Raw genomic sequence first — 56,236 nt, 5'->3', positions numbered from 1 at the left:
GGTCGTACGGCACCATCAGCACCCAGCGGTCGGCGCCGTCCAGCCGGGCCAGGAGCGTGCCGGGCACCGGGCGGGCCAGGTAGGCCAGGCCGACGGGGCGGCCGCGCAGCGCGGCGCCGAGGTTCGCCTCGAAGGCGATGTTGACGACGTGCGCCAGCCGCCTGCCCCGGGTGCGGATGCCCAGCGCAAGGCGCAGCGGGGAGCGATGGCCGTCCGCGGCGATCAGATAGCGCGCCCGGACCGTGTACCGGCGGCCGCTCGCGCGGTCGGTGACGCTCGCGGTGACGCCGTCGGCGTCCTGGGTGACCTCGCCCAGCTCGGTGTGGAACCTGACGTCGGCGCCCAGTTCCTCGGCGCGGGCGCGCACCAGCGGCTCCACGGTGCTCTGCTCGACCAGGGCCGGCGGGCAGGGACTGGCCCAGCCGACCGACTCGCCCGGTGGCCTGCTGCCGCGGTACTCCTCGGGGCCGGCCAGGGTGGTGGCCCGCACGACGTCGGTGGCGGCCAGGAAGACCGAGGGCGGTGCGGCGCGCACCGCCTCCTCCAGACCGTGCCCGCGGTACAGCTCCATCGTGCGCGGGCTCAGCACCCGCGCCTTGGCGAGCATCGACGTGCCGGGATGGCGCTCCACCAGCACTGCGGGAACGTGGTGGCGGCGCAGGAACACCGCCGCCGACAGGCCGACGATGCCGCCACCCGCGATCAGCACCGCGGTGTTCTCCTCGCCCATCAACTTCCCTCCGTCGTACGGGTCCTGCCGGTGGTGCCGGTCTTACCGGCCCCGGGCCGCATGCCCGGGGGCGGCCAGCATGCGGGCGGAGCGTCGGGCGGCGCTCGAAGGCGGCCGGAGCCGGACCCGCGACGGGCGGGGCTCCGGCGGCACTACAGCGCGGCGGGTCAGGCTCGCACCTCGGGCCCGGTACGGCGCCGGGCCGTGCGGAAGGTGGAGGAGACGCACGTGGAGAAGACGCAGACGCGGACGGAGAAGGTGGACGTGGACACATCGAGCGCGCCGGCAGGGGGGACGGCCGGGACCGGGCCCACCGCGGCCTCGCCCCTCGCCCTGATGGTCCTCGGCCTGCTGCTGGAGCGTCCGATGAGCCCGCGGCAACTCGCCCGGACCGTGGCCGAGCGGGCCGCGGACAGCCCTGTGGAGGGCCCGCCCACGCCGGGGCCGGAGGAGTTCGCGGCGGTGGCAGGCGCGCTCGGCGAGGCGGGCCTGACCGAGACCGTGGCGCACGCCGACGGCCCGGCGTACGCGCTGACCGGCCGCGGCAGAAGCGAGTTCGCCCGGCGCGTCGTCGCCCAGCTGGCCGCCCCGGACCGGCAGCCGTCCGCCTTCCTGACGGCGGTCGGCTACCTGGGAGCGCTCGATGAGGACCGGGCGACGAGGGCGCTGCGCGAGCGCGCGGGGCGGCTGCGCGAGCGGGCCGCACGGATCGAGCGGGCGCCGGCCGAGAGCGGCGGCGTTCCCCGGCTGTTCCTGATCGAGAACGAGTACGCGCTGCGCATGTGCCGCGCCGAACTGGGCTGGATCGAGGAGGTGCTGGCCGAGATCGACGCCGGAACGCTGGCCTGGCCCCGGGTCCGGGTCACGGAGAACGGCTGGGAGTGGGAGCCGGAGGGCGGCGCCGCCCGCTGACCGGAGCCCACCGGCTCCTGAGCCGCTCAAGTGGTGTTCAGGCGCGGCTTCCTAGCTTCAGCGGCATGACTGAACTCTCTCTCAAGGGCAGGACCGCGCTGGTGACCGGCGCCAGCCGGGGCATCGGCGCGGCCATTGCCGCCGAGCTGGGCCGCCGGGGCGCCGCGGTCGCCGTGAACTACCTCAGCTCAGAGGAGGCCGCGCAGAAGGTCGTCGCGGGCATCGAGGAGCACGGCGGCCGCGCCGTCACCGCACGGGCAGACATCTCCGACGGCGAGAGCACCAAGGCCATGATCGATCGGGTCGAGCAGCAGCTCGGCCCGATCGACATCCTCGTGCTCAACTCCAGCGGGTACCGCGACGTGCTGCGTGGCCCGGCCCTCAACCACCCGGTCGAGGCGCTGGTCGACAAGATGGCCACCCAGGCCCGCGCCACCCTCGGCCCGGCCTACGCCGTGCTGCCCGGCATGATCGAGCGGGAGCAGGGCACCGTCATCCTGATCTCGGACAGTTTCTCGCGTCAGGCCGCGGCCGGTGCCATCGGCCACGCGGTGGCCAAGGCTCCGATGGAGGCCGCGATGAAGCACCTGGCGATCGAGCTGGGCCCGAAGAACATCCGCTTCAACACGGTCATCCCGGGCGCCACCCGCAGCGAGAACCTGATGAAGAAGTGGAACGCCAAGGACGAGTGGGGCCGTACCCTCGCCTCCGTCATCGACCAGACCCCGCTGCGCCGCATCGGCGAGCCGGAGGACGTGGCCCGTGCCGTCGCCGTCCTCGCGGGCGACGAACTGTCGTATGTGACTGGCGCGTTTCTGCCGGTCAGCGGCGGCCACCTCATCATCTGACCTTAAGGTGTCCCCGTCTCCTTCGGACGGGCCGCCGATCGCGTTCCCGTGCCGTCAGGCCGCCCGCGTCCGCCTGCGGGCCGCCTGACGGCACGCCCGTTGCGGGGCGCCGCACGGCGCCCGTCGGACCATCTCCCGAACCACGACAAGGACCCTCGCCCAAGCGCTGCGTGGCCCGACAGGCCATGCGGCCATGGGGACCTCAATGAAGGAACACCAATGAATGCTGTGCCGTCCGCCGACCGCTCCGGGCCGACGCCCGGGTGGACCGTGGCGGTGGTGGCCTGTGCCGCCCAGTTCATGGTGGTGCTGGACACCACCATCGTGAACGTCGCCCTGCCGTCGATGCGCGAGGACCTCGGCCTCGGCGCCGGGGGCCAGCAGTGGGTCGTCAACGCCTACCTGCTGACCTTCGCCGGGTTCCTGATGCTGGGCGGTCGCGCCGCCGACCTCTTCGGGCGGCGCCGGATGTTCACCGCCGGACTCGTCCTGTTCACCGCCGCCAGCCTGCTGGGCGGCCTGGCCACCGGCGGCGCGATGCTGATCGCCGCCCGTACCCTCCAGGGCCTGGGCGCGGCGTTCCTCGCCCCGGCCCCGCTGGCCCTGATCAACGCCACCTACGAGGACCTGCAGGCGCGCACCAAGGCGATCGCGGCCTGGGGCGCCACGGCGACCGCGGCCGGCAGCTGCGGCATCCTGCTCGGCGGCGTGCTGACGGACGCGCTGGGCTGGCGCTGGGTGCTGTTCGTCAACGTGCCCATCGGCGCGGTGCTGGTGGCGGTCGCGCTGCGCGCGCTGCCGGCCTTCCCCGGACAGGCACGCGGCCGGGGCCTGGACGTAACGGGTGCCGTCCTGGTCACCGCGGCCCTGGCCTGTGCGTCGTACGGCCTCTCCGAGCTGGAGACCCACCCGTTCGCCACCCCGCTGACCGGCGGTATCCTCGCGGTCGCCGTGGTGCTGCTGGTGGCGTTCGTCATCGTGGAGGCACGCACCGCTCAGCCGTTGATGCCGCTGCGGATCTTCCGCAACCGCGCCCTGGTGCTGGGCAATGTGGCCGCGCTGGTCATCGGTGCCGTGACCACCTCGGTGATGTTCTTCGTCACGCTCTACCTGCAGCGCGTGCTCGGCTACACGCCGCTCCGGGCCGGCCTGGCCATGCTGCCGCTGACGCTCGCGATCGCCGTGGCCTCGCTGCTGGTGCGACGCCTGGTGCAGGCCGTGGGGCCGCGGGCGCCGCTGACGCTGGGCTGGCTGCTGACCACGGGCGGGCTGCTGTGGCAGTCGCGTTTCTCGCCCGACGGATCGTTCACCGTCGATGTCCTCGGCCCCGGCGTGCTGCTGGGCCTGGGCCTCGGTGCGGTCGTGCTGCCGATGACGGCCGCCGCGACCTCCGGGGTCGCGGCGCAGGACACGGGACTGGCCTCCGCCCTGATGAACACCGCGCGCCAGATGGGCGGCGGCTTCGGTCTCGCCGTGCTCAGCACGGTCGCCGGGACCGCGGCGGGGGCGGCCGCACTCACCCACGGCTACGCCGAGGCCCTGCTGGTCGCGACCGTGCTGGCACTCGTGGCGGGCGCGCTGGCGCTGTTGATGCCGCGCCCCTCCGCCGCTGCCGCCCCGCACGCCGCGGGCGGGAAGAAGCCCGGACAGCGCCTGGCGCCGGTGGCCGCCGAGCCGGCCGAGTGAAGCGCGTACCGCGGCGGCCACGCCCCTGAGTGTGAAGGTCTCCCCTCCCGCCGGGAGGGGAGACCTTCACACGTCGTGCACGGGATCAGGTGGCAGCCGTCCGCTTCCGCCCGGCCCGCAGCATCCGGCTCAGCGTCAGCTGCGGATCCCGGACCACGGCATCGCCCAGCACCTTGTCGATGCGAGCCGTCAGGCCCGGCTCCAGTACGGCGTCCACGGCGCGCAGGTTCCGCTCGATCTGCCCTGGCGCGGAGGCGCCGATGACGGCCGAGACGACCTGTGGCTGGTGCAGCACCCAGGCCAGTGCCAGCTGAGGCTGGGTCAGCCCCGCCTCGGCGGCAAGCGGTCGCAGCGCCTGCACCCGTTCCAGGACCCGGTCCTCCAGGAAGCGCCAGCGGCGCAGCGAGATGTCGCCGCCCCGGGCGGCCACGGCCCGCGAGCCCTCGGGGAGTTCGCCGCCCGGCCGGTACTTTCCGGTCAGGACGCCGCCGGCCAGCGGTGACCACACCATCTGTCCGATGCCCAGCGGCACGCAGGCGGGGATCACCTCCTCCTCGATGACCCGCCACAGCAGGTTGTACTGCGGCTGGTTGGACACCAGCGGGACGCCCGCCTCCCGGGCCAGCCGGCCGGCCTCGGCCAGTTCGGGGGCGGCCCACTCCGAGACGCCGACGTACCGCACCTTGCCCGCGGCGACCGCGTCGGCGAAGGCCGCCATGGTCTCCTCCAGCGGCGTGGCGTCGTCGTAGAGGTGCGCCTGGTACACGTCGATGTGGTCGGTACCCAGCCGCCGCAGCGAGTCGTCCAGGCAGGCGCGGATCCGCGCGCGGCGCAGGCCGCCCGGCCCGCCCGAGTCGCCGCCCGCGCCGCGGCCCACCTTGGTGCAGAGGACCACCTGGTCGCGGGGGACGGCCGCCAGGGCCCGGCCGAGGACTTCCTCGGCCCGGCCCTCGGCATAGACGTCCGCGGTGTCGAAGGTGGTGATGCCCGCGTCCAGCGCCGCACGGACGCAGGCGACGGCCGCGCTGTCGTCGAGCTGGTTGCCCGCGGTCAGCGAGTTGCCGAAAGCGACCCGGCTCACGACGGGCCCGTGGTCACCCAGCCGTCGGTACCGCATGGTTCTCCCCCTCCTCGACCTGCCTGTCCGGCCGGCCCGCCGGACGGATGCCGAGCATGGCCAGAGCCCGCTCGGGGGCGTCCGCCCGGCCGCCGCTCGCGGCCGCGTAGCCGTCCGGGCGGATCAGCAGCCAGCCGCCCGGCTCCAGCCCCAGGTCGGCACCGAGCCGCCCGTCGGGGTCGACCAGCAGGATGACGGGCCCGTCCACGCTCCGCGCCCGCGGTACGACGCCGCGGACGCGGACGACACCCCGGTAGGTGCGCGCCAGCTCGGCCGGCGGGCCGAACTCGCCGGCCGCGCCCGCCCGGTCGGTGTCCGGCCGGGCCAGCAGCGTCCAGTCGGGGCGGCGCAGTTCCTCGATCAGTTCACGCCAGCCGGCCGACTCGGCGGCGCGGCGGGCGGTGACCCGGCTCGCCCGGCCACCGGCCGGGAGCGAAGCCCCAGCGGCCCGCGCGTTCCTCCTGTCGGCGCCCTCGTCCGCCGCCAGGGCCAGCGGCCCGTCGCCGTACCCGAGGCCGAGCGCCGACATCCCGCCCATGATCTTCTGCTCGATACGGGACTTCAGCGGGTGTACCGACCGGACGAAGGTGAACAGGGCGCGCAGTGCCGCGGCCGCGTAACGGCTGCGCAGCTGCACCAACAGCGTGGCGAACTTGGTGGACTTCAGCAGCGCGGCGCCCACCGGGACGCGCTCGGCGGTGTAGCTGTCCAGCAGGCTCTCGTCGGCCGAACCGTGGACGACGGACGCCAGCTTCCAGGAGAGGTTGACGGCGTCCTGGACGCCGGTGTTCATGCCCTGCCCGGAGGCCGGGCTGTGGACATGGGCGGCGTCGCCGGCCAGCAGGCAGCGGCCCTTGCGCATGCTGGGGATCATGCGCTGCTGAATGGTGAAGACGGACACCCAGGTGGGGTCCTCCACTCGCACCTCGCGCCCCGTACCGGTACGGATCTTGTGTTCGAACCGGCGCGCCACCGCCGCGTCGTCGCCGCCGTAGGACACCTCGGCGGTGTCCAACAGCCGCCATTTGCCCGGGTCGGGGAAGGGCACCATCATCACGGTGCCGGTCGGGGTGCGCATCCAGTGGATGCTGTCCCGGGGCAAGTCGCAGTGCACGACCGCGTCCGCGATGAGCCAGGTCTCGCTACTCTCGCCGACCAGCTTGAGGCCGAGCTGCTTGCGTACGGTGCTGTGCCCACCGTCGCAGCCCACCAGCCAGCCCGCCTCGAAGGTCTCGGTGCGGCCGTCCGCGTGCTCAAGCTCGGCGCGCACGCCCGCGCCGTGGTCGGTGAAGCCGGTCAGGCGCACCCCCCACTCCACCTCGACGCCCTGGCGGGCGGCCGCGGCGCGCAGCGCCTCCTCGGTGATGACCTGGTCGACCATGAGGGTGAAGGGATAGCGGGTGGGCAGCTTGCGGTAGTCGGTGTCGAAGCGGATCAGCCGGCGGCCGTTCTGGTGCAGCGTGAAGTGCTCCACCTGCTGGCCGCGCGGCAGCACGTCGTCGAGCACGCCCATCTGGTCGTAGGTCTCCAGGGTGCGGGCGTGGGTGGCCAGCGCGCGGCTGGTGGTGGCCGGTCCCGGCGCCGCGTCCACCAGCCGTACGCGCACGCCGCGGCGGGCGAGTTCGTGGGCCGCGGTCAGCCCGACCGGTCCCGCGCCCACCACCAGCACCGGCGCACCGGCCGCCCGCGGGCGTCCTTCGGTGGTCATCGGTTCTCCTCCTCGGTCTCCTTCAGGGGCTTCCACCAGCCTGGGTTGTCGCGGTACCAGGCGGCGGTGTCCGCGAGGCCGCGCTCGAAGGGGATGCGCGGCGCGTAGCCCAGTTCCTTGCGGATCTTCGTGTCGTCGATGCAGTAGCGGCGGTCGTGGCCCTTGCGGTCGGCGGCCCGCTCGACCATCTCGGGACCGGCGCCGCACAGCCGGAGCAGTTCCCCGGTCAGGGCGGCGTTGGTGCGGTCGTCGCCGCCGCCGACGTTGTAGATCTCGCCGGCCCGGCCGCCGGTGAGCACCAGCTGGAGGGCACGGCAGTGGTCGTCCACGTGCAGCCACTCGCGTACGTTGAGCCCGTCCCCGTACAGCGGCACCCGGCGGCCCTCCAGGAGGTGGGTGACGAAGCGCGGGATGAGCTTCTCGGGGTGCTGGTAGGGGCCGTAGTTGTTGGAGCAGCGGGTGATCGACAGATCGATGCCGTGCGTCTGGAAGTAGGCGCGGGCGATCAGATCGGACGCGGCCTTGGACGCCGCGTAGGGCGTGTTGGGCAGCAGCGGGCTGTGCTCGGTCCAGGAGCCTTCGTCGAGGGAGCCGTACACTTCGTCGGTGGAGACGTGCACCACCCGCTCGACGCCCGTGCGCAGCACGGCCTCCAGCAGGGTCTGGGTACCGCCGGCGTTGGTGCGGACGAACTCCGCGGCCGCGTGCAGCGAGCGGTCGACGTGCGACTCGGCGGCGAAGTGCACCACCGCGTCATGGCCGGGCAGCAGGTCCAGCAGCAGCGGCAGATCGCACACGTCGCCGTGCACGAAGGTCAACCGCGGGTGCCGCTCGGGCAGGTTGTCGCGGCTGCCCGCGTAGGTGAGCTTGTCCAGGACGGTGACGTCGGCGTCCTCGTAGCCGGGGTGGCGTCCGTCGAGCAGACCGCGTGCGTAGTGCGAACCGATGAACCCCGCCCCGCCGGTGACCAGGATCCTCACGCGGCCACCTCCACCTGGGTGTGGTCGCCGACCACGAGGCGGTGGTGCACCGTGCCGCCGTCCGCGAAGGTGACCGCGGCGGAGCGGCCGATCAGGGAGCCGCGCAGCGCGGGCACCCGGGAGACAGAGGCTCCGTCCAGCACGATGGAGTGCTCCACGGCGGTGTCGCGCAGCCGGCAGTCCCGGCCGATGGAGGTGTACGGGCCGACGCGGGAGTCGACCACCTGACTGCCCGCGCCGACGATGGCCGGGCCCACGATCCGCGAGCGCACCACGCGCGCGTCGGGCTCGACCACGACCGGGCCGATGAGCACGCTGTCGTCGTCCACCAGGCCGGCCACCGACCGCTGGACACCGCGCAGGAGTTCGCGGTTGCAGTCCAGCACGTCCTCGGCGCGCCCGGTGTCCTTCCAGTACCCGGTGTACTCCCTGGCCCGGACGGTGGCCCCGTATGAGACCAGCCACTGGAGGGCGTCGGTGATCTCCAGTTCGCCGCGCGCACTGGGGGTGATCCTGTCGATGGCCTGGTGGATGGCGGGGGTGAAGAAGTAGACGCCGGTCAGCGCGAGATCGCTGCGCGGCTGCTCGGGCTTCTCCACCAGCCGCGTCACCCGGCCGTCCGGCGTGACCTCGGCGACGCCGAAGGCCCGCGGGTCGGCGACGCGCTGCACGACGACCTGCGCGGTGGGGCGGTGCTCGGCGAACTCCCGCGCCATCTCCGCGACGCCCTGTGGCAGCATGTTGTCGCCGAGGTACATCACGAAGTCGTCCTCGCCCAGGAACTCCCGGGCGATCTTGACGCAGTGGGCCAGCCCGAGCGGCTGCTCCTGCCGGATGTAGGTGAGGCGCAGACCGAGGCAGGCGCCGTCGCCCAGCACGGCGGCGATCTCCGGTGCACGGTCGCCGACGACGACGGCGACCTCGCTGACGCCCAGCTCCCGGATGTTCTCCAGCACATGTTCCAGTACCGGCCGGTTGGCGACGGGCATGAGCTGCTTGGGCATGGAATAGGTGAAAGGGCGCAGTCGGGTGCCCGACCCGCCGGACAGCACCAGGGCCTTCACCGGTTCCTCCTCTCGGGAGCGTCGGGTACGAAGCACTCCTCGGCGATGCGGATGGAGGGGTTGCCGAAGGCGATGCGGTCGAGCACCTTGCGGTAGGCCGGCGTGTGCCGGAGCAGCGCGGCCAGCTTCGGCCGTACGCGGGTGGCGAAGGTGCCGTGCGAGAGCATCGCCCTGCTCTGCAGCCGCTGCAGGCGCATGACCTGCTCGATGTCCGCGGAACGGGTCCGTTCGAAGGCCGACAGGAAGCCTGCGCTCGCGTCCCTCGCGCGGTGCGAGGCGACCAGCAGCGGGTGCAGCACAACCGCGTCCTGGATGGCCAGGTTGATGCCCTGCGCGCCGATGGGGCTGTGCGTGTGGGCGGCGTCGCCGATCAGGACCAGGCCGTCGTCGGCCCAGCGTTCGGCCCGCCCGGAGAAGACGTCCAGCAGGCTGAGGTCGCGCATCGAGCGGATCTGGTCGCGGATCAGGCCGGCGTAGGGCGGGACCGCCAGCGCCAGCTGTTCCCTGATGTGGTCGAGCCCCTTGGCGGCCACGTCCCCGAACCCCTTGTGGGGCAGGGTCCAGCCGATCTGGACCCGGTCGGGCCACGAGTCGTAGACCAGGACGGGGCTCTGGCCCGCACGGAACACCTGGACGTCCCTGCCGACCTCGCGACCGCGGATGCCGGATCCGTCGTCGGTCAGCTTGAACCACAGCACGTCCAGGTCGAACGCCTCGGTGCGGCCCGCTTCGATGCCGGCCAGGCGGCGCACCTTCGAGAAGCGGCCGTCCGCGCCGACCACGACGTGCGCCCGCACCGTGCAGGCCCCGCCGGGCCCGTCGGCGGCCACGCCGGTGATCCGGCCGTCCGTGCGCAGCAGCGCGCCGACCCGCCGCCCGTCGAGGTAGGTGAAGCCCTCGTACTTCTCGCAGTGCAGCAGCAGTTCGTCCAGGACGTGCGCCTGCGGGATGCTCAGCAGGTAGTCGTAGGGCGCGGGCAGCGCCCGGTAGTCGATGTCGAGCAGCGCGCGGCCGTCCTCCACCAACCGGAAGCGGGTGTGCCGGTGGGCGCCGCGGGCCCGCGCGCCGCCGAGCGCACCGAGGTGGTCCAGCAGCCTGAGCGCGCCCGGCTGCAGGATCTCGCCGCGGAACTCCCGCTGGTGGGCACGGGCGCGTTCGACGACCGTCACCCGCAGCCCGGACTTCAGCAGCAGCAGAGCCAGCACCAGGCCGGCGGGCCCGGCACCGACCACACAGATGTCGGCTGTGAACTCCGCGACGGCCGGAGCCGGCCGGCATCGCGCGGTCGGTCCGGTCTGCTCAGCCCATCCGTTCTGTTCGGTCTGTTCGTTCTGTTCGTTGCGTTCGGTCTGTTCGGTCTGTTCGGTTGCTTCGGTCCGTGGGCTCTCCATCGTCGCCTTCCTCCCTAGCCCCGCAGGCCGAGGCCGCCGTCGGCCCTGATCACCTGGCCATGGATCCAGCCGGCCTCCGCCGTGCACAGCAGGGCCACCGTGTCCGCGACGTCCTCGGGCGTGGTGAGACGCCCGGCCGGGGTGCGTGCCGCGAGGGCGGCGGCCACCTCCGGCTGGGGCGTACCGGGCCCCTTGTCGATCTTCGAGGTCGAGACGGCGTTGACGGCGATGCCCCGCCCTGCCAGCTCCACCGCGAGATAGCGCACCAGGCTCTCCAGCGCCGCCTTGGCCACGCCGAGCCCCACATAGCGGGGGATGACCGAGTGCGCGCCGCTGCTGGAGACGGCGACGATCCGGCCGGGGCCGCCGGCCATCAGGCCGGCGATCGCGGGTGCGCCGTGCAGCAGCGGACCGAGGGCGGCCGAGAGGTCGGCGCGCACTCCGTCCGGGTCCGCGCCGACGGCGGGCGCCGGATTCCAGGAGGCCGCGTTGTGCACGAACACATCGAGTCGCCCGTACAGCTCGCGCACCTGCCGGAGCAGCCGGTCCAGCTCCGCGGGGCGCGTCACATCGGCCCGCAGGGCCACTGCCGCGCCCTCGAGCGGGGCGAGCTCCTCGACGGCGCGGCGGGCATCGTCCTCGGAACGCGCGTAGTTGAGTACAACGGTGGCGCCCGCCGCGCACAGCTTGCGGGCGACGGCCAGTCCCACGCCCCGGGTCGCGCCGGTGACCAGGGCGACCTTCGCTTTCAGGCCGAGGTCAGCCATGGCTTGTCACCTCGAGCGCGCGGTTGCCCGCGACCGGTGTGGCGGTGATCGTCTCGACCTCGGCGAGCTGCAGCACGGCCGCGTACTCGGGGGTGTCCTGTGCGGCCCGGTGGGCGGCCGGGCCGCTCCAGCGGGTCGCGGCGGTGTAACCACCAGGCCGCACCACGGACTTGGCGAGGTCCATGTGGCCGAAGTCGTCCCGGCGTGCGGCCGCCTCGGCGTAGGCGCGGACGGCCGCCTCGAAGGCCTCCGCGTCACCGGTGATGGTGAACCGCTCGATCAGGTGGACCGGGTCGCCGCCCGCCGGCTGCCCGGCCTCGGCGTCGATGCGCAGCACGCCCAGCGACGGGTCGGCCTCGACATCGACGATGCGATGGAACTCCTTGGCGTGCTCCTGGAACGTCTCGCTCGCCATGACCTGCTGGAACAGGGCGGGCGCCGCCCACCAGCCGAGGTTCACGTAGACCTCGGGCCGCTCGGTGGCGCGGACCGCCTGGTGGGCCCTGAACCCCTCCTGCGCCCGCATCCACCCGACGTGGTCGAGGAAGCGCCGCTCGAAGTCCGCGGCGTTTGCGGGGTCCTTGAGGGTGAAGGTGTTGATCACGGTGAACAGCGGAGCGGGCATGGGTGCCGCCTCTCTGGTGCGTGGATGGAAGGCTGATGGGCGAGCGAGAGCCCGCCGAGCGGAAGGCCAACCGGGCGGGAAGGCCGGCCACCCGGGCCGGATAGGCGCCGATTGCGAAGGCCGGACCGGAAGGGCCGCCCGGCCGGAGGGCCGTTTCAGGCCGGAAGGACCGCCGCCGGAAGGCCGCCCGGGCCGGGAAGGGTGGATCAGGCGGCGGCCAGGAGCCCGATCAACTGCTCGCGCAGTACCTGGCGCTGGATCTTGCCGTTGCCCGAGCGGGGGATGGCCTCGACGGCACGGGCGTGCCGGATGTGCTGGTAGTAAGGGAGCCGGTCGTTGACGAAGGCCACGGCCTCGGCGACGGCCTGCTCGGCGGTGCGGTCCGCGGTGGCCGACGGGTCGAGCACGATCAGGGCGCCGGCCACCGCGCCGCTGAACTCGTCCGGCAGGTCTACGACCACCGACTCGCGCACCAGCGGGTGCCGGCCGAGGACCAGCTCCACCTCCGAAGGCGCGACGAGGAAGTTGTCGCACTTGAAGACGTCCTTGAGGCGGTCGATGAGGAACAGCCGCCCCTCGTCGTCGATCCGTCCGACGTCCCCGGTGGTCAGCCAGCCGTCCGGCTCGACGCCGGTTCCGTCGGGGCCGCCGAGGTAGCCCTTCATCACCTGCGGCCCGCGCAGCTGCACCTCCCCCACCGAGCCGGCGGGCAGCACCGCGCGGCTCTGGACGTCCACCACCCGGCACTCGGTGCCGGGGACCGGCCTGCCGACCGAGCCGTGCACCGGGTGATCGGGGTCGTCGCTGTGGGTCAGCGGCGAGGTCTCGGCCAGCCCGTACCCCTGGAAGACGGGGATGCCGAAGCGCTCGGTGAGCCGGGCAGCGGCGGCGACCGGCAGGCCCGAGCCGCCGGAGGCGATCCGGGTGACGGTGCGCAGCCCCAGCTCGTCCAGCGTCGGGTCGGCGGCCAGCCGGGCCAGCCGTACGGGCAGGCTGTACAGGTGTGTCGCCCCGTGCTCGTTGGCGGCGGCGATCGCGTGGACCGGCTCGGGACCGGTGCACAGCACCTGCGTGGCGGCGGCCCGCACCGCGGAGTTGAGGTGCATGGGGTGGAAGGTCGGCAGGTGGTTGACGGTCACCGAGGTGCCGTCGAGGCGGTGGGCCAGGGCGATCTGGTCGGCGTTGACGGTCAGGTTGCGGTGGGTGAGCCGGACCGCCTTGGGCCGCCCGGTGGTGCCGCTGGTGAACTGAACGCAGGCCACGTCGTCGGCGCCCGCCGGCACCTCGGCCGGTACGCGGCCGTCCGGTGCCGTGTCGGCCGGCTCGCGCAGTCCGCGCAGCCCTTCGCGCGTGCGGTCGCCGATGAGGACCACCTGCTCCAGGCCGGGCAGCCGGTCCCGGACCCCGGCCAGCCGCTCATACAGCGCGGCGTCCACGAACGCCACCCGGGCCCGGCTGAGGGTGAGGACGTGCAGCAGGTCCTCCTCGCGCAGCAGCGGGTTGACCACCGCGGAGACGTGACCGGCGCGGGACGCGGCGTAGTACGCCACGGCGAAGTCCGGGTGCAGCACCGAGGCGACCGCGACGGTGGCGCCGGTCCCGGGCAGCAGCCTGCCCAGTGCCACGGCCGCCGCCGTGACCCGCCGGTCCAGCTCGCCGTAGGTGATCTGCTCCGGTCCGCACACCAGCGCGGTACGGCCCGGGGCCAGGGTGGCGGCCTCGGTCACCAGTTGGTCCAGCCGCCGGGGCACCATGGGTGCGTAAGGCTCGGGCGGCCAGGGTTGGGGCCGGTCAGCCACGGCGGGCCTCCGCGTAGGCGCGGGCGTGCTTGAGGGTGTTGGTGCTGTTGGTGCTCAGGGCCTGGTGGATGTAGGCACGGGCGTCGGCGACGGTCTTCCCCGCGCCGAGCACCTTCTCGACCGCCGCCGCCTTGATGATGACGGTGTGGCGCGAGGTGACGTCCACGCCGCCGCGCTCGGCCGGCACGATCGTCCAGCGGCCGGTGTGGGCCGTCATCAGCGCGGGCACGGTGGTCTGCTTGTAGACGATGCGGTCCTCGCCGAACACCACCCGGACCGACTCGGTGGTGTGCGTGGAGCCGTCGGCGGTCCGCGTGTCCATGGCCATGACCTGCAGCCCGGGGGTCTCCTCGGTCAGCTCCAGGCGGGCGACGTGCGGCAGGCGCTCGGGCCACAGGTCGGCGCGGTCGAGGAAGTCGAAGACGTCCTCGCCGGCCCCGTCGATGTGCACCGTGTCGTCGAAGGTGAACATCAACTCGTCCAACTGGTCCGCGAGTTCCGCAATCCGCTTGATGCCGTCGAGCTCCGCGGCGCTGTTGCGGTCGAGCGCGGCGCGGATCCACTCCTCGCCTTCGGTCGACCCGTCCACGGCGGTGAAGTCGTGGTACAGCTCCAGCAGGCAGCCGGCCGCGGAGGTGGGGGTGACCACCCACTTGCCGCCCATGGAGACGACCGGTGGCTGGGAGACCTCCTGGCGGAAGGCCACGGACAGGTTGGCGCGGTCCAGCTCGCGGCGCGAGATCCAGTGCTTGACCTCGCCGTTGGCGGTGGCCCAGATGTGGATGCGCTCGCTGGTGTCGTCCCGCTCCAGGTGCTCGACATGGACGTTCGGGGCGAAGAACTGCGGCCAGCGGGTGACATCGGCGATGATGTCGTACACGACCTCGGCCGGCGCCTCGATGGCGGTGCTGTGCAGGGTCCGGTGCTCCTGGGGCGCTGCGGGCGGGGCGGACACGTCAACGGACACGGGGTTTCTACCTCTCTTCGAGCATGGTTCCTGGGGCGGGTCCACCGGGCTTCGGGCGGGACCCGGGGATCTCAGTAGTTGCCGAGGCCGCCGCAGACGTTGAGTGCCTGCGCGGTGATCGAGGCGGCGGTGTCGGTGGTCAGGTAGCCGACCAGGCCGGCGACCTCTTCGGGGGTCGAGTAGCGGCCGAGCGGGATCTTCGCCTCGAACTGCTTCTGGATGTCGTCCACAGTGGTGTCGAACGCGGCCGCGTAGCCCTCGCGGACCCGCTGGGCCATCGGCGTCTCGACGTAGCCGGGGCAGACGGCGTTGACCGTGATGCCGGTGGCGGCCAGCTCCTTGCCGAGCGCCTTGCTGAAGCCGATCACGCCGTGCTTGGACGCGGAGTAGGGGGCGGCCAGGACAACGCCCTGCTTGCCGCCGGTGGAGGCGATGTTGATGATCCGGCCCCAGCCGCGCTCCTGCAGACCGCCCTGCTTGAGGACCTCACGGGTGGTCAGGAAGACGCTGTTGAGGTTGGTGTCGATGACGTCGTACCACAGCTCGTCGGTCAGGTCGGCGGTGACGCCGCCGCCGTTGCGGCCCGCGTTGTTGACCAGGACGTCGATCCGGCCGTACCGCTCGACCGCGGCGGCAACCAGCGCCCTGACCGACTCGGGGCGGCGCACGTCGGCGGTGGTGCCGTCGGCCTCCAGCCCCTCGGCGCGCAGTTCCTTGACGGTCAGCCGCACCGCTTCCGCGCCGCGGGCGCAGATGAAGACCACGAAGCCCGTGGCCGCGAGGGCCCTGGCCGTCGCCAGGCCGATGCCGCTGGTACCTCCAGTGACCAGCGCGACCCGCCGCTCCTCGTTCGCCATGGCGCACGCTCCCTTCACTCGTTGTCGCCGGCACGTTCGTCCCAGCCGGGGACCAACGTGCCGGGGCGGTCTCGAAAGGAGGTCGAGCGGAGCTGGACGGGGCGGGGCCGCCCGAGCTCCAGCGGCCTTCCAGCGCGGTTGGAGCCCGGCCGCGCAGACTCGCGGGCGACATCACCGCGCGTCCACCGGAAGGGACCAGCATGACCACCACGGAAACGGCCGTCGCCGAGGCCGTTCTGCACGTGCAGATCCAGCAGTTCTACGCCGCCCAGATGCAGCTGCTGGACAGCGGCAAGGCCGAGGACTGGGCCGAGACCTTCACCGAGGACGGCGTGTTCGCCGCGAACGCACACCCGGAGCCGGCCGAGGGCCGTCGCGTCATCGCCGCCGCGGCCCGCAAGGCCACCGACGAGTACGCGGCCAAGGGCATCCAGCGCCGCCACTGGCTCGGCATGGTCAACGTCGAACAGCGCGGTACCAACGAGGTGTTCGCCCAGTGCTACGCCCTCGTCATCGAGACCCCGCGCGGCGGCCAGGCCAGGCTGCACGTCAGCACCCGTTGCGACGACCTGCTGGTGCGCACGGAGGGCCGCTGGCAGGTCCGGCACCGCCAGGTGTACCGCGACGACCTGTCCTGACCTTCCCCTCGCGCGCCGCGCCCCGGACCGTGTCCCACGGCCGGGGCGCGGCGCTTTCGCGTGCGCACCGGGAAGGAACCGGAAGAGGCCCGCCCGTGAGCACGGCCACGGGAGAACCGGGGGACGGGGCCGGGGGTCCGGGAACAGGGCAACGCCGTCCGCCCGGTGGGCTGGCTCCGGGCGGACGGCGGGTGGGCTGCCGGTGCGGGCAGCGGAATCAGGCCGCGGCGGCCCGGGCCAGGCTCTCGTTGATGAAGGCCAGCAGCATCCGCGGCGTGTGCGCCTCGGCGACGGCGTCGTCGGAGATCCGGACGTCGTAGTCCTGCTCGATGCGGCCCGTGGTCTGGAGCACCGCGAGCGAGTCGTAGCCCAGCTCGATGAACGGGACGTCCATGACGTCACCGTCCAGGTCCACGCCTTCCTCCTCGCCGGCGCACTCGCGCAGCAGCTGGGTGAGTTCGTTGAGCGTCATTTCAGCCATGAAGAAACACCTTTCGGTACGGATCCCGGTTCGTGGAACCGGCGGTGCGGAAAATCCAGCCCGGAGGGCTGACTTGGGGCGGAGGTGGCCGTCCGGTCACGGCGCGGAGGTCACCACCGCGGCGGCGTTGAAGCCGCTGAAGCCGCGGGCGAGCACCAGCGCGCTGCGCACCGGGCCCCGGCGCGGGGCGGTCACCAGGTCGAGGCAGAGCCCCTCGGCGGGCTCGGTGACATTGACCGTGGGCGGGATCACCGAGTCCCGGACGGACAGCAGCGCCGCCGCCAGATCGAGCGAGGCGCCGCCCGCGGCGAGCCTGCCGGTCATGGTCTTGGGTGCGGTGACGGGCACCTTACCGGGTCCGAAGATCCCGTTGACGGCCTCGGCCTCCAGCCGGTCCAGTTCGGGCACACCGGAGGCGTCGGCGAACACCACGTCCACGTCTGCGGGCGACAACCCGGCGTCGGACAGGGCGAGTTCTGCTGCACGGCGCAGTCCGGGCTCACCCTCTCGGCCCGGTCCCGGGTCGAAGGTGGCCGCGTAGCCCGCGAGGGTGCCGTAGCAGCGGGCGCCGCGGGCGCGGGCCGTCTCGGCGTCCTCGAGGATCAGGATCGCGCCGCCCTCGCCGGGCACATGGCCGGCCGCCCGGGCGTCGAACGGCAGATACGCCTGCCGGGGGTCGTCCCGGATGCTCAGGCGCCCGCTGGTGAGCTGCGCGGTCCAGCCCCACGGGCAGATCGCGCCGTCCACGCCGCCGGTGACCATCATGCGGCTGCCCTTGCGCAGCTGGCGGCGGGCCTGGGCGACCGCGTCCAGGCCGCCGGCCTGCTCGGTGACCAGGACGCCGCTGGGACCGCGCAGCCCGTGCCGGATGGAGATCTGGCCGGTGTTGACGGCGTAGAACCAGGCGAAGGACTGGTAGGCGCTGACGTGCTGGCCGCCCTTGCTCCACAGGGCCTCCAGTTCGCGCTGGCCGAACTCGAAGCCGCCCGCGGAGGCGGCGGTGACCACGCCCGCCGCGTACTCCGGCAGCTCCTTCAGGTCCAGCCCGCTGTCCTCGACGGCCTCGGCCGCCGCGGTCAGGGCGAGCCGCGTCATGTGGTCGGTCTGCGGGATCAGCCGGCTGGGGATGTGTTCCCTGACCTCGAAGCCGGGCACCTCCCCGGCGAGCCTGGCCGGGTACTGGGAGGCGTCGAAGCGGCTGACCGGTCGGATGCCGCTCTCGCCGGCGAGGGTGGCGCTCCACCAGTCCTTGGTGCCCAGGCCGTTGGGCGCGGTGACGCCGACGCCGGTGAACACCGGGGCCGCCGTACGGTTCTGGCCGCCGTGCGCGGCGGTGCCGGCCCAGGTCCGCTCTGTCTGTGCGACGCTCATGCCGCCTCCCTCTTCTCCGGCCGGGTGAGAACCATGGCGCTCTGGAATCCGCCGAAGCCGCTGCCGACGCTGAGCACCGTGTCGATCCGTGCCCCGCGGGCCGTGATCGGCGTGTAGTCCAGGTCGCACTCGGGGTCCGGCTCTCGCAGGTTGGCCGTCGGCGGGACGACGCCGTGCTCGATGGCCAGGGCCGAGGCGGCGATCTCCAGGGAGCCGATGGCACCCAGCGAGTGGCCGATCATCGACTTGATGGAACTGACCGGGACCTGGTACGCGTGCTCTCCGAGGCTCCGCTTGAAGGCGGTGGTCTCGTGCCGGTCGTTCTGCTTGGTGCCCGATCCGTGGGCGTTGACGTAGTCGACCGCGGCCGCATCGAGCCGGGCCTCGTCCAGGGAGACGCGGATCGCCTCGGCCATCTCCTTGCCGTCCGCGCGCAGGCCCGTCATGTGGTATGCGTTGGAGCGGGAGGCGAAACCGGCAATCTCGGCGTAGATGTGCGCCCCGCGGGCACGCGCTGCCTGGAGCTCCTCCAGGACGAAGACCGCCGCGCCCTCGCCCAGCACGAAGCCGCTGCGGGTGCGGTCGAACGGCCGCGAGGCGTGCTCGGGGTCGTCGTTGCGGGCGGTGGTGGCCTTGATCGCGTCGAAACACGCCACGGAGATCGGCGAGATCGGGGCGTCGGTGGCGCCGGTGATCATCACGTCGGCGCTGCCCTCCCGGATCAGCTCGACGGCGTGGCCGACGGAGTCCAGCCCCGAGGTGCAGCCGGTGGAGACCACCCCGGCCGGGCCCTGCGCGCCCACGGCCCAGGCCACCTCGGTGGCGAAGGAGCTGGGCACGAAGTGGTTGAACAGGTGGGAGACGGCGTACCCGTGGTCGACGTGCCACTTGGCTCCGCTGTCGCTCACGACCGCGTACTCGGTGTCCAGGCCGGTGGTCGCGCCCACCGCGCTGCCGATGGTCACGCCCACCCGGAACGGGTCCTGCGCGTCCAGGTCCAGGGCGCTGTCGGCGACCGCCTCGCGGGCGCTGACCACGGCGAACTGGGCGGCCCTGTCCATACGGCGGATCTCGCGGGGGGTGAGCCCCGACCGGGCCGGGTCGAAGTCGGACTCCGCCGCGATCCGGGACCGGAAGGAGGACGCGTCGAACAGGGAGATCGGGCGGGTCGCTGTGCGTCCCTCGGTCAGCAGCGACCAGAACTGCTGCTTTCCCCCGCTCCCTCCGGGGGCGACCACACCGATTCCGGTGATGACCACTCGACGTTTCATCGCTGCCCACCCTCCCGGGGCCGCTCGGCCCGGATGTGGTGACGGGTGCGCCCTGTCTTCACGACCGCGTCCTCTCTACTCGGTTTCCCGGGGTTTCCCGACCGTTTCCGCGGTGACGACGGCGTTCGGGGTGGCCCGGATCAGTTCCTGTTCCGAAGGTGCTTTCGACGGTGCGGCACGGCCCTCAAAGACTGCTCGACTTGGGGCGGACGGCCGCTCGGGAGGCGTACGACCACGTGTCCAGCTCCTCGCTGAGCAGCCTGGGCAGCCGCCCGTCGCGTACGAAGAAGTGACCGCCGGCGACCGTACGCAGCGCGAAACCGGCGGTGGTGTACGCGCGCCAATGCTCGACCTGGCAGACGGGCGCGACGGCGTCCTCGCGGCCCGCGACGGCGAGCACCGGTACGTGCAGCGGCCCTCCCTCGGCAGCGCGCAGGGTGGTGGCCAGTTTCAGGTCGTCGCGGATCACGGGCAGCGCCCGGCGGTGCCACACGCCGTCCTCGTCCTCCTCCAGGGCTGCCCGGGGCAGCTGGCCGTGGGCCACCAGCCGGCACAGCAGCTCGTGGTCCGACGGGAAGGGGTCGGGCAGCAGCGGGGAGGGCAGGTGCAGGGGCAGCGCGGCGCCCAGCACCACGAGGTCCGGCTCGCGCAGGCCGAGCCCGGCCACGGCGTGGGCGAAGGTGTGGGCGACGAGTGCGCCCAGGCTGTGCCCGTACAGCGCGTACGGCCGGTCCAGCAACGGCCCCACGCTGTCCAGCAGTTCGGCCATCAGCTGGCCGGGGTCGGTGATCCTCGGCTCGGCGGCGCGGGCGTCGCGCCCGGGCAGCAGGACGGGCACCACCTCGCGGCGCTCGCCGAACACCCCCTGCCAGCGTGCGAAGGAGCTGACCCCGGCACCCGCGTGATGGAAGCAGAACAGGCGCGGGCGCGCGTGACCGGTCACTCCTCCACCAGGGCCACGGCGCGCGTCCAGCCGGCCCCGGCACCGGCGATCTTGACGGGGAAACAGGCGACGCGGAAGCCGAAGGGCTGTTCGAGGTCGCCCAGTCGGGTCAGCCGCTCGATCTGGCAGTACTCGCGGCGGCGCCCGGCGAAGTGCGCGGGCCACAGCACCGACGCGTCGCCTGTCTTCCGGTACCGCTCGATCATGTCGGTGAAGGGCGCGTCCAGGCTCCAGGCGTCGGTGCCGATGACGCGCACCCCGAGGTCGAGGAGGTAGTCGACGGCCGGTCCGTCCAGCCCGGCGAAGTCGGTGAAGTAGCGGGGGGTGCCGGCATGCCGGTCGGCGCCCGTGCGCAGCAGCACGATGTCCAGGGGGCGCGGCCGGTATCCGATGCGCTCCAGCTCGGCCCTGATCCGGTCCGCGCCGATCGCGCCGACGCCGGCGTCGCTCAGGTCGAGGACGACCGCCGGGCGCAGGAACCAGTCCAGCGGCATCTGGTCGATGTGCCGCGGAACGCCGTAGTCGCCGGCCGATCCGTAGTGCGAGGGCGCGTCCACGTGCGTGCCGGTGTGGCTGGTGAGCGTCAGCGTGTCCAGGGAAAGCAGCTCGCCGCCGGGCAGCTCGGCCGGGTCGAGTTCCAGGCCGAAGTGCTCCCGCATCTCCTCGCTCATGTGGCGGGCGCCCTCGGCGGGCGTCATGATCTCGTGGGTGATCGGATCCGGCTCCCAGCCGGAGGCGTCGATCGGCTGCGAAAGGTCGATGATGCGCAAGGTGCCCCCACATCGTGCGTCGGGTTCCGACCACGGGATACGGCGGAACGTCTCGCCTGCACTGTGGGGGTCACGGCTGGAGTACGGATCGAGGCCCGGCCGCGGCCCCGTCCCCGGCGCACGGGCGAACGGGGAACGGGGCCGGTGCCGGGAGTCGGCCGGCCCGGTGCGACGCACGCCCCATCGGGGCCGTGCCAGGTCAGGCGGCGTACAGGCCGAACTGCGAGCGACGCTCGGTGCCCGGCGCGTCCAGGGACGGGTCGGCGGCCAGGATCGCCTGGTGCAGGCCCCGTACGTGCGCGGAGGGCTCCAGTCCCAGCTCCTCCACCAGGCGCCCGCGCAGCCTCTGGTAGACCTCCAGGGCCCGCCAACGGCGGCCCGAGCGGTACAGGGCGGTCATGCAGTGCGCGTGCAGGTTCTCGTGCAGCGGGTGCTGGCTGACCAGCGTGGTCAGCTCGGCCAGCAGCTGGCCGTGGCGGCCCAACCGCAGATCTGCCTCGATGCGCCGCTCCAGGGCACCGAGCCGGCTCTCCTCCAGGCGCGCCAGCTCGATCTGCAGCAGCGGGCCGATGCGCACGTCGACCAGGGCGGGGCCGCGCCACAGCGACAGCGCCTCGTCGTAGGCGGCCGAGGCGGCCTCGTCCTCACCGTTGTCGAACGCCTGCTGGCCCGCGGCGACGAGTCGCTCGTACCAGTGCACGTCGACCGAGCCCTGCGGGACCTGCAGCAGATAGCCCCCGTGCCGGGTCACCAGCACGTCCTTGGCGCCCTGCGGCGCGTCGGTGCCCAGCGCAGCGGTGATCAGCCGGCGCAGCTGGAGGATGTAGGTCTGCAGCGTGGTGAGCGCGCTGCGGGGCATCTCGGTGCCCCATATCTCCTCCATCAGCGTGGGTACGGGCAGCACCTGATTGGCGTTCAGCGCGAGCAGGGACAGCAACTGGCGGGGCTTGCCGGCGTTGGGGGCGATGGAGACCGAGTTCAGCTCCGCGCTCAGCGGGCCGAGAAGTTCGATGTGCACAGGGATCCTCCGAGATCCGATCCGCGGGGTGAGTCCGCCGACGTCGTACATGGCCGGTTCCAGCCGGACTTCGTGACCACTCGAGCATGTCGCGGAGGCATGGCCGGTTCCCAGTGCCGCCGTCCTGAACCCGCCGCGCACCACACACCCGGCACCCATGAACTTTTCATCCCAGGCGCATGACGCCGGCACTGGCCCGGTCCTCTCGGCCCCAGCAGACTTCTGGCTGTCACCGCGGCTCACCGCCCGAAGCGGCGTGGCACAGACCCGGTTGACCGATCACTCACCGCCCTGGAGGAAGAGACGAATGGCCATGCAGACCCTGTGCGCGATGGACGAGTTCGACGACCTGGTGATCGAGGACCTCGTCCACGGCGCCCACTGGGCCCCGCCCACCGACGTCTTCGTCTGCTGGGCCGAGGCGCGGTTCTCCGCCTTTGCCGGCCAGGCCCGCCAGCTCGCGCACCGCGCCGCCTGATGACGGTGCCCGCGCCTTCCGCCCCCGGCACCTGTCTCGGCTTCAAGCCGCATCTGCGGGTCGAGGCGGTGCCGGGTGAGGCGGTGTATCTGATCTCGGACCAGCGTGTGACCGCCCTGCGCGGCGAGCAGGTCACGCGGCTGGCCGCGCTGCTGGACGGCACCCGCCGCCGGGAGTCGGTGCTGCGGGAGGCCGCGGACATCATGCCCACCGAACAGGCCGACCGGCTGGTGGCCCGGCTCTCCCGAGCCGGTCTGCTGGCCGAGCGCCCCGCCTGTCCGGCCCCCGGGGCGGCCGCCGAGCACGCCTACTGGGAGGCCGCGGGCCTGGCCGGCCCCGCCGCATCCGACCGCCTGCACGCCGCGGCGGTGCACGTCGCCGCCGTGGGCCGCGCCGACGCCGGCGAGTTGCTGCGGGCAGCCGAGGCCGCGGGCCTGCGCACCCTGCCCGCCGCCCGCGCCACCGACGCCGACCTCACCCTCGTGCACTGCGAGGACTACCTGGACCCCGCCCTGAAGGCCGTCGACGCCGAGCACCGGGCGGCGGGCCGGCGCTGGCTGCCGGTGAAGACCGGCGGCACACAGACCTGGATCGGTCCGTTCTTCGGCGCCGCGGACGGGGCCTGCTGGTCATGCCTGGCCGACCGGCTGTGGCGGGGGCGCCCGGTCGAGGCGCACGTGCAGCGCATGCTGCACCGCTCCGGGCCGCTGCCCCGGCCCTCGTGCGCGCTGCCCGCCAGCCGGCTGGCCGGGCTGCACCTGGCGGTCCTGGAGGCCGTCAAGTGGCTGGGCGGCCACCGCCATGCGGGCCAGCAGCAGCTGTGGACCCTGGACGGCCTGGACCTCACCGGCGAGCGCCACCCGGTGCAGCGCCGCCCGCAGTGCTACGCCTGCGGCGAGCCCGAACTGATGGATCGCCAGGTGAGCTCCCCCGTCGCCCTCGTTTCGCGTCCCAAGCAGGACATCGGCGCAGGAGGCCACCGGGCGCTCACCCCGGAGCAGATGCTGCAGCGGTACGGACACCTGGTCGACCCGCTCACCGGTCTGGTGAAGGAGATCCGCCGGGACCCGCGCGGCCCGGCCTTCCTCAACTCCTTCCACGCCGGCCACAATCCCGCGGCCGGCACGCGCGGCCTGAGCGCCCTGAGCTCCGGGCTGCGCAGCACCAGCTCCGGCAAGGGGGTGACGCCCCTCCAGGCCCGGGTGGGTGCGCTCGGCGAGGCCATGGAGCGGCACTGCGGCCATCTCCAGGGCGACGAGCCGATCCGCCGGGCGGCCCTGCGAGAGCTGGGCGAGGAGGCCGTCCACCCGGACAGCGTGCAGTTGTACGACCCGCGCCAGTACCGCGACCGGAGCCGCTGGAACACCGAGCACAGCCACTTCCACCACGTCGCCGACCCGTTCGACGAGAACGCCGAGATCGAGTGGACGCCCGTGTGGTCGCTCACCGCCCGGCGCCACCGGCTGCTGCCCACCTCCCTGCTGTACTACGGCACCGCGCAGCTGGCGGCGGGCCGCTACTGCCACGCGCACTCCAACGGCACCGCCGCCGGCGGCAGCCTGGAGGACGCGGTGCTCCAGGGGTTCCTGGAACTCGTCGAGCGGGACGCGGTGGCCCTGTGGTGGTACAACCGCACCCGCCAGCCCGGCCTCGACCTGGACTCCTTCGCCGACCCCTGGATCGCCGAACTGCGCGGCGTGCACGCCTCGTTGCACCGCGAGGTCTGGGCCCTGGACCTCACCTCGGACCTCGGCATCCCGGTCTTCACCGCGCTGTCCCGGCGCACCGACAAGCCCGCCGAGGACATCGTGCTGGGCTTCGGCGCCCACTTCGACCCCCGTGTCGCCCTGCGCCGCGCCCTGGCCGAGACCAACCAGCTGCTGCCGCCGGTGCTCGACGCCCGCCCCGACGGCTCCGGCTACGCCCTCAGCGACCCCGATACCCTCGACTGGATGCGCACCGCACGCGCGGACAACCAGCCCTACCTGCTGCCCGACCCCGCCGCCCGCCCCGTACGCCCCACGGACCGTCCGTATGCGCCGCGCGCGGACCTGCTGGAGGACATCGCGGCCGCCGAGGACGTCGTCGCCCGCGCGGGCCTGGAGCTGCTCGTGCTCGACCAGACCCGTCCTGACGTGGGACTGCCCGTGGTCCGGGTGATCGTGCCGGGCCTGCGCCCGCACTGGGCCCGCTTCGCCTCCGGACGGCTCTTCGACGTCCCCGTGCAGCTCGGCAGGGTCGCCGCCCCGACCTCGTACGAGGACCTCAACCCCGTACCGCTGTTCCTCTGAACCCGCCCGCCTCGGACCTGGAATCGACTCTTGCTGATCGGTCACCTTGCGGGGCTCCAGCTCACCGAGCTGTGGTCCCTGCGCGACGACACCTTCCCGCACCTCGACTGCGACCCGTCCGATCCGCCGTGCCCCGTCGTGCTCGACACGCGCTGGGGGGAGCTGCGGCTCGACGCAGCGGGTCCGGCCGTGCGGGAAGCCCTGCGGCGGATGCGCACCGGCCCCGTGTCGTTGCGCAATGTCGTCGCGGACTTCCCCGAGAACGGGGTCGCCGAACCGGGCCGGGCGCTCAGCCCCGAGGCGGCCGAACTGGTCGCGGTGCTGGACCGGATCCAGCACGTAGTGGTGCGCACCCTCGCCGTCGGCTCGATTCCGCTGCTGTCCGTCGTCCCGTTGTCCCTGCAGGCCGGGTTCGCGCCGCGGCCCGTGCCCCGGAACCTGCCCGCGCGGCTGTCCCGTTTCACCGTGCTGCGCCACGCCCAGGGCACGCTGCGCCTGGAGTCCCCGCTGTCCCACCACCGCGCCGAACTGCTGCGCCCCGAGGCGTCCGTGCTGCTGGCCCGGCTCTGCGGCACGCCCGCGGACGCGGCGGCCGCCGCACCGCCCGGGGAGTGGGGACTGCCCGCTCTGCCCGACGCCGTCGTGGACACGGCCCTGTCCTACCTGAGCGCGGCCGGCCTGGCCGTCCTCGCCGAGACCGGCCCCGGCGGCCCCGGCGCACCGCCGCGGTTCGACGAGGACCACGATCCGGCACTGCTGGCCTGGTCCCCCGACGATCTGCTGCTGCACTCGCGCAGCAGGCTCGGCCGGCACGACGGCGATGTCGGTGCCACCTTCGAGCACGCCGCCCGGCTGCCCGCCGAGCCCGTCGTCAAGGCGGCGCACGCCTCGCGGACCATCCCGCTGCCCCGCCCCGAGCCGGACGAACTGGCCCGCACCGGGCCGGCCTTCAGTGCCGTCATGGAGCGGGGCCCGTCGCTGCCGGTCGGCGCCGGAGAGCTGACCCGGGAGCAGATCGGATCGCTGCTGTACCAGGCGGCACGGGTGCGTTCGGTGTTCGCTGCCGGCCGCGAAGCCCCCGACGGCTACCTGTACAGCGAGCGCCCCTACGCCAGCCTGGGTGACACCTACGCGCTGGAGCTGTATCTGCTGTTCCCGTCGGAGCGCAAGAACGTCTGGCCCGCGCCCGGTGCCTACCACTACGACCCGGTGGCCCACGCTCTGGAGAGGATCGACGAGGTGCCCGAGGCGCTGGCCGAACTCGCGGTCGTCGCCCAGGCCGAGGCGCGACTGGCCGCCCTGCCCGAGCTGCTGATCACCATCACCGCCCGCTTCCGCCGCGCGTCCGGCAAGTTCAGCGGTATCGCCTACGCCAGTGTCCTCAAGGACGTCGGCGCGCTGCAGCAGACCCTCTCCCTGGTCGCCACCGCCCTGGGCCTCGGCTCGTGCGCACTGGCCATGGGGGATGCCGATGCCGCGGCGCGGGCGCTGGGACTCGACTGGCGCACGGAGTCGAGCGTGGGCGAGTTCCTGATCGGCGCGCCCGTGCCGGCCGGGGCCGGCGCCGGGCGCAACGCCGCATAGCAGCTGCCCTTCGCCCGGTTCGGACCATCACATCGGCCGGTCGTTCCGGCATGGCGAACCGTAACCGTGTGTGGTTAGGCTGCCTCACGAGTTCAGTAACATCCGGTGGCGCCCTCACGGCCGTGCCTGCCGGACATGTCAAGGGGGAGGATCGCTCTATGGATTCCGGCTGTCCGCCGCAGGCCATACCGAACGCGTCCCGGGTCGGCGACTCCAAGCGCATGGCTCCCAGACTCGCCATGACCATCACGACCGTCGTGCTGTGCGCTTTCTGTTTCGTCGCGGTCACCTACGAGTTGAGCTCCCGGCCCTCCGTCGACTCCTTCGCCGAGGCCATGGGACTGCTGCTGGTGGTGTTCGTGGTCCAGCTGCAGATCTCCTTTCCCCGGTTCGTGCCGGTCCTCGGTCGGCACCGGCTGATCCTGCTGCTCGTGCAGTCTCTGCTGACGTATGTGCCCTTCCTGTTCTACGGGCAGGCGTGGCTGCCGCTGCCGGGGCTGCTGGCCGGGTCCGCGCTGCTGATGCTGCCCGACGTCCTCGCCTGGCCGGCCTTCGCTGTGATCGTGGCCAGCACCGATGTGCTCCAGTTCTTCGTCGGGCTCGGCTGGCGCGACGTGTCGTACACCACCGTCTCCACCGTCCTGACCGGCCTGGTGGTCTTCGGCCTGTCCCGCCTGACCGACATGGTCACCGAGGTCCACCAGTCCCGCGCGGACCTGGCCCGACTGGCGGTGGACCAGGAGCGGCTGCGCTTCGCCCGGGACCTGCACGATCTGCTCGGCTACAGCCTGTCGACCATCACCCTCAAGTGTGAGCTGGCCTACCGCCTGCTGCCCGGGCACGCCGGGCGCGTGCAGCAGGAACTCACCGAGATCCTGCGCACCTCGCGCCAAGCGCTGTCCGACGTGCGCGCGGTGGCCAGCGGCTACCGGGACATGAGCCTGTCCACCGAGGTCGCCGACGCCGAGTCCATGCTCGACGCGCTGGACATCACCACCACCACGCACGTCACCTGCGGGACACTGCCCCGCGAGGTGGACACCACCCTCGCCACGGTCCTGCGCGAGGGCCTGACCAACGTGCTCCGGCACAGCAAGGCCTCGCGCTGCAGGATCACCGCGCTGCGCCGGGGCCGCACCGTGACGTTCCGGCTCGCCAACGACGGCGTCGACGGTGCCCGGGTGCACCTTCGGCCGCTGGCGTGCGAGGAGCGCAACGGCAACAGCGGGATCCGCAACCTCGCCACCCGCGTCGAGGCGATCGGTGGCACGCTGACCGCGGGGAGCCGCTCCGACGGCTGGTTCGTCCTGGAGGCGGTCATCGCACTCACCGACACCACCGCGGAAGAGAACGGCCCCGACGGTGTCGAGGCCGGTGACCCGCGGCTGGAAGGTGTGGGCGCCGATGCGTCGTGCGAGGGAGGGCTGACCGGCGCCCCGGGTGTCACAGCCAGCCCGCCTCGCGGGCGATGCGGATGGCGTCCACGCGGTTGCGGGCGTTGAGCTTGTTGACGGCGGCCGTCAGGTAGTTGCGTACCGTGCCTGCCGACAGGAAGAGTCTGGCCGCTATCTGCCGCGCCTCCTCGCCCTGGGCCGCGAGCCGCAGCACCTCAAGCTCCCGGCTGGTCAGCGTGGTCGCCTCCGGCTCCAGGGCGGCCAGCGCCAGCGACGGGTCCACCACCCGCTCACCGGCCGCCACCGAGCGGATCGCGGCGATGAGCCGGTCCGGTTCGGTGTCCTTGAGCAGGAAGCCGGAGGCATGGGCGGCCACCGCCCGGCGCAGGTTGCCGGGGCGGCCGAAGCTGGTGAGGATGAGCGTGCGGCAGCCGGGGACCGCGGTGTGCAGCTCGCCCGCCGCCGTGATGCCGTCCGTACCCGGCAGATCAATGTCCAGCACGGCGACATCCGGCCGTTCGCTCTTCGCCCGCGAAACGATGTCACTGCCGTTGGAGACTTCCGCCACGACGGCGATATCGTCCTCCAGTTCGATCAGCGCCGCCAAGGCCCTTCGGAGCATGTGCAGGTCTTCGGCAATCAGAACCCTGATCATTCTCTCCCCCGTATATGTCTGGTGCGTTCGTCATTATGCAATCCCGAACAGCCACGGAAGATCAAGCAGCCGTGTCCACCACGACGCCCGGCATTCACCGCGCGTACGCCCCACGGCCGTACGGGTCAGGCTCCTTCCCGGCCCAGCAGATCCACCACCTGCCCCAGGAAGCCCTCGTCCAGCATCGTCCCGACCGAGGTGTCCTCCTCCCCTCCGTGGCCCGCGTCCTGGCACGCGATGCTCACCAGATACCGGTCGTTGGCGGTGCGCCCGCCGTTCAGTTCCAGCCCGAAGGTGCCGAAGGACCACTCTCCGTGCGAGGCCGCGCCTCCGTCCGGCGTCTGCAGCTCCCGCCCCCCGGGGCCGAAGCCGAACTGGGTGAATCCCAGCCGCATGCCCTGCCCCAGCGCCTTGGTGTACGCCTCCTTCAGCGTCCAAGTCCGCAGCAGCTCCGCCTCCTGCTCGGGCCCGGACAGATCGGCGAGCCGCGCGCGCTCGGCCGGCGTGCACATCTGCCGGTACACCTCGGAGTACCGCAGTCTGCGCCCCGCCAGCTCGGTGTCCACCCCGATCCGGCCGAGCCGGTTGAGGCCCACCACGACCAGGTCCAGGGTGTGACTGAGGCTGACGTCGATCTGGTCACAGCCACGCAGATACGGCCGCCCGCCGGGCTTGTACGCCAGTTCCACTGCGTCCGGCAGCACGTCCAACGCGGCACTCGCGGCATGCCGTACGAGCATCCGGGAGACCGCGAAGCGGTATTTGACCTCGGGTTTGGCCAGGGCGTTGAAGCGCTGCCAGTCGCGGTTGCCCAGCAGCGAGCGCAGTTCGGGCCCTGCGGCCACCACGGACTGCCACTGCTGCCAGTTCGCGTACACCACCGCGTTACCGAAGAACGCCACGGATTCGCGGACGCGCAGCCAGGGGCCGTGCGGGCCCTCCATCCGGATCGGTGCGGTGACCGAGCCGCGCCCCGCCATCAGGCGGCCCTCTCTGTCCGTGCGGGCCCGTCCGGCGCCCCGCCGGACCCGCCGGACCCGCCGGACCCGCCGGACCCGCCGGACCCGCCGAGTGCAACGCCGTGCAGGTCGTAGCCGTGCCCGGTGTGCAAGCGGGCCACCGCCTCGCGGTACACCCGCTCCACACAGTCGGGCGGCGCGTCGGGGAGCCTGAGGCCCAGCCGTCCGGCGAGCCTGCCGAGGGCGAGGACCAGCCACGCCGGGTCGGCGAGAAAGGGGTCCGTGCCGTCCTCCAGGCGCACCCAGTGGCCCAGCGCGGCCCCGGCGGCGGCCACCATGACATAGCGGTCCGTCAGCGCGGCCCACCGCGCACTGGCCGCGAGCGTGCGGCTGTCCAGGACCACCGCACCGAACCGGTCGCGCAGCTCGGCCAGTTCGGCCGCGAACGCCTCGGCCATGGTGCACAGCAACGCCCGGGTCCCGTCGTCGCCGTGGCCCGGGTGCGGGCCGCCGCCGTCCCGCAGCCGGCGCACCGCGCCGAGCAGCGCCGCGACGAGCCGGTCCTCGCCCCCGGCCACCGCCAGTGACTCCAGCGCAAGCGGCGCCAACGGCTGCCGGGTGGCGAACAGCAGGTCCGGTGGCTCCTGCGTCACCCCCCACGACCGTCGTGCCAGGAGCGGGAGTTGCGGGATGAGCACCGCCTGGCAGGCCGCCGTGCCCATGTGCCCGAGCCCGGCGGCGGGCAGATCACGCAGCAGCTTCTGCAGGAATCCGTGCACGCTGTCCCGGCGGTAGCCCGAGGCACCGAGCACGGTGCCCAGCTCCTCCAGGTCCTCCCGTACGAGATCGGGCACCAGGTACTTGACCGCGGCGGCCCCGAGATGGGCGCTGTCCGGGAACAGGTGCAGGGAGCGCAGCACCGCAGTCGCCATCGCGTCGCACAGCAGCAGGTCGGCGAAGACCGCGGTCAGCACGGCTCGTTGACGCCTGCCCGCGTCGCCCTCGCGGCCGGTCACCACGGTGCGGACAGCCGCCCTCAGTAGGGTGTCGGCGGCGCCGAGCAGCACGGAGGAGACCAGCGAGCGGTTGAGCTGGAAGGTGCGCAGTGCCAGCTGCACCCCCTGGCCCGGCTCTCCCACCAGGGCGTCGGCCGGCACAGTGCAGTCGGTGAACTCCAGTCCCGCGAACCGGCAGCCGCGCATCCCGGTGCTCGGCTTCCTGGGCAGGACACGCGGTCCGCCCCCGGTCACCGCGTCGGGATCCAGCAGCAGCACGGAATGACTGGCCGGTCCTCGTCCCCGCCCGGTCCGGGCGTACACCACGAGGGCCCCCGCCCGCTCGGCGTTGACCACGCCGTCCTTGCGGCCGCTGAGCACGAATCCGCGTGCGTCGAGGCGGGCGACCAGTTCGCTCTGCCACATGGCGTTGCCATGCGCGAGGCTGTGGTGCACGATCCCAGCTCTGCCCCCACCGCGCAGCAGTTCGGCGAGCCGCGCTCGCTGCCCCGGCGAACCGGCGGCCCAGACCGCCGACGCGGCGAACAGCGATGTGATCCCGTACCCGAATCCCAGCGCGACATCGCGGCGGAACACCGGGCGCAGGATCCGCGCGAGCGCATCGGCCCGCGCCAGCCGCCCGCCGAGCGCAGCGGGGACGAACTCGGCACCGAACCCGATCGTGTCCAGTCGCCGTTCGGCCTCGGCCGACAGCTCGAACCTCTCGTCCGCCGCCAGCAGGGCGGTGAACCCGACCGGATTCTCGGCGTCGTCCGGATCCCCGAAGGCGTTCTCCACTTCCGTGATCCGGCGCCGTACCCCGGCCTCGGCTTCCGTCACTGCCTTGCTCACCACAAACTCCTCGTCGGAAGCCAGTCGCACAGCTTCGCCAATTCCCTCGCCAGTTCCCGCTCCACCGCGCTCAGCGGGACGTCGGGCCGCAATCGCTCCGGATGCCCGGGCAGCGGCCCGGTGAGCGGCTCCCGCTCATGGCTCCGGGGAAATCCGCCCAGCATCGCCTCGCCGAACGTCACCAGTCCCCGCCACACACACTTCGTCCCGCGTACGGCCCACAGCGCCGCCCATCGCCCGACACGTCGGAAAGCCAACCGGCTCACCTCCCATCACCTACAGACCCCGCCACCCTCCCGCCACCCGCTAGACCCCCGCTCGATGACGGGGCCCGGCCGACAACTGCGCCGAGGCAGGGTTGACCGTCACCCTGGTCGCGGCTGTCGAGCGGGGCCTGAACGAGCACGAGCTCGGGGCGATCACCGAGTACGGAATCGACCATCCCGCGGTCCGCTCGGTGGCGTTCCAGCCGGTCACCCACTCCGGCCGGCACGTGGAGTTCGATCCGTTGAACCGGCTCGCCAATCGGCCGTTCGACGTACACACTGAACGAAGTGCCAGGTCAGACGGCTCATCCGTAGCATCCGGAACCGTCCACGCGATGTTTGGGCGGAAAGAGGTCGAAGAGGCCGGTCAGAAGAACTAACCCCCAGCTCAACGACCCTTTTCGACCGGCTCCAGAATCGCCACGCACTCCACGTGCGACGTCATCGGGAACAGGTCGAACGCCCGCAGCGTCCGCACCCGGTACCCACCGTCCCGGAAGTAGGCGAGGTCGCGGGCGAGGGCGGCGGGGTCGCAGGCGACGTAGGCGATGCGGCGGGCGCCCAGGGAGGAGAGGTGGGCGACGGTGCGGCGGCCGGCGCCGGCGCGCGGCGGGTCGAGGACGACGAGGTCGGCCTCGGTGATGCCGGTGCGCGGCAGGACGGTCTCGACCTTGCCCTGCTCGACGCGGACCCGGGGGAAGTCGGCGAGGTTGTGCCGGGCGTCCTCGACCGCGCGCTTTCCGGACTCGATGCCGAGCACGGCGCCCTGCTCGCCGACCCGGTCGGCGAGCGCCCCGGCGAACAGGCCCACGCCGCAGTACAGGTCGAGCGCGGTGTCGCCCTTGCGCGGCATCAGCCCCTGCATCACGGCGGTGACCAGGGTGTCCGCGGCCTTCGGGTGGACCTGCCAGAAGCCGCCGCTGCCCACCCGGTAGGTGCGGCCGTCGGCGCGTTCGCGGACGAAGGGGCGGCCGTGGACGCGATGGACGCCGCCGTCCTTCTCGCCGACCCGCATGACGGAGAGCGGCCGGTCCAGTTCGACGATCGGCAGGCGCGCCCCGGGCTTCGGAGTGAGGATCACCAGGCGGTCCTGGGAGCCGGTCGCCGTGATCGCCTCGACGGACTCCATGCCGGTCCAGTCGCGTTCCTCGACGCCCAGCTCGGACACGCCCTCGGCCGCGATCATGCAGTGGTCGATCCGCTCGACCTGGTGGGAGCGGTGCCGGCGGAGGCCGGCGTGGCCTTCGGCGTCCACCGCGTACTGGACGCGGGTGCGCCACTGCGGCACCTGCCCGGTGGGCAGTTTGTCGCCCTCGGCGGGCATGACGGTGCCGTCCCAGCCGGCCTGCTCGGGCGTGAGCCCGGCGAGCCGCTGGAGCTGCTCGGCGACGACGTCGGCCTTGAGCCGGCGCTGGGCGCCGGGCTTGGCGTGCTGCCAGTCGCAGCCGCCGCACCGGCCGGGGCCGGCGTAGGGGCAGGGTGCGTCGATGCGGTCCTTGGACGCCTCCAGTACCCGTACGGCGTCCGCGCGCAGGAAGCGGGAGTCGTCGTCGCCCTCGGTCACCCGGGCGATCACCCGCTCGCCGGGCAGCGCGTGCCGGACGAAGAGGACCCGTCCGGCCGGGGTGCGGGCGACGCAGTGGCCGCCGTGGGCGACCGCCCCGATCTCGACCTCGTACTCCTCGCCGACGAGCGACTCCGCCTGCGGGTTGTTCTGTTCTGCCTGCATGGCGGGGCGACTCCAGCGACTACGGATCGGAAAACGGGCAACAGCCGACCAGTCTACGTGCCGGCGGGCCCCGTCAGTTCTTCGCGCCGTGGTCCTTGGAGTGGGTGTGGGCGGGACCGCGGCGCACCGCGCCGGGCGCGTTCCACTCGCCCCGCTTGCGGGCCCGGACCTTGGCCGCCTCGGAGGACTCGAGCTGGTAGGGCACCGAGGTCACCATGATGCCGGGGGTGAACAGCAGTCGGCCCTTCAGCCGCAGCGCGCTCTGGTTGTGGAGCAGGTGCTCGTACCAGTGGCCGACCACGTACTCGGGGATGATCACGGACACCGCGTCGCGCGGCGACTCCCGGCGCAGCCCCTTCACGTACTCGATGACCGGCCGGGTGATCTCCCGGTAGGGGGAGTCCAGCACCTTCAGCGGCACCTCGATGCCGCGCCGCTCCCATTCCTCGCGCAGCGCCTTGGTCTCGGCGGGGTCGACGTTGACGCTGAGTGCCTCCAGGGTGTCCGAGCGGAGCAGCCTGGCGTACGCCAGGGCCCGCAGGGTCGGACGGTGGATCTTGGAGACGAGTACGACGGAGTGCACGCGGGAGGGGCGGACGCTGTCGTCGCTGGGTCCCTCGGGCGCCGCGATCTCGGCGGAGACCCGGTCGTAGTGCTTGCGGATGGCGGTCATCGTCGCGTAGAAGATCACCATGCCGAGCAGGGACACCCAGGCGCCGTGCTCGAACTTGGTGATCAGTACGACCACCAGCACCAGGCCGGTGAAGAAGGCGCCGAAGGCGTTGATCGCTCGGGAGCGGACCATCCGGCGGCGCTTGCCGGGGTCCCGCTCGGCGGCCAGGTGGCGGTTCCAGTGGCGGACCATGCCGATCTGGCTGAGCGTGAAGGAGACGAACACGCCGACGATGTAGAGCTGGATCAACCGGGTGGAGTCGGCGTCGTAGATCACCGTCAGCAGGGTGGCGGCGCCGGCGAGCAGCACGATGCCGTTGGAGAACGCCAGCCGGTCGCCGCGGGTGTGGAGCTGGCGGGGCAGGTAGCGGTCCTGGGCGAGGATCGAGCCGAGTACCGGGAAACCGTTGTAGGCGGTGTTGGCCGCGAGGAAGAGGACCAGCGCGGTGGCGGCGGCGAGCAGGACGAAGAAGAAGGTGCCCTCACCGAAGACGGCGGCCGCGACCTGGGAGATCACCGGGTTCTGGACGTAGTCGCCGCCGACCGGGATGCCGTTGCGCAGCAGGTCGCCGGCCGGGTTCTCGGCCATGTGCACGTTCGTGGCCAGGGCCAGGACGATGATCCCGCAGAACATGGAGACGGCGAGCAGGCCCATGGCGGCGAGCGTGGTGGCCGCGTTGCGGGACTTGGGCTTGCGGAAGGCGGGCACGCCGTTGCTGATCGCCTCCACGCCGGTGAGCGCGGCGCAGCCGGAGGAGAAGGAGCGCAGCAGCAGGAAGACCAGGGCGAAGCCGGCCAGGCCCTGGTGCTCGGCCCTGATGTGCAGGTCCGAGGTGGGGGCCTGCATGTCGTCGCCGAGTACCAGGCCGCGGAAGGCGCCCCAGGCGATGAGGATGAAGACGCTGGAGACGAAGACGTACGTCGGGATCGCGAAGAGCTTGCCGGACTCCTTCACCCCGCGCAGGTTCATCAGGGTCAGCAGCACGATGGTGCCGACGGCGCAGAGCGCCTTGTGCTCGACGAAGAAGGGGATCGCCGATCCCAGGTTCTCCACGCCGGAGGAGATCGAGACGGCCACCGTGAGCACGTAGTCGACGAGCAGGGCGCTGGCGACCGTGAGTCCCGCTTTGGGACCGAGGTTGGTGGTCGCGACCTCGTAGTCGCCGCCGCCGCTCGGGTAGGCGTGGACGTTCTGCCGGTAGGACGCCACCACGGTGAACATCAGGATCACGACGGCGACCGCGATCCAGGGAGCGAAATGGTAGGCCGACACGCCCGCGATGGACAGGACCAGCAGGACCTCGCCGGGGGCGTAGGCCACGGAGGACAGCGGGTCGGAGGCAAAGACGGGGAGTGCGATGCGCTTCGGCAGGAGCGTTTCACCCAGCCGGTCACTGCGCAGTGCGCGCCCGATCAGGATCCGCTTGGGCACGTCGGTCAGTTTGGACACAACAGAGGATCGTAAGCCTTCGAACACGCGGGCGCCCACCCGCCACCCCGGATCTGCCTCACGAGTGAAATCGGGGCCGGGGCGGGCGACGGATTCCGCAGGTGGGGCGGTACCCGTGCCTAGATGGCTGAGCCCCTCACCGCGACCGTCCCGGAGGTACCCGTGCCCGCCACCCCTGAGCTGATCGGCGCCGCCGTCACCCTCCTGGGGCTCGGATGCCTCACGTTGCGCAGCGTGCGGAGCATCACCCGCCGCCGCACGCCGCGCATCCGGTGAGGGTGCACCCGGGGGTGCCCGGCCCGTACCGCGCATGTGTAGCTTGGTCGCCGGTCTGAGACCCTGTTTCACGCCACGTCGACATCCCCTGACCTCGGAAGGACGGTCGTGCACATCGTCATCATGGGCTGCGGCAGAGTGGGTTCCGCTCTCGCCCAGACCCTGGAGCAACAGGGGCACACGGTCGCGGTGATCGACCAGGACCCCACCGCCTTCCGCCGTCTCGGGTCCTCCTTCGGCGGCCGCCGGGTCACCGGGGTCGGCTTCGACCAGGACACCCTGCGGGAAGCCGGCATCGAGGACGCCGGCGCCTTCGCCGCGGTCTCCAGCGGGGACAACTCCAACATCATCGCCGCCCGGGTGGCGCGGGAGATGTTCGGCATCGAGAACGTCGCCGCCCGCATCTACGACCCCCGTCGCGCCGAGGTCTACCAGCGTCTGGGCATCCCGACGGTCGCCACGGTCCGCTGGACCGCCGACCAGATGCTGCGCCGGCTGCTGCCCTCGGGCTCGGAGCCGCTGTGGCGGGACCCGACCGGCGGTGTCCAGCTCGCCGAGGTGCACACCTCGACCGCCTGGGTCGGCCACAAGATCAGCACGTTGCAGGAGGAGACCGGCGTGCGGGTCGCCTTCCTCACCCGGCTGGGCGAGGCGATCCTGCCGACCTCGCAGACGGTGCTGCAGGAGGGCGATCTGGTGCACGTGGTGATGCGCTCGAACGATGTGGAGAAGGTCGAGGCGGCGTTCGCCCAGGGCCCCGAAGAGGAGGGCGGTCACCGATGAGGGTCGCCATTGCCGGTGCCGGTGCGGTCGGCCGTTCGATCGCGGGCGAGCTGCTGGAGAACGGCCACGAGGTCCTGCTCGTCGACAAGACCCCGACGGCGATCTCGGTGGAACGTGTCCCGCAGGCGGAGTGGCTGCTCGCCGACGCCTGCGAGATCACCTCGCTGGACGAGGCCGCGCTGCAGCGCTGCAACGTGGTGATCGCCGCGACCGGCGACGACAAGGTCAACCTGGTGGTCTCGCTGCTGGCGAAGACGGAGTACGGCGTTCCGCGCGTCGTCGCCCGGGTCAACAACCCCAAGAACGAGTGGCTGTTCAACGAGTCCTGGGGGGTGGACGTGGCGGTTTCCACCCCGCGTCTGATGTCCGCCCTGGTGGAGGAGGCGGTGAGCGTCGGCGACCTGGTGCGGCTGCTGCGCTTCAGCCACGGTGACGCGAACCTCGTCGAGTTGACCCTGCCGGAGGAGTCGGCGCTGGCCGGCACCCAGGTCGGCGACGTGGAGTGGCCCCAGGACACCTCGCTGGTCACGATCATCCGCGGCACGCGGGTGCTGACGCCGTCCCGGGAGGACTCCCTGGAGCCGGGCGACGAGCTGCTGTTCGTGGCCGCGCAGGCCCGTGAGGAGCAGTTGGAGGACCTGCTGTCGGTGCGCCGTGAGGACACGGCGGGCTGAGTACGGCCGCCACGGCCACGTGCGGGGCGCCCCCGGGCTTTCCGGGGGCGCCCCGCACGTCGTGAGGTTGTTGCGCCGGCCTGAGTGTGCGCCGGCCCGTCGCGAAGGCGGTCGGCCCTCCCCGCGGCGGCCCCCGCCGCAGCGGGGGCGTTCAGGGCCGAGGGCGCCGCGGTGGGCGCGTTCAGGGCGGAGGACGCCGCGGTGGGCTGGGCCCGGCGGCGAGCTGGGCCCGGCGGTGGGCTGGGCCCGGCGGTGGGCTAGGCCCGGCGGTGGGCTAGGCCCGGCGGTGGGCTAGGCCCGGCGGTGGCGTCCGCCGGTGCTCTCCTGCGGCTCCTGGGCGGTGTCCGCGACCAGGGCGGTGTCGCGCTCCTCCGCCGCCTTCTCGGCGGCCTCCATCTCGGCGAAGACGTCGATCGGCGCCGGGGCCTTCGCCAGGAAGACCCAGGTCAGCCAGACCGCGAGCAGGAACGGCGGGATCTTCAGCGCGACCAGCACCCAGCCGAGCTGGGTGGTGTCCGCCCACCAGTACAGCGGGAAGAGGACGGCGCACTTGGCCAGCAGGATGAGCCCCCAGGCCCAGCTGGCCTTGGCGTAGGCCTTCTTGCGGCCCGGGTTGCGGGTACGCCAGGAGAGGTTCTCCTTGAAGACCGGGCCGAGGATCAGGCCGATCAGCGGCACACCGGCGAGGGTGGTCACGATGTAGGCGAGTGCCAGGCCGAGCGTGTAGAGCATGCCCGGCAGGTAGAAGTCCTTGGCGTTGCCGGTCATCTTCGCGAAGACGACGCCGAAGACCACGCCGAAGACCCCGCTGAAGGCGTGCTTGACGCTGTCCTTCATGGCGAGCCGGACGACGACGAGGACCAGGGACACCACCAGCGCGGCGATCGCCGACCAGTGCAGGTTCCTGCTGATCGTGAAGATGGTGACGAAGAGGAGGCCGGGCAGCACCGTCTCGACCATGCCCCGCACGCCGCCGAACGCCTCGAACAGCGCGGCCTCCGTCACGGTCCGGGCATCGTCGGCATTGGTGTCTTCGGTCGGCTTGTCGAGTGACGTCACCGGCTACTCCCGTCCGAGGGGTCGCAGTTCGTACTTCGGGTTGAACAGCACCCGGCGGCCCCGGCTCATGGAGATCCGGCCCGATGCGATCAGCTTGCGCCCCGGTTCTATCCCGGTGATGGAGCGCCGGCCCAGCCACACCACGTCCAGCGCCGCGGAGCCGTCGAACAGCTCGGCCTCCAGGGCCGGGACCCCGGCCCGCGGACGCAGCGTGACCGTGCGCAAGGTACCAGTAACGGTGACGATCTGCCGGTCCTGGCAGTCCCCGATCCGGGTGCAGCCGGCGGTGTCGGCGTCCTCGCGCAGCTCCTCGGACTCCAGGTCCTCCTGCGAGGAGGAGAGCCGGCCGAGCATGCGCCGGAAGCGGCCCGCCTGCTTTTCGGAACGAGGAACAGCACTCATACCAGAAGCGTACCGGGGTGTGCTGACCGTGCCGTACCCGTGGCCCCGGCAACCGCACCGGGGCGCCCCGCGCCCCGCCTCAGTGTTCGACGATCTTCCCGTCGCTCAGCTCCAGCACGCGGTCGGCCAGGCCGAGCAGGGTGGCGTCGTGGGTCGCGACGAGCACGGCGGGCGGGCCGGACGTGGCGGGCGGGCCGGACGGGCCTGCCGCCGCGTCCCGGTCGGCGTGGACCACCGCCCTCAGCAGTTCCATGACGGCCAGCCCGGTCTCCGCGTCGAGTTGGCCGGTCGGTTCGTCGGCGACCAGCAGGTCCGGGTCGTTGGCCAGGGCGCGGGCGACGGCGACCCGCTGCTGCTGCCCGCCGGAGAGCTCCCCCGGCCGCTGGGCGGCGTGGTCGGCGAGACCGACCAGGGAGAGCAGCAGGGAGACGCGCTCCTCGCGCTCGCGGGGGTCGGCGCGGCGCATCCGCAGCGGCACGCCCACGTTCTCCGCGGCGCTGAGGACGGGGAGCAGGCCGAAGGACTGGAAGACGAAGCCGATGCGCTCCCGGCGCAGGGCGAGCAGTCCGTCCTCCCCCAGTTCCGACAGCTCGCTGCCGTCCAGGCTGACCCGCCCCCGGTCCGGTGCGTCCAGGCCGCCGACGATGTTCAGCAGCGTGGTCTTGCCGGAGCCGGAGCGGCCCTTGAGGGCGACGAGTTCACCGCGCCGGACCTCGAAGGAGACGCCTCGCAGGGCGTGGACGGCGGCGGCACCGCGGCCGTACGACTTGTGGACGTCGCTGACGCGGACCACGACCTCGGTGGCCACCCGGCCCATGAGCGCTCCCTCCCCCGTACCGCCCCGGAACCGGCCCAGTATCGCGGTCGGCGGGTGCGCGTTCAATGGTCTGCGCCCCGCGGTGCGCCGGCGGGGGCACGGGCGCCGCGCGTGCACGGCGAAGGGCCGCGCCCCGGGCCCGGACGCCGCCGTGCGGCGTCCCTCGCCGGGTGCGGCCCGCTCGTGCCGTGTCCCGCCTCGCGGTCAGCGGACCTCGGTGATCTCCGGGCCTCGCTGGAGCTGGCCCATGCCGCCGGAGAAGCGGGAGCCGGCCTCCTCCTGCTGCACGCCCTCGGGGACCATCTGGGCGTCGTTGGGGAGCTGCAGGACGATCGGGTCGCGGGGCGCCATCGGGCCCTCGCCGCGGACCACGACCGTCTCCCGGAAGATCTGCTCGAGCAGGCCGGCCGCCTCCGGCTGGACCGCGCCCTGGCCGGAGATCACCCCGCGCAGGAACCAGCGGGGGCCGTCGACGCCGACGAACCGCACCACCTGGAAGCCGCCCTTGCCGTCGGGCAGCTGCACCGGCACCTGGGCGCGCAGCTCCCAGCCGAGCGGGCCCTCGACCTCGTCGATGATGCCACCCTGCTGGGTGATCCCGGAGGCGATCTCCTCGCGCACCTCGCCCCAGATGCCCTCCCGCTTGGGTGCGGCGAAGCCCTGGAGCTGGATGGCACTGTCCCGGAGCACGACGGTGGCCGCGACGATCGCGTCGCCGGCGACCTCGACCCTCAGCTCCATGCCCTCGACGCCGGGCACCAGCAGCCCGCCGAGGTCCACCCGGCCCTCGCCGGGTTCGCTCACCTCGGCGCTGTCCCAGGGGCCGTCGGGCCGCGGCTCGGGTTCGAGCCTCACCCGCTCGCGCGGGCCCTCGTCGTCCGCCTCGGTGTCGACACTGTCGACGACCTGCTCGGCCTCGCCGGCCGCGTCCTCGGCGGCATCCCTCTTCTTGCGACGTCCGAACACGTCACTGTCCTTCCCGGTCGGATACGACCGAAGCGTATCGATTCCCACCCGTCCGGCCGCCCTCGGCGGCCCGACCGCTCGTGCCGCTCGCTCCGTCCACGGCGGCGTGCCCGCCGGTGGACCCGAAGCCCCCCTCGGCCCGCGCCGAGTCGGGAAGCTCCGCCACCTCGCGGAAGCGGACCCTCTCGACCTGCTGGACGACCAGTTGGGCAATCCGGTCGAAGCGCTCGAACCGCACGGACGCGCGCGGGTCGAGATTCACCACGATCACCTTGATCTCCCCACGGTACCCGGCATCAACCGTCCCCGGGGCATTCACGAGGGCCAGACCGCAGCGGGCCGCGAGGCCGGAGCGGGGGTGCACGAAGGCCGCGTACCCCTCCGGAAGCGCCAGGGACACCCCCGTGGGCAGCACCGCACGCTCCCCCGGTGCCAGTTCGCAGGCCTCGGTGGTGCGCAGATCGGCGCCCGCGTCGCCGGGGTGCGCGTACGTCGGAAGGGGTACGTCCGGGTCGACGCGGCGGATCAGCACTGGCAGCTCCGCGCGGGGCGCCGGGGTCACGGGTTCACCTCGAAGGCGCGGGAGCGCCGGACCCGGTCCGGGTCGCTCATGGCGGCCTGGATCTCCTCCTCGCGGCCGTGGTCGATGAAGTGGTCGACCTTGACCTCGATGAACAGGGCGTCTGCGCGGACGGCGACGGGGCCGTCGGGGCCGCCGATCCGGCCGGTGGCGGAGGAGTAGATCTTCCGTCCCGCCACGGCGGTCACCTCGGCCTGCAGGTGGAGAGCGGTCCCCACGGGTACGGGGCGGACGAAGTCGGTCTCCAGGCGCCCGGTGACGGCGATGGTCCGCAGCAGCCAGTTCAGCGAGCCCAGCGTCTCGTCCAGGGCGGTGGCCAGCACCCCGCCGTGGGCGAGTCCCGGCGCGCCCTGATGGGCGGGCTGCACGGTGAACTCGGCGGTGATGCTGACGCCCTCGCCGGCACGGGCCTCGAGGTGCAGTCCGTGGGGCTGGCCGCCGCCGCAGCCGAAACAGTGTTCGTAGTGGGCACCGAGGAGTTCCCCGGGCGCGGGGGCGTCGGGGTGGCGCACCGGCGGCACGGCGTCGGCCGGGGGCTGAAGGGCTGGGGAAGTACCACTCACAGCCGCAGACCTTACCCGCCCGCCGGTGCCCGGCCGTCGCCGCACTCGGCGGCGCTCCGGCGGCGCCGCACCCGGGGACCGGGCCCGTCCGGGAGGCGTGCCAAGCTTGACTCCATGCAGCTCTCCGCCGCCCCTTACGAAGAACGCCTCACCGCCCCGCGCTCGTGGTGGCTGATCTCCCTCCTGGTGGGCCTCGCGATGGCGCTGGTCCTGCTGCCCTTCGGGACCCTGCCGCTGCTGGGCGGCCTGGTGGGCGGCACCGCCGTCGCAGCCGTCGCCGCCAGCGCCTACGGCTCCCCTCGCATCCGCGTGGTGGGCGACCTGCTGATCGCCGGCGAGGCGCGGATCCCGGTGGCGGCGCTCGGCGAGGCGGAGGTGCTGGACGCCGAGGAGGCCCGCGCCTGGCGCACCCACAGGGCCGACGTGCGCGCGTTCATGCTGTTGCGGGCGTACATCCCGACGGCGTTGCGGGTGGAGGTCGTGGACCCGGAGGATCCGACGCCGTACCTGTACCTGTCGACGCGTGAGCCGGGGCGGCTGGCGGAGGCGCTGGAGTCGGCGCGGGCCGCTCGGGGATAGCGGGGCCGGTAAGGGCTGCGGCGGCGCGTCAGGGTCCGGTGAACCCGGCGGTCCCGCCCGCCTCCTCGGCTCTCTCCTTCAGGGGGAGCGGCTCGGCGGGCTGCTCCAGCGGCGGCAGCTCGGGCAGGACGTCCCAGGGCACCTGGAGTCTGCGCAGGTCAGCTCGGACATGGGCGGCGAGTCTTCTGGTCTCCCGGCGGTTGACCACGGCGCCCACCGCGGCGCCGACCATGAAGGGCATGAGGTTGGGCAGGTCGCGCACCAGGCGTTTCGTGATCTGCCGGCGCAGTTCCCGCTTCAGGCGGCCGCCGAGGGCCGCGTCGACGGTCGACGGGTCGAGCACGTCGATCCCGCGTTCGCCCGACCAGGAGCGCAGGTAGGCGGTGCTGCGTCTGCTCAGGTTTCCGGGCGGCCGCAGGCCGTAGACCTCGTGGAGTTCGGCGATCAGTTTCAGCTCGATCGCCGCGACGGAGGTGATCTCCGCGGCGAGTTCGGTCGGCATCGCGGGCGGCACCGGCAGCATCGCCGCCGCGCCGATTCCCGCGCCGACGGTGGAGGTCCCGCTCGCCGCGCCCGTCACGAGCTTGTCCGCGAGCTGTTCCGGCTCCAGTCCGGGGAACTGCCTGCGGAGCGTCGCGAGGTCCCGTACCGGGATCCGCGGGGCGAGGTCGATGATGCGGTCGGTGAGGAAGGCCAGCCCCGCTCTGGCCCGTGCGCCGCCCTTGTGGGCGGCCTGGTCCGCCAGGTCGGCGGCCTTCTGCCGGATCGCGGCGGCCCGTCGCCTGGCGACGGGCGCCGGACTCCGAGTCGGCGCCGGGAGGTCAGCCCGGACGCCTGCCGGTTCGAGCGAGGCCGTACCCGTCACGCCGGAGGTGTGATCCGCCGTACCGGGTGAGCCTCGCTCGTCGTCACGCACGCCGTGGGGGCCGCCGAGCGGCCCCGAGTCCGCTGCCCTCAGGGGCGAGCGGCGCTTCCGGGGAGGGGTCGAGCCAGTCACGGCCGACCCCTCCTCAGTCGCAGTCGCGGCAGATCGGCTGACCGTTCTTCTCGCGGGCCAGCTGGCTGCGGTGATGCACCAGGAAGCAGCTCATGCAGGTGAACTCGTCCTGCTGCTTCGGGAGCACCCGGACGGCCAGCTCCTCGTTGGACAGGTCGGCGCCGGGAAGTTCCAGGCCTTCCGCGGCCTCGAACTCGTCGACGTCGACCGCCGAGGCGGACTTGTCGTTCCGCCGGGCCTTCAGCTCCTCAAGGCTGTCGGAATCGACGTCGTCGTCGGTCTTGCGTGGGGTGTCGTAGTCGGTTGCCATGTCGCTCTCCCCCTCTGGGTGTCTGCGGTGTCTCCAGCGCACGTAACGCGTGAGAGGCCGGACTTGTGCCCGACCCGAGGCGGAGATTTTGCCTCACATCAAGGTCTGTTACTCAATCGACACCCAAGCGGCCCCCTCACGAGTGATCGGCTTGGATGGCGAACGGGACCGTACACGGTCCGAACATCACACTTCAAAGGCGTCTCACCGTGTACTTCCCGTGATCAGGACCTGCGAAAACCCGGATCTTTCCGGCTTTTCAACCGCCCCGATGATCACGGAGAGTAGATGGCCGGAAAATCGCCCTTGTGATCGATCACACATGCGCAGGCCGGAGGAGTACCCCGAAAAATTCGCTCAAAGCGAACATCCCCGTGCGTGTCGGCGGCATGATGTCAGATCGGGAGCGAGACGCGCATCACGAGCCCTCCTCCCTCGCGCGGAGAGGCCGCGATGTGCCCACCGTGCGCCCGCGCCACGGACCGCGCGATGGACAGACCGAGTCCGACGCCCTTGTCACTGCCGGTGCGCTCCGTGCGCAGCCGCCGGAACGGCTCGAAGAGGTTGTCGATCTCGTAGGCCGGCACCACCGGCCCCGTGTTGGACACCACCAGCACGGCCCGGCCGTGCTGGACCTCGGTGGTGACCTCGACCCATCCCCCCTCCGGGACGTTGTACCGGACGGCGTTCTGCACCAGGTTCAGCGCGATGCGCTCCAGCAGCACGCCGTTGCCCTGGACGACGGCGGGGCCGCGTCTGCCGCGGATCTCCACGCCGCGCTCCTCGGCCTCGCCGTGCACCTGGTCGATGGCCTGCGCGGCCACCTCGGCGAGGTCCACCGGCTTGCGCTCGACGATCTGGTTGTCGCTGCGGGCCAGCAGCAGCAGCCCCTCCACGAGCTGCTCGCTGCGCTCGTTGGTGGCCAGCAGCGTCTTGCCCAGTTGCTGGAGTTCCACCGGCGCTCCCGGGTCCGACAGGTGCACCTCCAGCAGGGTGCGGTTGATCGCCAGCGGGGTGCGCAGCTCGTGCGAGGCGTTGCCGACGAAGCGCTGCTGGGCGGTGAAGGCGCGCTGCAGCCGCTCCAGCATGTCGTCGAAGGTGTCGGCCAGCTCCTTGAGCTCGTCGTCCGGCCCGTCCAGCTCGATCCGGCGGGACAGGTCCGAGCCCGCGACCGCGCGGGCGGTGCGGGTGATCCGGCCGAGCGGGGACAGCACCCGGCCGGCCATCGCGTAACCGAAGGCGAAGGCGATCACCGCGAGGCCCAGCAGGGCCAGCAGGGAGCGGCTGAGCAGGTCGTCGAGGGCATGCTGGCGCTGCACGGCCTCGCACTGCTTGAGCACCGAGTTGAGGTGCTCGCTGTCGGGGGCCGTGTTCAGCGCGGGGCAGGTGGAACTGGTGATGTTCAGGTTGTTCCCGGTCACCTGGAACGACTGCCCGCTGCCCTCGTGCAGGGCCTGGGCCGCCAGCAGGTAGATGATCGACAGCAGCAGGATGCCGGCGATCAGGAACATGCCGCCGTAGAGCAGTGTGAGGCGTATCCGGATGGTCGGGCGCAGCCAGGGGAAGGGCGAGTCCGTCTTGCGCGGGTCCCAGGTGGGCTTCGGCGGCGCTGCGGGCGGTGCTGCGGGGGGTGGGGGTGTTGCGGCCATCACTGATCAGATCCGGTAGCCGGAGCCGGGGACGGTGACGATGACCGGTGGCTCGCCCAGTTTGCGGCGGAGCGTCATCACGGTGACCCGCACCACGTTGGTGAACGGATCGGTGTTCTCGTCCCAGGCCTTCTCCAGCAGTTGCTCCGCGGAGACCACGGCGCCCTCGCTGCGCATCAGCACCTCCAGCACGGCGAACTCCTTGGGTGCGAGCTGGACCTCCTTGCCGTCCCGGAAGACCTCGCGGCGGTTCGGGTCGAGCTTGATGCCGGCCCGCTCCAGGACCGGCGGCAGCGGCACGCTGGTACGCCGTCCGAGGGCCCGGACGCGGGCGATGAGCTCGCTGAACGCGAAGGGCTTCGGGAGGTAGTCGTCCGCCCCGATCTCCAGGCCCTCGACACGGTCGCTGACGTCGCCGGAGGCCGTCAGCATCAGCACCCGGGTGGGCATGCCGAGTTCGACGATCTTGCGGCAGACGTCGTCGCCGTGCACCAGGGGGAGGTCGCGGTCGAGGACGACCACGTCGTAGTCGTTGACGCCGATGCGCTCCAGGGCGGCCGCACCGTCGTACACGACGTCGACGGCCATGGCCTCCCGGCGCAGTCCGGTGGCCACCGCATCGGCGAGCAGTTGCTCGTCCTCGACGACGAGTACGCGCACGTCGCTTGTCCTTCCTCCGAGTCGCCCGTGCACCCGAAAGGGCACACGTGTGCGGTTCTGCTTGCAGGGTCAGGACTCCATCCTGCCGCTTTCGGCCATAAACCGGTTGTAAGACGACCTTGCCCGGGGTGCGGAGGCGGTCCCGTGCGCCGTCGACATGCCGCCGGTACGCGGTCGGCCGGAAGAAATCTGCTCCCGCCGAGGTTTCTCCGCGTGTGAGGAGGGGGAGGACGCTTCATACCCCGCGATCACTCTCTGCTTGTGCCGCACCACCATGCGGCACGTCGCGATCCGCTTCCGCAGAGTGGGCGTGGGTGTCCGGCACCGTCGCCCCGGCGCGGGCAGCGCCGGGCGCCCACGGGAGACGTGATCGCCCCTTCCGAACGGCACACCCCCGTGCCATCGACCCACGACCCAGGACGAGGGGGCGCAGCATGGACGCATTCACCGCAGGACTTCTGCAGCGCATAAGGACGACCGAGTCCGACCTGACGCGGGCTCGCGACGAGGGCGACGATTTCCTCGTCGACGTGGAGCAGTCGGAACTCGACGACCTGCGCCGTCTCGCCGCCGAGCACGGTGTGGAGGTCGGTGTGTCGGGCGTCTGACCGCACACGGTACGCAGCACGCAGCAGCACGCGAGGGCCCCGGCGAATCCAGCGCCGGGGCCTCTCGCGTGCCCCTCGGCCCGCCGGGGCGAAGCGGCCGCCGCGGGGGAAGCCGGGGCGCGCTGCGGGGCCCGCAGGCCCCCCGGGGGCCGGCCCGGGGCCTGCCCCGCCGTGCGACGACCCGCGGGCGCCGCCCCACGGTGCCCCGCGATGACGCACGGTGCCCCGCGGTGCCGCGCGGGGGCTTCGCGGAGCGGTCGGTGGGTGCGGCGGACCGGCGGCCTCAGTCGTGCCAGGCCCCGTGGTCCTCCAGCAGCCCCTGGAGCGGCTCGAAGACGGCCGGGGTGGCCGCGACCGCCAGCTCCCGGGAGGGGCGCTGTGCGGGACGTCCACCGGTCACCGCGCCCGCCTCCCGGGCGATGAGGTCGCCCGCGGCGAGGTCCCAGGGGTGCAGCCCGCGCTCGTAGTAGCCGTCGAGCCGGCCGGCCGCGACGTCGCACAGGTCGATCGCCGCGGAGCCGCCCCGCCGGATGTCCCGCACCAGCGGGATCAGGCGCGCGGCGACCTCCGCCTGGTGCGCGCGGACGTCGGCGACGTAGTTGAAGCCGGTGGACACCAGCGCCTGGTCCAGCGGCGCCGCCGCCCGGCAGGACATGCGGCGCTCGCCCTCCCGGGCATCGGTCGCCCAGGCTCCGCCGCCGCGCACGGCGTGGTACGTCTCGCCGCGCATCGGGGCCTCGACGACTCCGACGACGGTCTCGCCGTCCTGCTCCGCCGCGACGGAGACGGCCCAGGTGGGCAGCCCGTACAGGTAGTTCACGGTGCCGTCGAGCGGGTCGACGACCCAGCGGATGCCGCTGCTGCCCTCGGTGGAGCCGCCCTCCTCGCCGAGGACGCCGTCGTCGGGGCGCTGCTCGGAGATCAGTCCGGTGATCAGTTTCTCGGCGGCGACGTCCATCTCGGTGACGACGTCGATGGGACTGGACTTGGTGGCGGCGACCGCGAGGTCGGCCGGGCGCCCGTCGCGCAGCAGCGCGCCGGCGCGGCGGGCGGCCTCCCGGGCGAGCCGGAGCAGGTCGGCGTGCAGGGGGTCGGTCACGGCACTCCTCAGGCGAAGGGGCTGTCGGCGCCCGCGGCGGCGGGCCGGGGGGTGCGGGCCGGGCAGCAGCCCGCGGGGCACAGGTGGTGGCTCGGGCCGAGCGCGCCCAGGGCGCACGGGGCGACGTCCAGGCCCCGTTCCACCGCGGCCCGTTCGAGGACGAGTTCGCGGATCGCCGCGGCGAACCGCGGATCGGCGCCCACGGTGGCCGAGCGGCGCACCGGCAGGCCCAGTTCCGCCGCTCTGGCCTCGGCCTCGGTGTCGAGGTCGTACAGGACCTCCATGTGGTCAGAGACGAAGCCGATGGGGACCATGACGACGGCGGGGGCCCCGGCGGCCTGCCGTTCCTCGAGGTGGTCGCAGATGTCCGGCTCCAGCCACGGGATGTGCGGGGCTCCGGAACGGGACTGGTAGACGAGCTGCCAGGGGTGGTCGGCGCCGGTGCGCTCGCTCACCGAGCCGGCGATCAGACGCGCCACGTCCAGGTGCTGTGCCACGTAGGCCCCGCCCGCTCCATGGCCGCCGGGAGGGCCCGAGGTGTCGGCGGCGGCGGTGGGGATCGAGTGGGTGGTGAAGGCGAGGTGGGCGCCGTCCCGGACGCCGTCGGGGAGGTCGGCGAGGGCCCGGACCACCGAGTCGGTCATCGGCTCGACGAAGCCGGGGTGGTTGAAGTAGTGCCGCAGCTTGTCGACTTCCGGCAGGTCCAGTCCTTCCGAGCGGAGCGCCTCCAGGGACTCGGCGAGGTTCTCCCGGTACTGGCGGCAGCCCGAGTAGGAGGCGTAGGCGCTGGTGGCGAGGACGCAGATGCGGCGGTGCCCGTCGCGGACCATCTCCCGCAGGGTGTCGGTCAGGTACGGCGCCCAGTTGCGGTTGCCCCAGTACACGGGCAGGTCGAGACCGTGGTCGGCGAAGTCCTTGCGGAGCGCGTCGAGCAGGGCGCGGTTCTGGGCGTTGATCGGACTGACCCCGCCGAACAGGAAGTAGTGCTGGCCGACTTCCTTCAGGCGTTCCTTGGGGATGCCGCGTCCCCGCGTCACGTTCTCCAGGAACGGGACCACGTCGTCCGGGCCCTCCGGGCCGCCGAAGGACAGCAGGAGCAGGGCGTCGTAGGGGGTGGCATCGAGCGCGTCTGGCATGTCTCGATCCTGCCACCCGGTACCGACGGCCCGGAAACGCAGGGCCGCGGACACGCGGCGCGAACCGCGGGGCGGGGAAACCGCGGCAGGAGGCACCGGTGCGCGGCGAACGCAGCGCCGGTAACCTGTACCAGCCCCGTTCGCGCCTTACACGTTCGCGCCTCACAAGGGTGCGGGCGCACCCGGCCACCGGGCCCGGCCGCCGGCCCGGGCCGCCCCACCTCGTACGGACACGCGCACCCCCGGCCGTACCGGACCCAGCGGAGACCCCGTGCCCAGTGCCTACCGTGCCCTGTTCTCCGCCCCCGGCTCCAGGGCGTTCTCCGCCGCGGGCTTCCTCGGGCGGCTGCCGCTGTCGATGATGGGCATCGGCGTGGTCACCATGATCTCGCAGCTCAGCGGCAGCTACGGCCTCGCGGGCGCGCTGTCGGCGACCATCGCGCTGTCCGCCGGGGTGGTCGGCCCGCAGATCTCGCGGCTGGTGGACCGGCACGGGCAGCGCCGGGTGCTGCGCCCGGCCGCCCTGGTCTCGCTCACCGCGGCGGCCGGGCTGCTGCTCAGCGCCCACGCCGGGCTGCCGACCCCGCTGCTGTTCGCCTGCGCCGCGGGCATCGGCGCGGTGCCCGGCCTCGGGGCGATGGTCCGCGCGCGCTGGGCCGCCCTCTACCGGGGCACACCGCGGTTGCACACCGCGTACTCCTTCGAGTCGGTCGTCGACGAGGTGTGCTTCATCGTCGGGCCGATCGTCTCCATCGGGCTGTCCACGGCCTGGTTCCCGGAGGCGGGGCCGCTGTTGGCGGCCTGCTGCCTGGCGTCCGGCGTCCTCTGGCTGACCGCGCAGCGGGCCACCGAGCCGGCTCCCCACCCGCGTGGGGACCACGGCGGTGGGACGGCGCTGCGTTCGCCGGGCCTGCGGGTACTGGTCGCGACCTACATGGCGACCGGTGCCGTGTTCGGGTCGGTCGACGTGGTGACCGTGGCCTTCGCCGACGAGCAGGGGCACAAGGGGGCCGCGAGCGTGGTGCTGGCGGTGTACGCGGCGGGATCCTGCGCGGCGGGGCTCGTGTTCGGGCTGGTGCGGGTCACCGGGGCGGCCGCTCGCCGATGGCTGCTGGGCGTGTGCACCATGGCCGTGAGTATGATCCCCCTCCTACTGGTCGGGAACCTGCCGTTCCTGGCCGTGGCGCTCTTCCTTGCGGGGATGTCGGTGGCACCGACGCTGATCACGACGATGTCCCTCATCGAGGAGCACGTACCACGCGCGCACCGGACCGAGGGGATGACCTGGGTGAGCACCGGGCTCACGGTCGGGGTCGCGCTCGGCTCCTCCGCCGGCGGCTGGGTGATCGACGCGGCCGGGGCGCGGGCCGGGTACGGGGTTCCGGTGGTGTCCGGAGCCGTCGCGGCCGCGGTCGGTTTCCTCGGGTACCGCCGGCTCAGCAGGCCGGTCACGGCGCGGGGAGGCAGCCTTGAGCAGCACAGCGAGCGGGAAGAGCGGCACGTGGCGTAACTGGGGCGGCAACGTCTCCGCCCGGCCTGCGCGGGAGGTCGCTCCGGCCTCCGTCGAGGAGCTGGCCGCGGCCGTGCGCCGGGCGGCCGAGGAGGGCATGCCGGTCAAGGCGGTCGGCAGCGGGCACTCCTTCACGTCCATCGCGGCCACCGACGGACTGCTGGTCCGTCCCCGACTGCTGACCGGCATACGCGCGATCGACCGGCGGGCCGGCACCGTCACGGTGGAGGCCGGCACCCCCCTCAAGCGGCTCAACGCGGCGCTGGCACGCGAGGGCCTGTCGCTCACCAACATGGGCGACATCATGGAGCAGACGGTCTCGGGAGCCGTCAGCACCGGCACCCACGGCACCGGCCGGGAGTCGGCCTCGATCGCCGCGCAGATCCGGGCACTGGAGCTGGTCACGGCCGACGGCTCGGTGCTCACCTGCTCCGCGGAGGAGAACCCCGAGATCTTCGCGGCGGCCCGGATCGGCCTCGGCGCCCTGGGCATCGTCACCGCGATCACCTTCGCGGTGGAGCCGATGTTCCTGCTCACCGCCCGGGAGGAGCCGATGCCCCTCGACCGGGTGCTCGCCGAGTTCGACCAACTGTGGTCGGAGAACGAGCACTTCGAGTTCTACTGGTTCCCGCACACCGGGAGCACCAACACCAAGCGCAACAACCGCAGCGCGGGGCCGGAGCAGCCGGTGGGGCGGTTCGCGGGCTGGGTGGAGGACGAGTTCCTCTCCAACGGCGTCTTCCAGGCGGCCAACTGGGTCGGACGGGCGGTGCCCGCCGCCGTTCCGGCCATCGCCCGGATCTCCAGCCGCGCCCTGTCCGCGAGGAGCTACACCGACATCCCCTACAAGGTCTTCACCTCGCCGCGCCGGGTGCGCTTCGTGGAGATGGAGTACGCCCTCCCGCGCGAGGCGGTGACGGAGGCACTGCGCGAACTGCGGGCGATGGTGGACCGGTCGGGGCTCCGGGTGAGCTTCCCCGTCGAGGTGCGCACCGCCCCGGCCGACGACATCACGCTGTCCACGGCGTCCGGCCGGGACAGCGCCTACATCGCGGTCCACATGTTCCGGGGCACCCCGTACCAGCGGTACTTCAGCGCCGCGGAGCACATCCTCACCGCGTACGAGGGCCGGCCGCACTGGGGCAAGGTCCACACCCGGGACGCCGAGTACCTCTCCCGGGTCTACCCGCGGTTCGGGGAGTTCACCGCACTGCGCGACCGGCTGGACCCCGACCGGCGCTTCCGGAACGACCACCTGCGGCGGGTACTGGGGGCCTGAGCCTCCCTCGCGCCCCCACCGGACCGGTACCGGGCCCCCCGGCGAGCCGGATGTTGCCGAGCCTTTGCCTCCGCCGGTACATGGCTCACCACTTGACGGGCAGTCACCATTTCGAATGGTCAATCGCTCTGGAAGGGGGGCGGGAGGGGGAGGTGCGGGAGGGAGCGCCGGTCCCGCTTCCGGCCCTCGCGTGAGGTGTGCCACGCCCAAGATCGAGGAAACCCGACCGGGGCGGCCAAGTACCGCCCCTCACCAGAAGTTGGGCGGCGTGCCAATCCACGCACATGGCCCGAATGGAGTACTGTTGCGAGCCCTGGGTCCGGCCTCCCGCCAGGCTGTCCGGATCTTCGCCGGACCGCCCCAAGGAGGCTGGTTGCACAGGGTGACAACATCGGTCACTCAGCGTGGCCAACAGGTAACCGTGCCATAACGGCGACCCAGGGCCCGTGCCCGACACGCCGGGCAACTCGGCAAGGTTGTGGCAGGCTGCACCCGGGCAGGCCACACTCGACTAGCGGAAGCAGCGACGCACGTGACGTCGGCAGGCACCACCCGGGAGGTCCCCATGCCCGAACTGCGTGTCGTGGCCGTCTCGAATGACGGCACACGGCTGGTGCTGAAGGCTGCGGACTCAACGGAGTACACCCTTCCGATCGACGAGCGGCTGCGTGCCGCCGTACGCGGTGACCGTCCCCGCCTCGGCCAGATCGAGATCGAGGTGGAGAGCCATCTCCGCCCCCGCGACATCCAGGCCCGTATACGCGCCGGCGCGACCGCGGAGGAGGTCGCGCAGATGGCCGGCATCCCCGTCGACCGGGTGCGGCGCTTCGAGGGCCCCGTACTGGCCGAGCGCGCGTTCATGGCCGAGCGCGCCCGCAAGACACCGGTCCGCCGCCCCGGCGAGAACTCGGCCGGGCCGCAGCTCGGTGAGGCGGTGCAGGAGCGGCTGCTGCTGCGCGGCGCCGAGAAGGACACCGTGCAGTGGGACTCCTGGCGCCGCGACGACGGCACCTGGGAGGTGCTGCTGGTCTACCGGGTCGCGGGTGAACCGCACGCGGCGAGCTGGACCTACGATCCACCGCGCCGGCTCGTGCAGGCCGTGGACGAGGAGGCGCGCTCGCTGATCGGCGAGTCCGACGACCTCGCCGCCCCGGAACCCAGCCTGCCCTTCGTGCCGCGGATCGCCCGGTTGCCGCGCGACCGTCCACTGGACCGCGGCCACGACCGGGAGCTGCCGAGCCTGCCCGCAGCGCCTGCCGAGCCCGCGGAGGAGGGCGCCGGCGAGCGGGACTCGCTCACCAGCCTGCTGGAGGCGGTGCCCAGTTTCCGCGGCGACATGGTGGTGCCCGAGCGTCCGGCGGAGACGGCGGAGGAGCCCGACCAGGAGCCCGAGGCGGAGGAGCCGCCCGCCCCGGCGGCCTCGGCCGGCTCGGCGTACGCGGACGTGCTGATGCCCCGTTCGGTCAGCAGCCACCGCGACCGGCTCGTCGGCGCCACCGACCGCCAGGCCGAGGCCGACGGTGTCCGCCCCGGACGCCGCGCCGCCGTGCCCAGCTGGGACGAGATCGTGTTCGGTACGCGCCGGAAGAAGCAGGAGTAGTCACTCTCACTTCGTCGCGGCAGCCGTTCGCCTTTGGTACGGGTGGCGGGGGGCCGCGTCCGGCGGGGGGCCGCACCCGGACGCACTCGCCCCGGCTCTCGCCCCCGGTGCGCCGCCCGCGGCGGCGTGCTCCACCCGCATTGGCCGCCCGCGCCCTTGCAGTAACGATCCTGCACTGTGGGCGGCCGCCCGCGCCGGCACCGGAGGCCTCAGGGACCGCAGGACCCCGCGCCCGGGGCCGCACCGCGCCCCTTTGCCGCAGCCGGCGTCGGCGGCCCCGGAAGCCCGGCGGGCTCCTGCGGTCCGGACGGCTGCCCGGGGTCCGGGCGACTACCGGGGCCCGGACGGCTACCCGGCGTCCGGGCGACTCCGGGGGTCCGGGCCGGTGGCGACCGGACGGCCGGGGTCCGAGGACCACTCCGACCACGAGCCCACGTACAGCTCCGCGGCGACCCCCGCCACGGCCAGCGCCAGCACCTCGTGGGCCGCGGACACCCCCGAACCGCAGTACACCCCCACCTCGGCCCCCGGGACGGCGCCCAGCGCCGCGAAGCGGGCCCTGAGTTCCTCCGCGGGCAGCAAGCGGCCGTCGGGGCGGGCGTTGTCCGCGGTCGGCGCCGAGAGCGCGCCGGGGATGTGGCCGCCGACCCGGTCGACCGGCTCAACCTCCCCCCGGTACCGCTCCCCCGCCCGCGCGTCGAGCAGCACACCCGAACGGGCCAGCGCGGCGGCACCGTCCGCGTCCAGCAGCCCGGACGCCCCCGGGACCGGCCGGAAGTCGCCCGCCTCCGGTGTCGGCAGGTCCGTCGACAGCTCCCCCTCCCACGCCGGCAACCCGCCGTCGAGGACTCGCACGTCCGGGTGACCCGTCCAGCGCAGCAGCCACCAGGCGCGGGCGGCCGCCCAGCCCTGGCCGCCGTCGTAGACGACCACGGTCCGCTCCGCCGACACGCCGGCCCGGCGCATCGCCGCACCGAACGCGGGCAGATCGGGCAGCGGGTGGCGCCCCGCCGCACTCGGCGGCGCGGCCAACTCGGTGTCCAGGTCGACGTAGACCGCGCCGGGGACGTGCCCGGCCGCGTGGGCGGCACGCCCGTCGAAGGGCGGCTCACCGGCCGCCTTGGCGACGCTGAGCTGCCAGCGGACGTCGAGGACGACCGGCGGGTCGCCACCCGCCAGGTCCTTCGCGAGTTCGGATGCGGAGATGATGGCGTTCATGGTCACCATCCTTACGCACGGGGTGGCCGCGTGGTCGATGTCGGGCTAACCTGCGGCCCGGACCGGCTCGATCACCAGGCGTACGGGATCGAGCACACGCCGTACAGAAGTTCGCCGCCCGTCGGCCGGAGCACGGCAGCGACGGGCATCCGGGCAGCGCGCGCCCTCCGGGTCCGGCTCCGCGCACGGCGCGCCCGCCACGCGCGGTCCCACCGTGCTGCGAGCATCGGCGCAGGGGTCCGGAGAGCGGAGACGACGCGGCCGCCGCAGGGGGCCGAGAAGAGAGTGACGATGACCGAGGCACGGGGGTCGGCCGACCGCAACGGCGAGACGCACGCCCGGTACACGCCCGGCACGCCCTGCTGGGTGAGCCTGATGGTGCACGACCTGACCGCGGCCCAGGACTTCTATCGGGAGCTGTTCGGCTGGGAGTTCCGGCCCGGACCGCCGCAACTGGGTCCCAGCGTGCGGGTCTTGCTCGACGACCGCGAGGTGGGAGGCATCGGACGGATGCCGTCGGGGCGCGGGCTGCCCGTCGCCTGGACGCCCCATTTCGCCTCCGACGACGTGGACACCACCGCCGAGACGGTCCGGCTGTGCGGCGGCACCGTCGGCGTCGGCCCGCTGGACGCCGCCGGCGCGGGCCGGCTGGCCATGGCCTCCGACCCGTCCGGCGCCCTCTTCGGCATCCGCCGGCCGCCGGATCACCCGGGACCGGCAGCCACCGGCGTACCGGGCACACCCGCGTGGATCGAACTGGTCACCTACGAGACGGCCGGCGTCCTGACGTTCTACGAGACGGTGTTCGGCTACAAACGCGAGCCTCTGTCCTCCCCCGACCTCGACTACGTCACCCTGCACCTGGCCGGCCACCCGGTCGCCGGCCTCCGCGGCGCGGGCGGCGCGCTCGACCGCGACCGGGGCCCGCACTGGATGACGTACTTCGAGGTCGCCGACACCGACGCCGCGCTCACCCGCGTCACCGGCCTCGGCGGCCGTCCCGTCACCCCCTCCCACGACACCGCCCACGGCCGCGTCGCCACCGCCGCGGACCCCGAGGGCGCCCTCTTCTCCCTGATCCGGCGCCCGCGCTGAGTGGGCTCTCCCGAGCCACGGGGAGCTCGGCGGGGTCACCCGGCCCCCGCCCCACCAGCCGTCGGTCCAACTCCGCGTCGAGTCCGGCCTGTTCGCTCGCGCCCGGGGCATAGCCGTTCCACGCCCGCAGAGCGGCGCGCGCCTGGTCGGCGCGGGCGGCGCGCTCCTCGGGGGTGAGCAGCCGATCGCGCGCCTCGGCGGTGATGCGGATGTGGGCGTCGGAGATGCGGACCTCCTCGGTCAGCCTCAGATACGGGTACGGGTACGTACCCCTCCGGGTTGGCGGGTTTCGTCGTCACACCGACCACGGTGCCGTCGGTCGCGTAGCGTGACCATTGGTGACGCTGCGACAGGGGGTCGCTGTACGTGGGGGTGTCCTCGCGCGTACGCGCAGCGCGCCGTTGCGGCGTTCCGTGCCGGGGCGTTGAGGCAAAGAGGCAGTGAGGGGCATGACGGAGCGCAAGGGTGCGGTGGCGGGTGCCGAGGCGGTTCCCGGGGAGCGTGAGAACGAGGGCGACGCGGCGGCGGGCGCGGTCGTGAGCCTCGGGGACGGCTGGGAGAACGACGACGGGGCGGGACGGCGGCCGGAGGACGAGGGCGGGCGGGGCGTGGTCGTCGCGTTCGGCCAGACCTTGAAGACGCTGCGGGTACGGGAGGGGCTGGAGCGGGAGGAGTTCGGGAGGCGGATCGGGTACTCGGCGTCCACGGTCGCGTCGTTCGAGCAGGGGCGCCGGATTCCGTCGCCCCGGACGATCGAGCGGGCGGACGAGGTGCTGGGGGCGGGCGGGTTGCTGTGCGTGTGGAAGGAGCAGGTGGAGCGGGCGCAGTATCCGGTGTTCTTCCAGGGGATGGCCGCCCTGGAGAAGGAGGCGGTTGAGCTGGTCTCCTACAGCATGCCCGTACTGAACGGACTACTTCAGACCGAGGAGCACATGAGGGCGCTGCTTGCCATGAGGCGCCCTCCTCTGGACGAGGAGACCATCGAGCAGCGCGTGGGGGCACGCTTGGTGCGGCAGGACATCTTCGATCGTCGGCCCGCTCCCTTCCTGAGCTTCGTACTCGACGAGTCGCTCCTGCGACGTCCGTACGGGGGCAAGGCGGTGCAGCG

Annotated in this window: 55 protein-coding genes (1 of these 55 cut by a window edge); 19 read left to right on the top strand and 36 right to left on the bottom strand. The window is 72.9% G+C overall.

Translation table 11 applies throughout. The features are described from left to right. Positions 1-730, bottom strand: partial view of an FAD-dependent monooxygenase gene (locus tag ACL02U_RS19580; protein WP_043405735.1) — the 5' end (the start) only. Its footprint begins 887 nt before the window's first position; 730 of the gene's 1,617 nt are visible here — the first part of the coding sequence; the start codon lies at positions 728-730; its stop codon lies off the left edge, out of view. A gap of 228 nt (positions 731-958) precedes the next feature. Between ACL02U_RS19580 and ACL02U_RS19575 the strand changes: the two genes are divergently transcribed. From ACL02U_RS19575 to ACL02U_RS19565, 3 genes are all read left to right on the top strand, one after another. Further along, the gene (locus tag ACL02U_RS19575) at positions 959-1,642 is read left to right on the top strand and encodes a PadR family transcriptional regulator (protein WP_412792154.1); all 684 of its coding nucleotides are present in this window, start codon (positions 959-961) and stop codon (positions 1,640-1,642) included. Between the two features lie 65 nt (positions 1,643-1,707). Further along, positions 1,708-2,490 (top strand): SDR family oxidoreductase, encoded by a 783-nt coding sequence (locus ACL02U_RS19570; RefSeq protein ID WP_043405606.1) that lies wholly within the window; start codon positions 1,708-1,710, stop codon positions 2,488-2,490. A gap of 219 nt (positions 2,491-2,709) precedes the next feature. Then, positions 2,710-4,176, top strand: coding sequence for an MFS transporter (locus tag ACL02U_RS19565; RefSeq protein ID WP_412792153.1), 1,467 nt, complete (start codon positions 2,710-2,712; stop codon positions 4,174-4,176). Between the two features lie 85 nt (positions 4,177-4,261). Here the strand turns inward: ACL02U_RS19565 and ACL02U_RS19560 are convergent, their stop codons facing one another. The 10 genes from ACL02U_RS19560 to fabG form a co-directional block, all read right to left on the bottom strand. After that, positions 4,262-5,293 (bottom strand): aldo/keto reductase, encoded by a 1,032-nt coding sequence (locus tag ACL02U_RS19560; RefSeq protein WP_043405609.1) that lies wholly within the window; start codon positions 5,291-5,293, stop codon positions 4,262-4,264. After that, on the bottom strand, positions 5,271-7,001 hold the full coding sequence (locus ACL02U_RS19555) for an FAD-dependent oxidoreductase (protein WP_412792152.1): 1,731 nt from the start codon (positions 6,999-7,001) through the stop codon (positions 5,271-5,273). Before ACL02U_RS19555 ends, ACL02U_RS19560 begins: the two co-directional genes overlap by 23 nt. Continuing rightward, positions 6,998-7,981: a dTDP-glucose 4,6-dehydratase gene (gene rfbB, locus ACL02U_RS19550; protein WP_043405613.1), complete on the bottom strand. Its 984-nt coding sequence runs from the start codon at positions 7,979-7,981 to the stop codon at positions 6,998-7,000. The genes ACL02U_RS19555 and rfbB overlap by 4 nt, the downstream gene beginning before the upstream one ends. Continuing rightward, positions 7,978-9,045, bottom strand: coding sequence for a glucose-1-phosphate thymidylyltransferase (locus tag ACL02U_RS19545; protein ID WP_412792151.1), 1,068 nt, complete (start codon positions 9,043-9,045; stop codon positions 7,978-7,980). Before ACL02U_RS19545 ends, rfbB begins: the two co-directional genes overlap by 4 nt. Further along, entirely contained in the window at positions 9,042-10,436 is a 1,395-nt protein-coding gene (locus tag ACL02U_RS19540) for an FAD-dependent monooxygenase (RefSeq protein WP_079169751.1), read from the bottom strand. The genes ACL02U_RS19545 and ACL02U_RS19540 overlap by 4 nt, the downstream gene beginning before the upstream one ends. A 14-nt stretch (positions 10,437-10,450) precedes the next feature. Beyond that, positions 10,451-11,203 carry an SDR family oxidoreductase gene (locus ACL02U_RS19535; protein ID WP_412792150.1) on the bottom strand — a complete coding sequence of 251 codons (753 nt, stop codon included), beginning with the start codon at positions 11,201-11,203 and terminating at the stop codon, positions 10,451-10,453. Further along, a complete protein-coding gene (locus tag ACL02U_RS19530; protein ID WP_043405621.1) occupies positions 11,196-11,828 on the bottom strand; it encodes an antibiotic biosynthesis monooxygenase in 633 nt (210 codons plus the stop codon). Before ACL02U_RS19530 ends, ACL02U_RS19535 begins: the two co-directional genes overlap by 8 nt. Before the next feature lie 206 nt (positions 11,829-12,034). Next, entirely contained in the window at positions 12,035-13,627 is a 1,593-nt protein-coding gene (locus ACL02U_RS19525; RefSeq protein WP_412792149.1) for a class I adenylate-forming enzyme family protein, read from the bottom strand. Continuing rightward, positions 13,620-14,594, bottom strand: coding sequence for an aromatase/cyclase (locus tag ACL02U_RS19520; protein WP_412792148.1), 975 nt, complete (start codon positions 14,592-14,594; stop codon positions 13,620-13,622). The genes ACL02U_RS19525 and ACL02U_RS19520 overlap by 8 nt, the downstream gene beginning before the upstream one ends. Positions 14,595-14,665: 71 nt before the next feature. Further along, complete coding sequence (gene fabG, locus ACL02U_RS19515; protein ID WP_043405627.1) at positions 14,666-15,451, bottom strand: 3-oxoacyl-ACP reductase FabG; 786 nt, start codon at positions 15,449-15,451, stop codon at positions 14,666-14,668. A 200-nt stretch (positions 15,452-15,651) separates the two neighbouring features. Between fabG and ACL02U_RS19510 the strand changes: the two genes are divergently transcribed. After that, positions 15,652-16,089, top strand: coding sequence for a nuclear transport factor 2 family protein (locus ACL02U_RS19510; protein ID WP_043405629.1), 438 nt, complete (start codon positions 15,652-15,654; stop codon positions 16,087-16,089). 217 nt (positions 16,090-16,306) lie between these two features. On the opposite strand, the gene ACL02U_RS19505 is transcribed toward ACL02U_RS19510, so the two are convergent. From ACL02U_RS19505 to ACL02U_RS19480, 6 genes are all read right to left on the bottom strand, one after another. Next, positions 16,307-16,570: an acyl carrier protein gene (locus tag ACL02U_RS19505; RefSeq protein ID WP_043405632.1), complete on the bottom strand. Its 264-nt coding sequence runs from the start codon at positions 16,568-16,570 to the stop codon at positions 16,307-16,309. A gap of 96 nt (positions 16,571-16,666) precedes the next feature. Beyond that, positions 16,667-17,941 carry a ketosynthase chain-length factor gene (locus ACL02U_RS19500; RefSeq protein ID WP_079169752.1) on the bottom strand — a complete coding sequence of 425 codons (1,275 nt, stop codon included), beginning with the start codon at positions 17,939-17,941 and terminating at the stop codon, positions 16,667-16,669. After that, positions 17,938-19,212 (bottom strand): beta-ketoacyl-[acyl-carrier-protein] synthase family protein, encoded by a 1,275-nt coding sequence (locus ACL02U_RS19495; protein WP_412792147.1) that lies wholly within the window; start codon positions 19,210-19,212, stop codon positions 17,938-17,940. The genes ACL02U_RS19500 and ACL02U_RS19495 overlap by 4 nt, the downstream gene beginning before the upstream one ends. 184 nt (positions 19,213-19,396) lie before the next feature. Further along, on the bottom strand, positions 19,397-20,155 hold the full coding sequence (locus tag ACL02U_RS19490; protein WP_053049604.1) for a thioesterase II family protein: 759 nt from the start codon (positions 20,153-20,155) through the stop codon (positions 19,397-19,399). After that, on the bottom strand, positions 20,152-20,925 hold the full coding sequence (locus ACL02U_RS19485) for a cyclase family protein (RefSeq protein ID WP_043405637.1): 774 nt from the start codon (positions 20,923-20,925) through the stop codon (positions 20,152-20,154). The genes ACL02U_RS19490 and ACL02U_RS19485 overlap by 4 nt, the downstream gene beginning before the upstream one ends. A gap of 199 nt (positions 20,926-21,124) precedes the next feature. Continuing rightward, positions 21,125-21,943, bottom strand: coding sequence for an AfsR/SARP family transcriptional regulator (locus ACL02U_RS19480; protein WP_412792146.1), 819 nt, complete (start codon positions 21,941-21,943; stop codon positions 21,125-21,127). A gap of 307 nt (positions 21,944-22,250) precedes the next feature. Here ACL02U_RS19480 and ACL02U_RS19475 point away from each other — a divergent pair, with 307 nt between their 5' ends. From ACL02U_RS19475 to ACL02U_RS19460, 4 genes are all read left to right on the top strand, one after another. Next, the gene (locus ACL02U_RS19475) at positions 22,251-22,421 is read left to right on the top strand and encodes a hypothetical protein (protein WP_412792145.1); all 171 of its coding nucleotides are present in this window, start codon (positions 22,251-22,253) and stop codon (positions 22,419-22,421) included. Continuing rightward, complete coding sequence (locus tag ACL02U_RS19470) at positions 22,421-24,712, top strand: TOMM precursor leader peptide-binding protein (protein WP_412792144.1); 2,292 nt, start codon at positions 22,421-22,423, stop codon at positions 24,710-24,712. The genes ACL02U_RS19475 and ACL02U_RS19470 overlap by 1 nt, the downstream gene beginning before the upstream one ends. A 30-nt stretch (positions 24,713-24,742) precedes the next feature. Next, positions 24,743-26,296, top strand: a complete 1,554-nt coding sequence (locus ACL02U_RS19465; protein ID WP_053049607.1) for a SagB family peptide dehydrogenase — start codon at positions 24,743-24,745, stop codon at positions 26,294-26,296. Positions 26,297-26,454: 158 nt separating this feature from the next. Continuing rightward, on the top strand, positions 26,455-27,798 hold the full coding sequence (locus ACL02U_RS19460; RefSeq protein ID WP_412792143.1) for a sensor histidine kinase: 1,344 nt from the start codon (positions 26,455-26,457) through the stop codon (positions 27,796-27,798). Here the strand turns inward: ACL02U_RS19460 and ACL02U_RS19455 are convergent. From ACL02U_RS19455 to ACL02U_RS19440, 4 genes are all read right to left on the bottom strand, one after another. Beyond that, complete coding sequence (locus ACL02U_RS19455) at positions 27,740-28,345, bottom strand: response regulator transcription factor (RefSeq protein WP_043405639.1); 606 nt, start codon at positions 28,343-28,345, stop codon at positions 27,740-27,742. The genes ACL02U_RS19460 and ACL02U_RS19455 overlap by 59 nt on opposite strands. 125 nt (positions 28,346-28,470) lie before the next feature. Further along, positions 28,471-29,325 (bottom strand): 4'-phosphopantetheinyl transferase family protein, encoded by an 855-nt coding sequence (locus ACL02U_RS19450; RefSeq protein ID WP_412792142.1) that lies wholly within the window; start codon positions 29,323-29,325, stop codon positions 28,471-28,473. After that, positions 29,325-31,151: an acyl-CoA dehydrogenase family protein gene (locus ACL02U_RS19445; RefSeq protein WP_412792141.1), complete on the bottom strand. Its 1,827-nt coding sequence runs from the start codon at positions 31,149-31,151 to the stop codon at positions 29,325-29,327. Before ACL02U_RS19445 ends, ACL02U_RS19450 begins: the two co-directional genes overlap by 1 nt. Next, positions 31,148-31,408: a DUF6059 family protein gene (locus ACL02U_RS19440; RefSeq protein WP_412792140.1), complete on the bottom strand. Its 261-nt coding sequence runs from the start codon at positions 31,406-31,408 to the stop codon at positions 31,148-31,150. The genes ACL02U_RS19445 and ACL02U_RS19440 overlap by 4 nt, the downstream gene beginning before the upstream one ends. Before the next feature lie 101 nt (positions 31,409-31,509). Here ACL02U_RS19440 and ACL02U_RS19435 point away from each other — a divergent pair, with 101 nt between their 5' ends. Next, positions 31,510-31,797: a hypothetical protein gene (locus ACL02U_RS19435; RefSeq protein ID WP_043405646.1), complete on the top strand. Its 288-nt coding sequence runs from the start codon at positions 31,510-31,512 to the stop codon at positions 31,795-31,797. A gap of 8 nt (positions 31,798-31,805) precedes the next feature. On the opposite strand, the gene ACL02U_RS19430 is transcribed toward ACL02U_RS19435, so the two are convergent. Both ACL02U_RS19430 and ACL02U_RS19425 read right to left on the bottom strand, forming a co-directional pair. Next, positions 31,806-33,146 carry a class I SAM-dependent RNA methyltransferase gene (locus ACL02U_RS19430; protein ID WP_412792139.1) on the bottom strand — a complete coding sequence of 447 codons (1,341 nt, stop codon included), beginning with the start codon at positions 33,144-33,146 and terminating at the stop codon, positions 31,806-31,808. Between the two features lie 73 nt (positions 33,147-33,219). Then, positions 33,220-35,268 carry an APC family permease gene (locus ACL02U_RS19425; protein ID WP_412792138.1) on the bottom strand — a complete coding sequence of 683 codons (2,049 nt, stop codon included), beginning with the start codon at positions 35,266-35,268 and terminating at the stop codon, positions 33,220-33,222. Between the two features lie 123 nt (positions 35,269-35,391). Here ACL02U_RS19425 and ACL02U_RS19420 point away from each other — a divergent pair, with 123 nt between their 5' ends. From ACL02U_RS19420 to ACL02U_RS19410, 3 genes are all read left to right on the top strand, one after another. Continuing rightward, positions 35,392-35,544: a hypothetical protein gene (locus tag ACL02U_RS19420; protein WP_412792137.1), complete on the top strand. Its 153-nt coding sequence runs from the start codon at positions 35,392-35,394 to the stop codon at positions 35,542-35,544. 108 nt (positions 35,545-35,652) lie between these two features. Then, entirely contained in the window at positions 35,653-36,327 is a 675-nt protein-coding gene (locus ACL02U_RS19415; protein WP_412792136.1) for an NAD-binding protein, read from the top strand. After that, a complete protein-coding gene (locus ACL02U_RS19410; RefSeq protein WP_412792135.1) occupies positions 36,324-37,001 on the top strand; it encodes a potassium channel family protein in 678 nt (225 codons plus the stop codon). The genes ACL02U_RS19415 and ACL02U_RS19410 overlap by 4 nt, the downstream gene beginning before the upstream one ends. Before the next feature lie 291 nt (positions 37,002-37,292). On the opposite strand, the gene ACL02U_RS19405 is transcribed toward ACL02U_RS19410, so the two are convergent. The 6 genes from ACL02U_RS19405 to ACL02U_RS19380 form a co-directional block, all read right to left on the bottom strand. After that, the gene (locus tag ACL02U_RS19405) at positions 37,293-38,060 is read right to left on the bottom strand and encodes a DUF3159 domain-containing protein (RefSeq protein WP_412792134.1); all 768 of its coding nucleotides are present in this window, start codon (positions 38,058-38,060) and stop codon (positions 37,293-37,295) included. 3 nt (positions 38,061-38,063) lie between these two features. Then, a complete protein-coding gene (locus ACL02U_RS19400) occupies positions 38,064-38,462 on the bottom strand; it encodes an OB-fold nucleic acid binding domain-containing protein (RefSeq protein ID WP_412792133.1) in 399 nt (132 codons plus the stop codon). A gap of 79 nt (positions 38,463-38,541) precedes the next feature. Then, on the bottom strand, positions 38,542-39,279 hold the full coding sequence (locus ACL02U_RS19395) for an ABC transporter ATP-binding protein (RefSeq protein WP_412792132.1): 738 nt from the start codon (positions 39,277-39,279) through the stop codon (positions 38,542-38,544). Between the two features lie 204 nt (positions 39,280-39,483). After that, a complete protein-coding gene (locus ACL02U_RS19390) occupies positions 39,484-40,245 on the bottom strand; it encodes a DUF3710 domain-containing protein (RefSeq protein WP_412792131.1) in 762 nt (253 codons plus the stop codon). A 1-nt stretch (position 40,246) separates the two neighbouring features. After that, positions 40,247-40,807: a dUTP diphosphatase gene (gene dut, locus ACL02U_RS19385; RefSeq protein ID WP_412792130.1), complete on the bottom strand. Its 561-nt coding sequence runs from the start codon at positions 40,805-40,807 to the stop codon at positions 40,247-40,249. Continuing rightward, positions 40,804-41,388, bottom strand: a complete 585-nt coding sequence (locus ACL02U_RS19380; RefSeq protein ID WP_412792129.1) for a PaaI family thioesterase — start codon at positions 41,386-41,388, stop codon at positions 40,804-40,806. Before ACL02U_RS19380 ends, dut begins: the two co-directional genes overlap by 4 nt. A gap of 114 nt (positions 41,389-41,502) precedes the next feature. Here ACL02U_RS19380 and ACL02U_RS19375 point away from each other — a divergent pair, with 114 nt between their 5' ends. Continuing rightward, a complete protein-coding gene (locus tag ACL02U_RS19375; protein WP_412792128.1) occupies positions 41,503-41,967 on the top strand; it encodes a DUF3093 domain-containing protein in 465 nt (154 codons plus the stop codon). A 28-nt stretch (positions 41,968-41,995) separates the two neighbouring features. Here the strand turns inward: ACL02U_RS19375 and ACL02U_RS19370 are convergent, their stop codons facing one another. The 4 genes from ACL02U_RS19370 to ACL02U_RS19355 form a co-directional block, all read right to left on the bottom strand. Beyond that, a complete protein-coding gene (locus tag ACL02U_RS19370; RefSeq protein WP_412792127.1) occupies positions 41,996-42,964 on the bottom strand; it encodes a hypothetical protein in 969 nt (322 codons plus the stop codon). Between the two features lie 13 nt (positions 42,965-42,977). Beyond that, on the bottom strand, positions 42,978-43,274 hold the full coding sequence (locus ACL02U_RS19365) for a DUF4193 domain-containing protein (protein WP_003993510.1): 297 nt from the start codon (positions 43,272-43,274) through the stop codon (positions 42,978-42,980). Between the two features lie 395 nt (positions 43,275-43,669). Then, entirely contained in the window at positions 43,670-44,923 is a 1,254-nt protein-coding gene (locus ACL02U_RS19360) for a sensor histidine kinase (RefSeq protein ID WP_412792126.1), read from the bottom strand. A gap of 6 nt (positions 44,924-44,929) precedes the next feature. Then, positions 44,930-45,583: a response regulator transcription factor gene (locus tag ACL02U_RS19355; protein ID WP_003993508.1), complete on the bottom strand. Its 654-nt coding sequence runs from the start codon at positions 45,581-45,583 to the stop codon at positions 44,930-44,932. A 434-nt stretch (positions 45,584-46,017) separates the two neighbouring features. On the opposite strand from ACL02U_RS19355, the gene ACL02U_RS19350 reads away from it, so the two are divergent. Then, positions 46,018-46,191 (top strand): hypothetical protein, encoded by a 174-nt coding sequence (locus tag ACL02U_RS19350; RefSeq protein WP_412792125.1) that lies wholly within the window; start codon positions 46,018-46,020, stop codon positions 46,189-46,191. Between the two features lie 283 nt (positions 46,192-46,474). On the opposite strand, the gene ACL02U_RS19345 is transcribed toward ACL02U_RS19350, so the two are convergent. Next, a complete protein-coding gene (locus ACL02U_RS19345) occupies positions 46,475-47,290 on the bottom strand; it encodes an inositol monophosphatase family protein (RefSeq protein WP_412792124.1) in 816 nt (271 codons plus the stop codon). Positions 47,291-47,298: 8 nt separating this feature from the next. Continuing rightward, on the bottom strand, positions 47,299-48,426 hold the full coding sequence (locus ACL02U_RS19340) for a ferrochelatase (RefSeq protein ID WP_412792123.1): 1,128 nt from the start codon (positions 48,424-48,426) through the stop codon (positions 47,299-47,301). Between the two features lie 271 nt (positions 48,427-48,697). Between ACL02U_RS19340 and ACL02U_RS19335 the strand changes: the two genes are divergently transcribed. From ACL02U_RS19335 to sepH, 3 genes are all read left to right on the top strand, one after another. After that, entirely contained in the window at positions 48,698-49,936 is a 1,239-nt protein-coding gene (locus ACL02U_RS19335; protein ID WP_412792122.1) for an MFS transporter, read from the top strand. Further along, entirely contained in the window at positions 49,896-51,215 is a 1,320-nt protein-coding gene (locus tag ACL02U_RS19330) for a D-arabinono-1,4-lactone oxidase (RefSeq protein WP_412792121.1), read from the top strand. Before ACL02U_RS19335 ends, ACL02U_RS19330 begins: the two co-directional genes overlap by 41 nt. 565 nt (positions 51,216-51,780) lie before the next feature. After that, positions 51,781-52,815 (top strand): septation protein SepH, encoded by a 1,035-nt coding sequence (gene sepH, locus ACL02U_RS19325; RefSeq protein WP_412792120.1) that lies wholly within the window; start codon positions 51,781-51,783, stop codon positions 52,813-52,815. Between the two features lie 348 nt (positions 52,816-53,163). Here the strand turns inward: sepH and ACL02U_RS19320 are convergent, their stop codons facing one another. After that, the gene (locus tag ACL02U_RS19320) at positions 53,164-54,033 is read right to left on the bottom strand and encodes a sulfurtransferase (RefSeq protein ID WP_412792119.1); all 870 of its coding nucleotides are present in this window, start codon (positions 54,031-54,033) and stop codon (positions 53,164-53,166) included. A gap of 291 nt (positions 54,034-54,324) precedes the next feature. Here ACL02U_RS19320 and ACL02U_RS19315 point away from each other — a divergent pair, with 291 nt between their 5' ends. Further along, on the top strand, positions 54,325-55,128 hold the full coding sequence (locus tag ACL02U_RS19315; protein WP_412792118.1) for a VOC family protein: 804 nt from the start codon (positions 54,325-54,327) through the stop codon (positions 55,126-55,128). Between the two features lie 449 nt (positions 55,129-55,577). Then, positions 55,578-56,236: Scr1 family TA system antitoxin-like transcriptional regulator (locus ACL02U_RS19310; RefSeq protein WP_412792117.1), on the top strand; the 659-nt coding region annotated here is incomplete at its 3' end.

The sequence above is a fragment of the Streptomyces sp. MS06 genome (assembly GCF_047200655.1).
Classification (GTDB): domain Bacteria; phylum Actinomycetota; class Actinomycetes; order Streptomycetales; family Streptomycetaceae; genus Streptomyces.
Note: the sequence above shows the minus strand (reverse complement) of the source record. Positions and strands in the feature narration are given on the sequence as shown.

Excerpts from the sequence above, each read along its gene's own strand:
- ACL02U_RS19365 (WP_003993510.1), bottom strand. The coding sequence starts at position 43,274 with ATGGCAACCGACTACGACACCCCACGCAAGACCGACGACGACGTCGAT.
- ACL02U_RS19495 (WP_412792147.1), bottom strand. The coding sequence starts at position 19,212 with ATGAAACGTCGAGTGGTCATCACCGGAATCGGTGTGGTCGCCCCCGGA.
- ACL02U_RS19530 (WP_043405621.1), bottom strand. The coding sequence starts at position 11,828 with ATGCCCGCTCCGCTGTTCACCGTGATCAACACCTTCACCCTCAAGGAC.
- ACL02U_RS19315 (WP_412792118.1), top strand. The coding sequence starts at position 54,325 with ATGACCGAGGCACGGGGGTCGGCCGACCGCAACGGCGAGACGCACGCC.
- fabG (WP_043405627.1), bottom strand. The coding sequence starts at position 15,451 with ATGGCGAACGAGGAGCGGCGGGTCGCGCTGGTCACTGGAGGTACCAGC.
- ACL02U_RS19460 (WP_412792143.1), top strand. The coding sequence starts at position 26,455 with ATGGATTCCGGCTGTCCGCCGCAGGCCATACCGAACGCGTCCCGGGTC.
- ACL02U_RS19535 (WP_412792150.1), bottom strand. The coding sequence starts at position 11,203 with ATGGCTGACCTCGGCCTGAAAGCGAAGGTCGCCCTGGTCACCGGCGCG.
- ACL02U_RS19510 (WP_043405629.1), top strand. The coding sequence starts at position 15,652 with ATGACCACCACGGAAACGGCCGTCGCCGAGGCCGTTCTGCACGTGCAG.
- ACL02U_RS19505 (WP_043405632.1), bottom strand. The coding sequence starts at position 16,570 with ATGGCTGAAATGACGCTCAACGAACTCACCCAGCTGCTGCGCGAGTGC.
- ACL02U_RS19400 (WP_412792133.1), bottom strand. The coding sequence starts at position 38,462 with ATGAGTGCTGTTCCTCGTTCCGAAAAGCAGGCGGGCCGCTTCCGGCGC.
- ACL02U_RS19375 (WP_412792128.1), top strand. The coding sequence starts at position 41,503 with ATGCAGCTCTCCGCCGCCCCTTACGAAGAACGCCTCACCGCCCCGCGC.
- ACL02U_RS19450 (WP_412792142.1), bottom strand. The coding sequence starts at position 29,325 with ATGGCGGGGCGCGGCTCGGTCACCGCACCGATCCGGATGGAGGGCCCG.
- ACL02U_RS19540 (WP_079169751.1), bottom strand. The coding sequence starts at position 10,436 with ATGGAGAGCCCACGGACCGAAGCAACCGAACAGACCGAACAGACCGAA.
- ACL02U_RS19395 (WP_412792132.1), bottom strand. The coding sequence starts at position 39,279 with ATGGGCCGGGTGGCCACCGAGGTCGTGGTCCGCGTCAGCGACGTCCAC.
- ACL02U_RS19410 (WP_412792135.1), top strand. The coding sequence starts at position 36,324 with ATGAGGGTCGCCATTGCCGGTGCCGGTGCGGTCGGCCGTTCGATCGCG.
- ACL02U_RS19475 (WP_412792145.1), top strand. The coding sequence starts at position 22,251 with ATGGCCATGCAGACCCTGTGCGCGATGGACGAGTTCGACGACCTGGTG.
- ACL02U_RS19340 (WP_412792123.1), bottom strand. The coding sequence starts at position 48,426 with ATGCCAGACGCGCTCGATGCCACCCCCTACGACGCCCTGCTCCTGCTG.
- ACL02U_RS19455 (WP_043405639.1), bottom strand. The coding sequence starts at position 28,345 with ATGATCAGGGTTCTGATTGCCGAAGACCTGCACATGCTCCGAAGGGCC.
- ACL02U_RS19320 (WP_412792119.1), bottom strand. The coding sequence starts at position 54,033 with ATGAACGCCATCATCTCCGCATCCGAACTCGCGAAGGACCTGGCGGGT.
- ACL02U_RS19565 (WP_412792153.1), top strand. The coding sequence starts at position 2,710 with ATGAATGCTGTGCCGTCCGCCGACCGCTCCGGGCCGACGCCCGGGTGG.
- ACL02U_RS19560 (WP_043405609.1), bottom strand. The coding sequence starts at position 5,293 with ATGCGGTACCGACGGCTGGGTGACCACGGGCCCGTCGTGAGCCGGGTC.
- ACL02U_RS19420 (WP_412792137.1), top strand. The coding sequence starts at position 35,392 with ATGGCTGAGCCCCTCACCGCGACCGTCCCGGAGGTACCCGTGCCCGCC.
- ACL02U_RS19360 (WP_412792126.1), bottom strand. The coding sequence starts at position 44,923 with ATGGCCGCAACACCCCCACCCCCCGCAGCACCGCCCGCAGCGCCGCCG.
- ACL02U_RS19500 (WP_079169752.1), bottom strand. The coding sequence starts at position 17,941 with ATGAGCGTCGCACAGACAGAGCGGACCTGGGCCGGCACCGCCGCGCAC.
- ACL02U_RS19555 (WP_412792152.1), bottom strand. The coding sequence starts at position 7,001 with ATGACCACCGAAGGACGCCCGCGGGCGGCCGGTGCGCCGGTGCTGGTG.
- ACL02U_RS19570 (WP_043405606.1), top strand. The coding sequence starts at position 1,708 with ATGACTGAACTCTCTCTCAAGGGCAGGACCGCGCTGGTGACCGGCGCC.
- ACL02U_RS19470 (WP_412792144.1), top strand. The coding sequence starts at position 22,421 with ATGACGGTGCCCGCGCCTTCCGCCCCCGGCACCTGTCTCGGCTTCAAG.
- ACL02U_RS19430 (WP_412792139.1), bottom strand. The coding sequence starts at position 33,146 with ATGCAGGCAGAACAGAACAACCCGCAGGCGGAGTCGCTCGTCGGCGAG.
- ACL02U_RS19350 (WP_412792125.1), top strand. The coding sequence starts at position 46,018 with ATGGACGCATTCACCGCAGGACTTCTGCAGCGCATAAGGACGACCGAG.
- sepH (WP_412792120.1), top strand. The coding sequence starts at position 51,781 with ATGCCCGAACTGCGTGTCGTGGCCGTCTCGAATGACGGCACACGGCTG.